56 protein-coding genes are annotated in these 57,024 nt (G+C 56.1%); 37 read left to right on the plus strand and 19 right to left on the minus strand.

Annotated elements, in window-relative coordinates; translation table 11 throughout:
• Window positions 1-307: 307 nt before the first annotated feature.
• Both F9C28_RS08645 and greB read right to left on the minus strand, forming a co-directional pair.
• A complete protein-coding gene (locus tag F9C28_RS08645) occupies window positions 308-2,644 on the minus strand; it encodes a Tex family protein (RefSeq protein WP_199014828.1) in 2,337 nt (778 codons plus the stop codon).
• Window positions 2,645-2,732: 88 nt separating this feature from the next.
• Window positions 2,733-3,218, minus strand: a complete 486-nt coding sequence (greB, locus tag F9C28_RS08650) for a transcription elongation factor GreB (RefSeq protein WP_199014829.1) — start codon at window positions 3,216-3,218, stop codon at window positions 2,733-2,735.
• A 221-nt stretch (window positions 3,219-3,439) separates the two neighbouring features.
• Between greB and ompR the strand changes: the two genes are divergently transcribed.
• Together ompR and envZ are read left to right on the plus strand one after the other, a co-directional pair.
• Window positions 3,440-4,159 (plus strand): osmolarity response regulator transcription factor OmpR, encoded by a 720-nt coding sequence (gene ompR, locus F9C28_RS08655; protein WP_001157747.1) that lies wholly within the window; start codon window positions 3,440-3,442, stop codon window positions 4,157-4,159.
• Window positions 4,156-5,547: a two-component system sensor histidine kinase EnvZ gene (gene envZ / locus F9C28_RS08660; protein ID WP_199014830.1), complete on the plus strand. Its 1,392-nt coding sequence runs from the start codon at window positions 4,156-4,158 to the stop codon at window positions 5,545-5,547. The genes ompR and envZ overlap by 4 nt, the downstream gene beginning before the upstream one ends.
• A gap of 63 nt (window positions 5,548-5,610) precedes the next feature.
• On the opposite strand, the gene pckA is transcribed toward envZ, so the two are convergent.
• The 5 genes from pckA to F9C28_RS08685 form a co-directional block, all read right to left on the minus strand.
• Window positions 5,611-7,230, minus strand: coding sequence for a phosphoenolpyruvate carboxykinase (ATP) (gene pckA, locus F9C28_RS08665; protein WP_199014831.1), 1,620 nt, complete (start codon window positions 7,228-7,230; stop codon window positions 5,611-5,613).
• 303 nt (window positions 7,231-7,533) lie between these two features.
• Entirely contained in the window at window positions 7,534-8,412 is an 879-nt protein-coding gene (hslO, locus tag F9C28_RS08670) for an Hsp33 family molecular chaperone HslO (RefSeq protein WP_199014832.1), read from the minus strand.
• A 27-nt stretch (window positions 8,413-8,439) separates the two neighbouring features.
• Window positions 8,440-8,841, minus strand: a complete 402-nt coding sequence (gene hslR, locus F9C28_RS08675) for a ribosome-associated heat shock protein Hsp15 (RefSeq protein WP_199014833.1) — start codon at window positions 8,839-8,841, stop codon at window positions 8,440-8,442.
• On the minus strand, window positions 8,838-9,509 hold the full coding sequence (yrfG, locus tag F9C28_RS08680; RefSeq protein ID WP_199014834.1) for a GMP/IMP nucleotidase: 672 nt from the start codon (window positions 9,507-9,509) through the stop codon (window positions 8,838-8,840). Before yrfG ends, hslR begins: the two co-directional genes overlap by 4 nt.
• A 72-nt stretch (window positions 9,510-9,581) precedes the next feature.
• A complete protein-coding gene (locus F9C28_RS08685; protein ID WP_199014835.1) occupies window positions 9,582-11,714 on the minus strand; it encodes an intracellular growth attenuator family protein in 2,133 nt (710 codons plus the stop codon).
• Between the two features lie 324 nt (window positions 11,715-12,038).
• Here F9C28_RS08685 and nudE point away from each other — a divergent pair, with 324 nt between their 5' ends.
• The gene (nudE, locus tag F9C28_RS08690) at window positions 12,039-12,599 is read left to right on the plus strand and encodes an ADP compounds hydrolase NudE (RefSeq protein WP_199014836.1); all 561 of its coding nucleotides are present in this window, start codon (window positions 12,039-12,041) and stop codon (window positions 12,597-12,599) included.
• Between the two features lie 81 nt (window positions 12,600-12,680).
• Here the strand turns inward: nudE and mrcA are convergent, their stop codons facing one another.
• Complete coding sequence (mrcA, locus tag F9C28_RS08695) at window positions 12,681-15,230, minus strand: peptidoglycan glycosyltransferase/peptidoglycan DD-transpeptidase MrcA (RefSeq protein WP_199014837.1); 2,550 nt, start codon at window positions 15,228-15,230, stop codon at window positions 12,681-12,683.
• Between the two features lie 157 nt (window positions 15,231-15,387).
• Between mrcA and F9C28_RS08700 the strand changes: the two genes are divergently transcribed.
• The 12 genes from F9C28_RS08700 to trpS all read left to right on the plus strand — a co-directional run bounded on the left by F9C28_RS08700 (window position 15,388) and on the right by trpS (window position 25,761).
• A complete protein-coding gene (locus tag F9C28_RS08700; RefSeq protein ID WP_199014838.1) occupies window positions 15,388-16,185 on the plus strand; it encodes a DNA utilization protein HofM in 798 nt (265 codons plus the stop codon).
• Window positions 16,185-16,757, plus strand: a complete 573-nt coding sequence (locus F9C28_RS08705) for a PilN domain-containing protein (protein ID WP_199014839.1) — start codon at window positions 16,185-16,187, stop codon at window positions 16,755-16,757. Before F9C28_RS08700 ends, F9C28_RS08705 begins: the two co-directional genes overlap by 1 nt.
• A complete protein-coding gene (locus tag F9C28_RS08710) occupies window positions 16,741-17,202 on the plus strand; it encodes a HofO family protein (protein ID WP_199014840.1) in 462 nt (153 codons plus the stop codon). The genes F9C28_RS08705 and F9C28_RS08710 overlap by 17 nt, the downstream gene beginning before the upstream one ends.
• Window positions 17,199-17,555 (plus strand): HofP DNA utilization family protein, encoded by a 357-nt coding sequence (locus tag F9C28_RS08715; RefSeq protein WP_199014841.1) that lies wholly within the window; start codon window positions 17,199-17,201, stop codon window positions 17,553-17,555. Before F9C28_RS08710 ends, F9C28_RS08715 begins: the two co-directional genes overlap by 4 nt.
• Window positions 17,555-18,814 carry a secretin N-terminal domain-containing protein gene (locus tag F9C28_RS08720; RefSeq protein ID WP_199014842.1) on the plus strand — a complete coding sequence of 420 codons (1,260 nt, stop codon included), beginning with the start codon at window positions 17,555-17,557 and terminating at the stop codon, window positions 18,812-18,814. The genes F9C28_RS08715 and F9C28_RS08720 overlap by 1 nt, the downstream gene beginning before the upstream one ends.
• 447 nt (window positions 18,815-19,261) lie before the next feature.
• Window positions 19,262-19,783, plus strand: coding sequence for a shikimate kinase AroK (gene aroK, locus F9C28_RS08725; RefSeq protein WP_199014843.1), 522 nt, complete (start codon window positions 19,262-19,264; stop codon window positions 19,781-19,783).
• A gap of 63 nt (window positions 19,784-19,846) precedes the next feature.
• Window positions 19,847-20,935, plus strand: coding sequence for a 3-dehydroquinate synthase (gene aroB, locus F9C28_RS08730; RefSeq protein WP_199014844.1), 1,089 nt, complete (start codon window positions 19,847-19,849; stop codon window positions 20,933-20,935).
• Between the two features lie 97 nt (window positions 20,936-21,032).
• Window positions 21,033-22,397, plus strand: coding sequence for a cell division protein DamX (damX, locus tag F9C28_RS08735; RefSeq protein ID WP_199014845.1), 1,365 nt, complete (start codon window positions 21,033-21,035; stop codon window positions 22,395-22,397).
• Between the two features lie 65 nt (window positions 22,398-22,462).
• Window positions 22,463-23,275 carry an adenine-specific DNA-methyltransferase gene (gene dam, locus F9C28_RS08740; protein ID WP_199014846.1) on the plus strand — a complete coding sequence of 271 codons (813 nt, stop codon included), beginning with the start codon at window positions 22,463-22,465 and terminating at the stop codon, window positions 23,273-23,275.
• A gap of 45 nt (window positions 23,276-23,320) precedes the next feature.
• On the plus strand, window positions 23,321-23,998 hold the full coding sequence (rpe, locus tag F9C28_RS08745) for a ribulose-phosphate 3-epimerase (protein ID WP_199014847.1): 678 nt from the start codon (window positions 23,321-23,323) through the stop codon (window positions 23,996-23,998).
• Entirely contained in the window at window positions 23,991-24,755 is a 765-nt protein-coding gene (locus tag F9C28_RS08750; protein ID WP_199014848.1) for a phosphoglycolate phosphatase, read from the plus strand. Before rpe ends, F9C28_RS08750 begins: the two co-directional genes overlap by 8 nt.
• Window position 24,756: 1 nt before the next feature.
• On the plus strand, window positions 24,757-25,761 hold the full coding sequence (gene trpS, locus F9C28_RS08755) for a tryptophan--tRNA ligase (RefSeq protein WP_199014849.1): 1,005 nt from the start codon (window positions 24,757-24,759) through the stop codon (window positions 25,759-25,761).
• A gap of 66 nt (window positions 25,762-25,827) precedes the next feature.
• On the opposite strand, the gene cysG is transcribed toward trpS, so the two are convergent.
• The 3 genes from cysG to nirB form a co-directional block, all read right to left on the minus strand.
• Window positions 25,828-27,201 (minus strand): siroheme synthase CysG, encoded by a 1,374-nt coding sequence (cysG, locus tag F9C28_RS08760; protein WP_199014850.1) that lies wholly within the window; start codon window positions 27,199-27,201, stop codon window positions 25,828-25,830.
• A gap of 132 nt (window positions 27,202-27,333) precedes the next feature.
• The gene (gene nirD / locus F9C28_RS08765; RefSeq protein ID WP_199014851.1) at window positions 27,334-27,660 is read right to left on the minus strand and encodes a nitrite reductase small subunit NirD; all 327 of its coding nucleotides are present in this window, start codon (window positions 27,658-27,660) and stop codon (window positions 27,334-27,336) included.
• On the minus strand, window positions 27,657-30,200 hold the full coding sequence (nirB, locus tag F9C28_RS08770) for a nitrite reductase large subunit NirB (RefSeq protein WP_199014852.1): 2,544 nt from the start codon (window positions 30,198-30,200) through the stop codon (window positions 27,657-27,659). Before nirB ends, nirD begins: the two co-directional genes overlap by 4 nt.
• Before the next feature lie 243 nt (window positions 30,201-30,443).
• Between nirB and F9C28_RS08775 the strand changes: the two genes are divergently transcribed.
• The gene (locus tag F9C28_RS08775; RefSeq protein ID WP_199014910.1) at window positions 30,444-31,730 is read left to right on the plus strand and encodes a cytosine deaminase; all 1,287 of its coding nucleotides are present in this window, start codon (window positions 30,444-30,446) and stop codon (window positions 31,728-31,730) included.
• 28 nt (window positions 31,731-31,758) lie between these two features.
• Here the strand turns inward: F9C28_RS08775 and tsgA are convergent, their stop codons facing one another.
• A complete protein-coding gene (gene tsgA / locus F9C28_RS08780; RefSeq protein ID WP_199014853.1) occupies window positions 31,759-32,952 on the minus strand; it encodes an MFS transporter TsgA in 1,194 nt (397 codons plus the stop codon).
• Between the two features lie 333 nt (window positions 32,953-33,285).
• Between tsgA and ppiA the strand changes: the two genes are divergently transcribed.
• From ppiA to argD, 5 genes are all read left to right on the plus strand, one after another.
• On the plus strand, window positions 33,286-33,858 hold the full coding sequence (ppiA, locus tag F9C28_RS08785; RefSeq protein ID WP_199014854.1) for a peptidylprolyl isomerase A: 573 nt from the start codon (window positions 33,286-33,288) through the stop codon (window positions 33,856-33,858).
• A gap of 143 nt (window positions 33,859-34,001) precedes the next feature.
• On the plus strand, window positions 34,002-34,172 hold the full coding sequence (locus tag F9C28_RS08790) for a YhfG family protein (RefSeq protein ID WP_199014855.1): 171 nt from the start codon (window positions 34,002-34,004) through the stop codon (window positions 34,170-34,172).
• 1 nt (window position 34,173) lies between these two features.
• A complete protein-coding gene (locus F9C28_RS08795; protein ID WP_199014911.1) occupies window positions 34,174-34,776 on the plus strand; it encodes a putative adenosine monophosphate-protein transferase Fic in 603 nt (200 codons plus the stop codon).
• Window positions 34,777-34,808: 32 nt separating this feature from the next.
• On the plus strand, window positions 34,809-35,372 hold the full coding sequence (gene pabA, locus F9C28_RS08800; protein WP_199014856.1) for an aminodeoxychorismate synthase component 2: 564 nt from the start codon (window positions 34,809-34,811) through the stop codon (window positions 35,370-35,372).
• An 86-nt stretch (window positions 35,373-35,458) separates the two neighbouring features.
• Window positions 35,459-36,679 (plus strand): bifunctional acetylornithine/succinyldiaminopimelate transaminase, encoded by a 1,221-nt coding sequence (gene argD / locus F9C28_RS08805; RefSeq protein WP_199014857.1) that lies wholly within the window; start codon window positions 35,459-35,461, stop codon window positions 36,677-36,679.
• Window position 36,680: 1 nt separating this feature from the next.
• Here argD and F9C28_RS08810 read toward each other — a convergent pair whose 3' ends face one another.
• Both F9C28_RS08810 and crp read right to left on the minus strand, forming a co-directional pair.
• Window positions 36,681-38,762 carry a YccS/YhfK family putative transporter gene (locus F9C28_RS08810; protein WP_199014858.1) on the minus strand — a complete coding sequence of 694 codons (2,082 nt, stop codon included), beginning with the start codon at window positions 38,760-38,762 and terminating at the stop codon, window positions 36,681-36,683.
• A gap of 130 nt (window positions 38,763-38,892) precedes the next feature.
• A complete protein-coding gene (crp, locus tag F9C28_RS08815) occupies window positions 38,893-39,525 on the minus strand; it encodes a cAMP-activated global transcriptional regulator CRP (protein ID WP_199014859.1) in 633 nt (210 codons plus the stop codon).
• Window positions 39,526-39,824: 299 nt separating this feature from the next.
• Here crp and F9C28_RS08820 point away from each other — a divergent pair, with 299 nt between their 5' ends.
• Window positions 39,825-40,229: an OsmC family protein gene (locus F9C28_RS08820; RefSeq protein ID WP_199014860.1), complete on the plus strand. Its 405-nt coding sequence runs from the start codon at window positions 39,825-39,827 to the stop codon at window positions 40,227-40,229.
• 63 nt (window positions 40,230-40,292) lie between these two features.
• Here the strand turns inward: F9C28_RS08820 and F9C28_RS08825 are convergent, their stop codons facing one another.
• The 4 genes from F9C28_RS08825 to F9C28_RS08840 form a co-directional block, all read right to left on the minus strand.
• The gene (locus tag F9C28_RS08825) at window positions 40,293-41,192 is read right to left on the minus strand and encodes a phosphoribulokinase (RefSeq protein WP_199014861.1); all 900 of its coding nucleotides are present in this window, start codon (window positions 41,190-41,192) and stop codon (window positions 40,293-40,295) included.
• A gap of 87 nt (window positions 41,193-41,279) precedes the next feature.
• The gene (locus F9C28_RS08830) at window positions 41,280-41,498 is read right to left on the minus strand and encodes a YheU family protein (protein WP_199014862.1); all 219 of its coding nucleotides are present in this window, start codon (window positions 41,496-41,498) and stop codon (window positions 41,280-41,282) included.
• A complete protein-coding gene (locus F9C28_RS08835; protein ID WP_199014863.1) occupies window positions 41,495-42,514 on the minus strand; it encodes a hydrolase in 1,020 nt (339 codons plus the stop codon). The genes F9C28_RS08830 and F9C28_RS08835 overlap by 4 nt, the downstream gene beginning before the upstream one ends.
• A gap of 111 nt (window positions 42,515-42,625) precedes the next feature.
• On the minus strand, window positions 42,626-44,530 hold the full coding sequence (locus F9C28_RS08840) for an ABC transporter ATP-binding protein (protein WP_199014864.1): 1,905 nt from the start codon (window positions 44,528-44,530) through the stop codon (window positions 42,626-42,628).
• A 121-nt stretch (window positions 44,531-44,651) separates the two neighbouring features.
• Between F9C28_RS08840 and kefG the strand changes: the two genes are divergently transcribed.
• The 4 genes from kefG to slyD all read left to right on the plus strand — a co-directional run bounded on the left by kefG (window position 44,652) and on the right by slyD (window position 47,898).
• A complete protein-coding gene (gene kefG / locus F9C28_RS08845; RefSeq protein ID WP_199014865.1) occupies window positions 44,652-45,218 on the plus strand; it encodes a glutathione-regulated potassium-efflux system ancillary protein KefG in 567 nt (188 codons plus the stop codon).
• The gene (gene kefB / locus F9C28_RS08850; protein ID WP_199014866.1) at window positions 45,205-47,010 is read left to right on the plus strand and encodes a glutathione-regulated potassium-efflux system protein KefB; all 1,806 of its coding nucleotides are present in this window, start codon (window positions 45,205-45,207) and stop codon (window positions 47,008-47,010) included. Before kefG ends, kefB begins: the two co-directional genes overlap by 14 nt.
• A gap of 20 nt (window positions 47,011-47,030) precedes the next feature.
• Entirely contained in the window at window positions 47,031-47,231 is a 201-nt protein-coding gene (locus tag F9C28_RS08855; protein ID WP_199014867.1) for a YheV family putative zinc ribbon protein, read from the plus strand.
• Window positions 47,232-47,325: 94 nt separating this feature from the next.
• Window positions 47,326-47,898: a peptidylprolyl isomerase gene (gene slyD, locus F9C28_RS08860; protein ID WP_199014868.1), complete on the plus strand. Its 573-nt coding sequence runs from the start codon at window positions 47,326-47,328 to the stop codon at window positions 47,896-47,898.
• 72 nt (window positions 47,899-47,970) lie between these two features.
• Here slyD and F9C28_RS08865 read toward each other — a convergent pair whose 3' ends face one another.
• Window positions 47,971-48,189, minus strand: coding sequence for a protein SlyX (locus F9C28_RS08865; RefSeq protein WP_199014869.1), 219 nt, complete (start codon window positions 48,187-48,189; stop codon window positions 47,971-47,973).
• A 241-nt stretch (window positions 48,190-48,430) separates the two neighbouring features.
• Here F9C28_RS08865 and fkpA point away from each other — a divergent pair, with 241 nt between their 5' ends.
• From fkpA to bfr, 11 genes are all read left to right on the plus strand, one after another.
• Entirely contained in the window at window positions 48,431-49,249 is an 819-nt protein-coding gene (gene fkpA, locus F9C28_RS08870; RefSeq protein ID WP_199014870.1) for an FKBP-type peptidyl-prolyl cis-trans isomerase, read from the plus strand.
• 255 nt (window positions 49,250-49,504) lie between these two features.
• Complete coding sequence (locus tag F9C28_RS08875; protein WP_199014871.1) at window positions 49,505-50,233, plus strand: helix-turn-helix transcriptional regulator; 729 nt, start codon at window positions 49,505-49,507, stop codon at window positions 50,231-50,233.
• Window positions 50,233-50,619 (plus strand): sulfurtransferase complex subunit TusD, encoded by a 387-nt coding sequence (gene tusD / locus F9C28_RS08880; RefSeq protein WP_199014872.1) that lies wholly within the window; start codon window positions 50,233-50,235, stop codon window positions 50,617-50,619. The genes F9C28_RS08875 and tusD overlap by 1 nt, the downstream gene beginning before the upstream one ends.
• The gene (gene tusC / locus F9C28_RS08885) at window positions 50,619-50,975 is read left to right on the plus strand and encodes a sulfurtransferase complex subunit TusC (protein WP_199014873.1); all 357 of its coding nucleotides are present in this window, start codon (window positions 50,619-50,621) and stop codon (window positions 50,973-50,975) included. Before tusD ends, tusC begins: the two co-directional genes overlap by 1 nt.
• Window positions 50,976-50,999: 24 nt before the next feature.
• Window positions 51,000-51,284 carry a sulfurtransferase complex subunit TusB gene (gene tusB / locus F9C28_RS08890; RefSeq protein ID WP_199014874.1) on the plus strand — a complete coding sequence of 95 codons (285 nt, stop codon included), beginning with the start codon at window positions 51,000-51,002 and terminating at the stop codon, window positions 51,282-51,284.
• 118 nt (window positions 51,285-51,402) lie between these two features.
• A complete protein-coding gene (rpsL, locus tag F9C28_RS08895) occupies window positions 51,403-51,777 on the plus strand; it encodes a 30S ribosomal protein S12 (RefSeq protein WP_000246815.1) in 375 nt (124 codons plus the stop codon).
• A gap of 96 nt (window positions 51,778-51,873) precedes the next feature.
• Window positions 51,874-52,344: a 30S ribosomal protein S7 gene (gene rpsG, locus F9C28_RS08900; RefSeq protein ID WP_199014875.1), complete on the plus strand. Its 471-nt coding sequence runs from the start codon at window positions 51,874-51,876 to the stop codon at window positions 52,342-52,344.
• A 94-nt stretch (window positions 52,345-52,438) separates the two neighbouring features.
• On the plus strand, window positions 52,439-54,553 hold the full coding sequence (gene fusA, locus F9C28_RS08905; RefSeq protein ID WP_199014876.1) for an elongation factor G: 2,115 nt from the start codon (window positions 52,439-52,441) through the stop codon (window positions 54,551-54,553).
• 68 nt (window positions 54,554-54,621) lie between these two features.
• Window positions 54,622-55,806, plus strand: coding sequence for an elongation factor Tu (tuf, locus tag F9C28_RS08910; RefSeq protein WP_199014877.1), 1,185 nt, complete (start codon window positions 54,622-54,624; stop codon window positions 55,804-55,806).
• A gap of 168 nt (window positions 55,807-55,974) precedes the next feature.
• Complete coding sequence (gene bfd, locus F9C28_RS08915) at window positions 55,975-56,169, plus strand: bacterioferritin-associated ferredoxin (protein WP_199014878.1); 195 nt, start codon at window positions 55,975-55,977, stop codon at window positions 56,167-56,169.
• Window positions 56,170-56,240: 71 nt separating this feature from the next.
• Window positions 56,241-56,717: a bacterioferritin gene (gene bfr, locus F9C28_RS08920; protein WP_199014879.1), complete on the plus strand. Its 477-nt coding sequence runs from the start codon at window positions 56,241-56,243 to the stop codon at window positions 56,715-56,717.
• Window positions 56,718-57,024 lie beyond the last annotated feature (307 nt).

Genomic DNA, 57,024 nt, shown 5'->3' on the forward strand with positions numbered 1-57,024 from the left:
ATCGGCGAAGGTGAGTTGATGGCTCATGATGTCCCTCTGGGATGCGCTCCGGATGAATATGATGATCTCATATCAGGAACTTGTTCGCACCTTCCTTAGTTAACATCTTACCGAATCGCGTTATGTAACTATCGATAATATTAAAATTCTGATAATGAATATTTAATACCGCAATTAAATTAACTGTTGATATACAACCACCGTAATAATGAAACAAGACAATCTGGCCATCATCAGGGTGTATTCAGTCTGGAAATAAGCGTATCGGCAGGATAATCCCCGGCCAGAACAGGCCGGGGCGGGAGGGTTAGCGTTTTTTACCGAAGGCGGCGGCCAGAGCATCACTCATGGCGCTGTTACCGGCCGGGGCATTATCCCGCTGGCGCGGTTTTGCCCCCCGGGAGGCCGGGCGATTGTTGCGGCCCTGCTCCTGGGCTGCACCCGGGCTGCGGCGGCTGGTGCTGTCGCCGGGTTGCTCATCCAGACGCATGGTCAGGGCAATACGTTTGCGGTTAAGGTCCACGTCCATCACTTTGACCTGCACGATATCACCGGCTTTGACCACTTTATGCGGATCGTCAACGAACTTATCCGACAGCGACGAAATATGCACCAGACCATCCTGGTGCACCCCGATATCCACAAAGGCACCGAAGTTAGTCACGTTGGTGACCGCCCCTTCCAGCACCATTCCCGGGGCCAGATCGTTCATGGTCTCTATCCCGTCGGCGAATTTTGCGGTTTTAAATTCCGGGCGCGGGTCGCGGCCAGGTTTCTCCAGCTCTTTGATGATGTCGGTAACGGTCGGCAGCCCGAAGCGTTCGTCGGTATAGTCTGAGGCCCTGAGCTCACGCAGCGCGTTGCTGTCCCCCATCAGCACTTGCAGGCTCTGATGGGTGGCGGCGAGAATGCGCTCTACCAGCGGGTAAGCCTCCGGGTGCACCGTTGAGGCATCCAGCGGGTTATCCCCGTGGTTGATGCGCAGGAAGCCCGCACACTGTTCAAAGGCTTTTGGCCCCAGACGGCTGACTTTCAGCAACTGCTGGCGGTTACGGAACTGGCCGTTCTCATCACGCCAGGAGACGATATTCTGGGCCATCATCCGGGTCAGACCGGCGACCCGGGTCAGCAGCGCCACAGAGGCGGTATTCAGATCTACCCCGACGGCGTTTACGCAGTCTTCCACCACCGCATCGAGCTTTTTAGCCAGCAGAGTCTGGCTGACATCGTGCTGATACTGGCCCACCCCAATGGATTTCGGGTCGATTTTCACCAGTTCCGCCAGCGGGTCCTGGAGGCGGCGGGCAATGGAGACGGCGCCGCGCAGGGAAACGTCGAGGTCCGGGAACTCCAGAGCGGCCAGCTCAGAGGCAGAATAAACCGACGCCCCGGCTTCGCTGACAATCACTTTCTGGGCGGTGACCGCCGGGAACTGTTTTTGGACATCGAGGAAGAAGCGTTCGGTCTCCCGGGAGGCGGTACCGTTGCCGATGGCAACCAGTTCGACCCGGTATTTCTCACACAGTGCCGCGACCACCACTGCGGCTTTGGCGCTCTGGCCGGTGTGGGGGTAAATCGTGTCTGTGGCCACCAGTTTGCCGGTGCCGTCAACCACCGCCACTTTGACCCCGGTGCGCAGGCCCGGATCAAGGCCCATGGTGGCGCGCAGCCCGGCGGGGGCCGCCATCAGCAGATCGTGCAGGTTGCGGGCAAACACGTTGATAGCTTCATCTTCGGCCCGCTCGCGTACGCTGCCCATCAATTCGGTTTCGAGGTGCATCATCACTTTGATGCGCCATGTCCAGCTCACTACCGCACGGCGCCAGCTGTCCGCCGGGGCATTGTTCAGACGCAGCCCCAGATGGTCGATTATCAGCTGTTCGCAATAGCTTTCCCGGGGGGGCTCGTCAAACTGCGGATCGGCATTTAATGACAGTTGCAGGATACCTTCGTTACGGCCACGGAACATAGCCAGCGCCCGGTGTGACGGCACGCTGGCAATCGGTTCGTGGTGGTCGAAATAGTCACTGAATTTCGCCCCTTCCTGTTCTTTGCCGTCGGCAACCCGGGAGACCAGATGGGCATTCTTCCACAGGTAATCGCGCACCTTGCCGAGCAGTACCGCGTCTTCGGCAAAACGTTCCATCAGAATGTAGCGCGCACCGTCGAGGGCGGCTTTACTGTCGGCGACACCGTTGTCGGCGTTTACATAGTCCGCGGCGGCGGTATCGGGATCGTGGGACGGGGTATTCCACAGTAGATCGGCCAGGGGTTCGAGGCCCGCTTCAATGGCAATCTGGCCGCGGGTGCGGCGTTTGGGTTTGTAGGGAAGATAGAGATCTTCCAGCTCGGTTTTGCTCAGGGTGCCGTTGATGGCGCCCGCCAGCGCGTCGGTCAGTTTGCCTTGCTCGGTGATGGACTTGAGGATGGCCTGGCGGCGGTCTTCCAGCTCGCGCAGGTAGCCCAGCCGGGTTTCCAGCTGGCGCAACTGGGTATCGTCCAGCCCGCCGGTGACTTCTTTACGGTATCGCGCAATAAAGGGCACCGTGTTGCCCTCGTCCAGCAGGCGCACGGCAGCGTCAACCTGCTCGTTCCGGGCCTGGAGTTCGCCGGCAATAATGCGGCACAGAGAATTATTCATCATGGTGTTATCATCTGTTGATTGCGGAAATAGTCGGAGGATACGGACTGGCGGGTAAAATTGCCAGCCGCAGAGCCTGTCTGGACCGGATTCAGACGGTTCCGGGCCGGGCATATTCAATGGTGTTGACGTACCAGCTGGCTTCCCCGGCTGGGGTCTGTACGACAACCAAATCGCCGACCTCTTTTTTCAGTAAGGCCCGGGCCATCGGGGCGTCGATAGAGATATAATCTTTACGGCCAAAAATCTCGTCATAGCCCACGATGCGAAAGCGTTTTACGTCGCCATCGTCGTTTTCGATTTCTACCCAGGCGCCAAAGAACACTTTGCCTTCCTGTTGCGGGGAGTAATCGACAATTTTCAGGTATTCGAGGCATTTGGTGATGTAGCGCACCCGGCGATCGATTTCCCGCAGGCGCTTTTTATTATACTGGTAATCGGCGTTTTCACTGCGGTCGCCGAGGCTGGCGGCCCAGGTCACTTTTTTAGTGACTTCCGGCCGTTCCTGGCGCCACAGGTAGTCCATTTCCTGTTTTAGCTTTTCGTAACCTTCGCGAGTAATAAGCGGTGTTTTCATTTGATGAGTGGCTCCGGTTTTCCAGACCCGGGGTACTTTACACTGCGGTGATGTACCTGGGGGTCAGAACAGGCTAATTTGCTGATAAACGCACAGATAACTTGCTGTAAAATATGCTTTGTAACAATTTCGACTAGAATATATACCAGAATTGGCTGGTTAAGCGCGTCGGCTTTTTTAGAATACCAGCACTCAGTATTCGAACCTTTGGGAGTAACACAATGCAAGAGAATTATAAAATTCTGGTGGTAGACGACGATATGCGTCTGCGCGCGCTGTTAGAGCGTTATCTGACAGAGCAAGGCTTCCAGGTTCGTAGTGTGGCCAACGCCGAGCAGATGGACCGTTTACTGACCCGCGAATCGTTCCACCTTATGGTGCTGGATCTGATGCTGCCGGGTGAAGACGGTTTGTCTATCTGTCGTCGCCTGCGTAGCCAGAGCAACCCCATGCCGATAATCATGGTGACCGCGAAAGGGGAAGAAGTGGACCGTATTGTCGGGCTGGAAATTGGCGCCGATGACTACATTCCTAAGCCGTTTAACCCGCGTGAGCTGCTGGCCCGTATTCGTGCGGTACTGCGCCGCCAGGCCAATGAACTGCCCGGTGCTCCTTCCCAGGAAGAGGCGGTTATCGCCTTCGGTAAATTCAAACTGAACCTCGGCACCCGCGAAATGTTCCGTGACGACGAGCCGATGCCGCTAACCAGCGGTGAGTTTGCGGTGCTTAAAGCACTGGTCAGCCACCCCCGTGAGCCGTTATCCCGCGATAAGCTGATGAACCTGGCCCGCGGCCGTGAGTACAGCGCCATGGAGCGCTCCATTGACGTACAGATTTCCCGTCTGCGCCGCATGGTGGAAGAAGATCCGGCGCACCCGCGCTATATCCAGACAGTCTGGGGCCTCGGTTATGTTTTTGTACCGGACGGTTCTAAAGCATGAGGCGATTGCGCTTCTCACCGCGTAGTTCTTTTGCGCGCACCCTGTTGCTTATCGTCACCTTGCTGTTTGTCAGCCTGGTGACGACCTATCTTGTTGTGCTGAATTTTGCCATCCTGCCGAGCTTGCAGCAGTTTAATAAGGTCCTGGCGTACGAAGTGCGCATGCTGATGACCGATAAACTGCAACTGGAGGATGGTACACAACTGGTGGTACCACCGGCTTTCCGGCGTGAAATTTACCGGGAGCTGGGGATTTCGCTCTATTCAGACGAGGCGGCAGAAGATGCCGGCCTGCGCTGGGCACAGCATTATGAATTCCTCAGCCAGCAGATGGCACAGCAACTGGGCGGCCCAACAGAAGTACGGGTAGAAGTGAACAAAAGCTCCCCGGTGGTATGGCTGAAAACGTCACTCTCGCCCAGTATCTGGGTGCGGGTGCCGTTAACGGAAATCCACCAGGGGGATTTTTCACCGCTGTTCCGCTACACCCTTGCCATTATGCTGCTGGCTATTGGCGGTGCCTGGCTGTTTATTCGTATCCAGAACCGGCCACTGGTCGATCTGGAGCACGCGGCGCTACAGGTGGGCAAAGGCATTATTCCGCCACCGCTGCGTGAGTATGGCGCATCGGAGGTGCGCTCGGTAACCCGGGCATTTAACCATATGGCCGCCGGGGTTAAACAGCTGGCGGACGATCGCACGCTGTTAATGGCCGGGGTCAGCCACGATTTACGTACCCCGCTGACCCGTATCCGCCTCGCCACCGAAATGATGGGCGAACAGGACGGTTATCTGGCGGAGTCTATCAATAAAGATATCGAAGAGTGTAATGCGATAATCGAGCAGTTTATTGATTATCTACGTACCGGCCAGGAGATGCCCGTCGAACGTACCGATCTCAATATGGTGTTGGGGGAGGTGGTGGCCTCTGAAAGCGGCTACGAGCGGGAGATTGATACTGATTTGCAGGCTGGCGAGATAATGGTGGATATCCACCCACTCTCGATTAAGCGCGCGGTGGCCAATATGGTGGTCAACGCGGCCCGCTACGGTAATGGCTGGATCAAAGTCAGTAGCGGTACCGAACTGAACCGCGCCTGGTTCCAGGTCGAAGATGACGGCCCGGGGATCAGCCCGTCACAGCTGGCGCATCTGTTTCAGCCGTTTGTACGCGGGGACAGCGCCCGCAGCACCAGCGGTACTGGCCTGGGGCTGGCAATAGTGCAGCGTATTATTGATAACCACCGCGGGATGCTGGATGTCGACAGCAGTGACCGGGGCGGGTTACGGATCCGTGCCTGGTTACCGCTGGCCGCCGGGGAAGGGCTCACACTGGTGAAGAGCAAGCTCCCGGCAGGGTCGGGTATCGCAAAATCGCGCACCGGGTAATCTGTGACAGATAAAAAAACCGCTGAATTATTCAGCGGTTTTTTTATCGGCAACGGTAATGGATTAGAGACGCGGGCCCGCGCTGACCAGTGCCGCCCCGGCCGGGGTATCCGTGTACTTATCGAAGTTTTCGATAAACAGCTTCGCCAGGGTGGTGGCTTTTTCCTGCCACTGCTCGGGAGAGCCGTAAGTGCTGCGCGGATCGAGGATTCGGCTGTCGACACCGGGCAGCTCCGTAGGGACCGCGAGGTTAAAGATTGGCAGGGTGAAGGTTTCGGCGTTGTCCAGCTCGCCGTCCAGAATCGCATTGATAATGGCGCGGGTGTCTTTAATGGAGATCCGCTTACCGGTCCCGTTCCAGCCGGTATTGACCAGGTAAGCCTGGGCGCCGGACGCCTGCATGCGTTTGACCAGGACTTCAGAATACTGGGTTGGGTGCAGGGTCAGGAACGCGGCACCAAAACAGGCGGAGAAGGTTGGGGTTGGTTCGTTGATCCCGCGCTCGGTGCCCGCCAGTTTTGCGGTAAAGCCGGACAGGAAGTGATACTGAGTCTGGCTGGCAGTCAGACGAGAAACCGGCGGCAACACCCCAAACGCATCGGCGGTGAGGAAGATAACCTTGGTGGCATGGCCCGCCTTCGACACCGGCTTGACGATATTGTCGATAAAGTCGATGGGGTAGGAGACCCGGGCGTTTTCGGTTTTGGACGCATCGTCAAAGTCGATAACGCCGTCTGCATCCACTACCACGTTTTCCAGCAGGGCATCCCGGCGGATCGCATTATAGATTTCTGGCTCGGCTTCTTTGGACAGGCGAATCGTTTTCGCATAGCACCCCCCTTCGAAGTTAAACACCCCGTCGTCATCCCAGCCGTGTTCATCGTCGCCAATCAGGCGGCGCTTCGGATCGGTGGAGAGGGTGGTTTTACCGGTGCCGGACAAGCCAAAGAAGACCGCCACATCGTCTTTTTCACCCACGTTCGCCGAGCAGTGCATTGAGGCAATGCCTTTGAGCGGCAGCAGGTAGTTCATGATGGCGAACAGGCCTTTTTTCATCTCGCCGCCGTACCAGGTACCGCCGATCAGCTGGATACGTTCGGTAAGGTTAAAGGCGACAAAATTTTCTGAATTTAAGTGTTGCTCTTTCCAGTGGGGATTGGTGCATTTGGCACCGTTCATCACGATAAAATCAGGTTCAAACGCGGCGAGTTCGTCGTCGCTGGGGCGGATAAACATGTTCTTAACGAAGTGCGCCTGCCAGGCCACTTCGGTAATGAAACGCACCGCCAGACGGGTATCGGTGTTGGCGCCGCAGAACGCGTCAACAATAAACAGACGTTTGCCGGACAGCTGCTCAGTCACCAGAGACTTCAACTGCTGCCAGGTTTCCTGACTCAGGGGCTTATTGTCGTTTTTTCCCTTGCCGGTGTCTGACCACCACAGCGTGTCGCGGGTTGTGTCGTCGCGCACGATGTATTTATCTTTTGGGGAGCGGCCGGTAAAAATACCGGTATCCACTGCGACTGCGCCCAGATTGGTCAACACTCCACGCTCGAAGCCTTCCAGGCCCGGCGCCAGTTCTTCTTGGTAAAGGGTGTCGTAATCAGGGTTATAGACCACTTCACTCACGTCATGAATGCCATAAGCTTGCAGAGCCTGCGGGGTAACACCATGAAAGCGCATTTGACTACTCCTTTGCTAACTTATACTGATGCAAATTGTAGGGTTGTTTTACGGTTGTTAACCGAGACGGGCCTCATAGATTTACCGTTCTGGGAAAAACATTTTTCCGGGAAACGTTGTGATGCCTGTCACAATGTGGGGTCAGATTATGACAGCATTCAGGATGTGGGCGTGAAAAATATTTAAGGAATGTTAAATAAATGCGAACAAAATAAGCTTTTTGTGAGGAGGATCGATTTTGCAAGGAAATATGTGATATCAACTATGCCAAAAATGGCATAGTTGATGGGTTTTTGTGGGCGATTAATGGATATGTGGATCCGCCGGGGAGGCGTTCTTGCGCAGCTCAATAATGTCCATTTCGTTGAACACGTAGTGATTTCCGCAGTAATCGCAGTTCATATCAATTTCCCCGTCCTCCGCCAGAATGCTGGCAATTTCTTCTTCCGGCAGGGTTTTCAGCGCATCGGCACAGCGCTCGCGGGAGCAGGTACACGTAAATTCCACCGTTTGAGGATCGTAGATTGTCACCTCCTCTTCATGGTACAGACGCCACAGCACGTCGTTCGCCGGCAGATTCAGTAACTCTTCCGCTTTGATGGTAGCGGTTAATGTCGCCAGATGGTCAAAGTCTTCCCGCTGGGCATTCTGCGCCGGCAGCACCTGGAGCAACATCCCGCCCGCGGCCGGTTTGCCGTCGGCTTCGCCGGTCAGAATAAACAGACGGGTCGGCAACTGTTCGGAACGCATAAAGTAATCTTCCAGACAGGCGGCCAGAGTATCGCCTTCCAGGCCGACAACCCCCTGGTAGCGTTCGCCTTCATCCGGGGTAATGGTTATCACCAGATAGCCGTTGCCCACCAGGGTTTTCAGATCCGCATCTTCCGGGACATCACCCTGAGTACGGGCAACACCGCGCATCTGCTGCTGGTTATTGCCGTTAATGACCGCCAGGGTCAGGGGGCCATCACCCTGTAACTGCACGGTGATGCTGCCGGCAAATTTCAGGGTCGCGGTCAGCAGACTGGTGGCCACCAGTAATTCACCCAGCACCTTTTTCACAGGCTGCGGGTAGTCGTGGTTTTCCAGGATGTGCTGCCAGGTTTCGGAAACCGTCACCAGCTCGCCGCGCACGGCGTGGTTTTCGAACAGATAGCGGTGTAATTGGTCATGTTGGGCCATAGTCGTCTCTCTTGCGGGTGGCAACGATTATTCGCTGTCACCGTATTTAAATTTCATCAGATCCCGGCGCTCTTTTTTATCCGGGCGGCGTTCCGGATTCGGCATAGACAGGGCATTCATTTTGCGCGCCAGGGCTATGCTCTCGCGTTTGGTGATGCTCTCGGCCGTCTCTTCATACAGCAGGGCGGCTTCACTGGCTGCACGGCGTTGATCCATCACATTGCGCACGATAACGGTGCGCTGATCATTCCCCTGGCGTAGGGTGATTTCGGCATCCATTTCTACCAGCTTGCTGGGCTTACTGCGCTGGCCGTTGTAGTGAACCTTGCCGCCTTCGATCATCTCCCGCGCCAGGGCCCGGGTTTTATAAAAGCGAGCCGCCCAGAGCCATTTATCCAGGCGTACACCCGCGGTGGTTTTCTCTTTCACTGCGACTCCAGAAGTTCAGGGATCAGACGCCGGTAGTCACTGAGGGCCATAAAATGCTGGTAATGTTTGTCCGGCATGCCGGAGTCCGGGTTACTGACGCCGAAACAATACCGGATACCAAAACGGGTGGCGGCATCGAGGATCGCCTCACTGTCATCAATAAACAGGGTTCTGGCGGCATCCAGCCCGGTTGTGCTGGCAACGGCCTGCCACAGACGCTGATCTTCTTTCGGATAACCAAATGTGTGGGTGGAAAGTAATAAATCAAGGTGCGCATCCAGACCGGTGTGTTTTAGCTTCACCGCCAGGTTATGGGGATGGGCGTTGGTCAGGAGGATACGTTGCTTGCCGCAGGTGGCCAGCGCGTCAAGAAACGGCACCGTATCATCGCGTAATGTCGCCCGGGGGCCTTGTGCTGTTGTCATGGCGCAAATATCCAGCCCGAGTTTTTCACTCCAGTAATCCAGACAGTACCAGTTTAGCGTATGTTGCACCGCATGGTATTCAGCCTTGATGAGCCGCTGCGCCTCTTCATGGCTCAGCCCCCGGGTGCGTTGCAGGGTCTCCGGCACCAGTTGTTGCCAGAAGTAATTGTCGAAGGCTAAATCCAGTAAGGTGCCGTCCATATCCAGCAGGATAGTGTCGATGTTTTTCCAGTCGATAGTCATGGAGCGCGGTTCCGGGCAGGGCAAAAGGCGACAGAGTAGTACAAACCTCCCGCGGCGGGAATAGCGGGAGGGTTAGTCGGCCGGGTTGCCCGGGCTGGTTAACAGATTCTGCGACAGGCAGTTCTCGTAATACTGCTGGATGGCGTGAATACGCAACTGGTGCTGCTGATAACGGCGCACCGCCATCACACCGTTCCACAGGGTACATCCCAGCAACAGCAGGAGTAGCAATGTGGTGGCGAGGTTACGCCAGACACCGGCGCTATCCGGGATGGCGTGGAGCGTGACATGTTTGGTGCCGTTGGCATCGCTCTGGATGCTGGTGACGATCCCCTCCGCCGCAAACGGGGTGCTCATCAGTTGGCTGGCCAGACGATGAAAGGCACTCCAGCGCTCTGCTGGCTGGAAGTCATCAATAGCGGTGGATGGCCAGGGGATATCCACCAGCGGGTTGCCTTCATCGCTGATTATCACAAACCCGCCCGGTGCCGGGCTGTTGAGTGCCTGGGCCGCCCGTTCGGTTTCACGCATAAAGAACGGATTGGTGGAGGTGGTGACCAGGTTATCCAGTGACTCGGCGCTGACCGGGCGCAGCAACAGGTTAGTGCCGTCCAGTTTGCCAGTGCTGGCGCGCCGGGTCAGGGTGGCCCAGTCCCGGGTATTACCGAGGTTGGTCAGGGCGTTTTTCAGCCGGACACATTCATCCCGCCCGGTGCAGAGCGCCTGGGTCTTTTTCACGATATCGGCAAAATCCGTCAGCAGGATCATCCCGGAACGCTGAATAGCAGAAGCTAACTGAGGGTTAATATCATTGTCGCCGGGCTGAGGATGCAGTTGCTGGTTTACCGAGTCCAGCAGCGCGGTGGCTTTGGCCACGGTATCGGATTCCGGGAACGGCAGCGCGCGGGCGGTATTCCAGATCATGCGGGAACAGTCGAACGGCGCAAAGGGGCTGTCGTTACGCGCTGAGAAACTGCCGGTACTGCTGATATTACAGGTCCCGGTGCCTTTGACTTTCAGGGTATCGCCCACTTTAAGGCCAGACTTTTCCAGCTCTGCCACGGTGCTGGCGCTTACGGTCTGGGCGCCTTTCAGCCAGGAGAGCGTCAGCTTCAGCGGCATATCCAGCGGTACCCAAAACGTCATCATGATCAGCACCAGCAGGGCGCCGATGGCAATCACCAGATTGCGGGACCAGCGCTGGAGCGGAAAATTGGTTACTTCATCTTCGAGTGATAAAAATGGCCCCTGGCGCACAACCCGGCGGTCGAGATAGACATCAATATCGGTCTGCTGGCCGAGATCGCGGCTCACGAAAGGCTTCCAGTGGGCCGGGTAAATCAGGTCGATAATCCCCAGAGAGATATTGTTCATCGGGTCAATATCGGACTCGCCAAACAGCCCCCAGCGTTTTGGGGTGCCCCGTAAACAGTGGATTTCACGCAGCGAACGGCGGAGCGGTGGGGCAAATAGCCCCCAGCCCCCGGCGGCAAACAGGATAATCGTCGCCCCCACCAGCCAGGGCACCAGAAATCCTGGTGTGACCAGGCACAAGAAGGCGAGGATAAAGGCGCCGACCATCAGCAACGGGCTGCACACATTGTCGGCTTTACTCAGGGCGTACTCTTCGGGGGTTTCCTGGCGCACATGGCGCAGTTCAACTTGTTCGCTCTCTTCACCGCGGATAAAAGAGTGGCCTGCCGGGGCATTTTCGAGGGCGAACCCTGCGGCGTCGTTGACATAATCTTGCAGGGTGTGGCCATTGAGGCTGATAACCAGCGGCATAGTCTCAGTGCGGACCAGCTCTATGCGGTTGTCGTTGCCAATATAGGGCTCCCAGAACGGGGGCAGGTGGACCTCAACCGAGTCAAGATAATAGCGCCATTTGTTGGCTTCATCGGTGGATAAACCGTAGCGGGTAATGGCCCGGGTTACACAGATAACTTTACCGCTGCGCGGGGTGAGGGTGAGTGACTGAGGGGCACTGCTGGCGGCGGACAGCCCCACCAGTTGGCGGGAGCGATTAAAGCTCTCCAGGTAGCTTTCAGCCGCTTTGCGTTCGTCACCGGTTAATTTACGAAACGTGGCGCCGGGAAAATTTATGGTGGGTAGCCGCGCATTGCGCTGCTGGCTACGCCACAGCAAACTTAGCCCCAGCGCGACACCGGCAAGGACAGTGGCGACTAAAATCAATAAGGTGCTCATCGGTTCCCCGTTACACCAGCATGTTGTTTTTCAAGTGCAGCAAACGGTGGCCCTTTAGCATAAACTCTAGATTACGACAGAAATGCCGGTAGCGGCTGTTATACCAGCTTTATACCCCTGGCGAATGCAATCTGATCAATTTTAGCAATAGAATGTGGCTGATAATATCAGCAAATTCCCACTTCATTTGCAACGGATTGACCATGTGGCCGGACATCCTGGTGGATTGGTTACTGAAATGTAAATGGAAAACAAATTGAATTGCCGAAACCGTGCGGCATGTCGCACAATGATGGCAGTTTTTAACCGCAGAAGCCTGATACGATGAGCGAATCCTTAAAAAAACCGACCATTCTTAACGTTGAAACCGTGGCTCGCTCCCGGTTGTTCAATGTTGAATCCGTCGATCTTGAATTCAGCAATGGCGTTCGCCGTGTCTATGAGCGTATGCGCCCTTCTAACCGTGAAGCCGTGATGATAATCCCCATCGTGGATGACCATATTATCCTGATCCGTGAATATGCCGTTGGCACTGAGAGCTACGAACTGGGCTTCTCGAAGGGGCTGATTGACCCGGGGGAGAATATCTACCAGGCGGCAAATCGCGAGTTAAAAGAAGAAGTCGGCTTTGGGGCTAATCAACTGACCTTCCTAAGACGCCTGACCCTGGCGCCGTCTTATTTTTCCAGCAAAATGAATATTCTGGTGGCGGAGGATCTCTATCCGGAGTCCCTTCCGGGGGATGAGCCAGAGCCGCTGCCGCAGGTGCGCTGGCCGCTGAGCGATCTGATGGGCCTGCTGGATGAAGCAGATTTCAGTGAAGCGCGTAATGTCAGTGCGCTGTTTCTGGTCCGGGAGTGGCTGCGGGCGCAGGGGCGGCTGTAGCCCCGGGTTCGGCGTGGTAAATAAGAAAAGACCCTGCAATGCAGGGTCTTTTTTCATGGCGGGGCGTCAGCCACAGGGTCGTTAAAACAGCTCCTGGGTTTCGCCGTTTTCCGTCACTGTGGTCCCCATCTCTTTCACCGCATGGGTGGTGGGCTGGGTGCCTTCAATAAAGAACTCCGGCTGGCTGCTGCCCCCGCTGGCCAGCTGGCCGGTGGCGCGATCGATATTGACCGTGACCACACCCGGTGGTGGGGTTAAGGGCTGCTGTGGTACCCCGTCCAGCATGTATTTCATAAAGTCATCCCAGGCGGGTTGTGCGCTTTTTGCCCCCCCTTCATACCCGGAGACCTGGTTTGGAATCGCGCCGGAGGCGGTAGTACGGCCCAGATCCCGGCGGTGATCGTCAAACCCAATCCACACAGAGGTCACCACACCAGGACCATAGCCGGAGAACCAGGCATCTTTAGAGCTGTTGGTGGTGCCGGTTTTACCGCCGATATCCGGGCGGCCGATATCCCGGGCGGCACGCCAGCCGGTGCCCATCCAGCCAGGCTCGCCGACAATATTGGTGTGCAGCGCGCTCTTGATAAGGAATGCCAGCGGGGTGCTTATCACGTGGGGCGCATATTCCTGAGGCTGACTGGTGGTCAGGGCCGTGTTGGCCTGTTCCAGCTGTGGCATCGGTACTGCGCTATTCTGCGGATTCTCAGAGGTCGCGACATCCTCAACATCTTTGTTTTCCAGAATATTGGATTTCGGGGTATCGCCATAAATGACCGGAATATCGCAATCGGCGCAGGCAATTTTCGGTTTGGCTTCGAAGATATTGTCCCCCTGCGTATTGGTGATCCGGGCGATAAACCACGGGTCAATCAGGTAACCGCCATTGGCCATCACGGAGTAACCCCGGGCCACCTGCAAAGGGGTAAATGAGGCGGACCCCAGGGCCAGCGACTCGGTATGGACGATGTTCTGTGCCGGGAAGCCGAAACGCTGCAAATACTCCGCGGCATAATCCACCCCCATTGCCCGCATAGCGCGGACCATCACCACGTTCTTCGACTGCCCCAGTCCCTGGCGCAGGCGGATTGGCCCGGCATACTGTGGCGGTGAGTTCTTCGGCCGCCAGTCAGAACCGGCACCGGCATCCCAGCGGGAAATCGGCACATCGTTCAGGATACTGGCCAGTGTCAGGCCCTTATCCATAGCGGCGGTATAGAGGAATGGCTTGATATTCGACCCCACCTGACGCAGGGCCTGGGTGGCGCGGTTAAATTTACTTTGGTTAAAGTCAAACCCGCCCACCAGGGCAATAATGGCACCGTTATTCGGATCGATAGACACCAGGGCGGAGTTAACATCCGGGATCTGGGCCAGCCACCAGCTGTCCCCTGATTTGCGCACCCAGATTTGCTGGCCCGCCTGAATAACATCCGTCACTTTACGCGGGGTGGCGCCCTGTTGGGTGTCCGAGCGATAAGGCCGGGCCCAGCGTACCCCGTTCATGGCGAGAGAGACGGCAGAACCGTCCGCCAGAATGGCGGTTGCCTCGCTGGCGCTGGCATCGGTCACCACCGCCGGCAGCAGCGAACTATAGGTGGGCAGGTTGCGCAGTGCGGCGGTGATTTTGTCATGGCGCCAGGGCGTTTCGCCCACTTTCCATAACTGGCTGGCCGGGCCACGGTAGCCGTGGCGCATATCGTAATCGAGTACGTTATTGCGCAGCGCCTGCTGGGCGGCCTGCTGGGCCTGGCGATGAATCGTGGTATAGACCTTGAAACCGTCCTCGTAGGCTTTTTCACCGTAGCGGCTAACCATTTCCTGGCGCACCATTTCGGACAGATAAGGCGAGGAGAACGCGATTTCCGGGGCATGGTAGTTGGCGTCAATGGCCTCCGCCCGGGCCTGATCGAACTGCGCGGCGGTGATATAGCCTTCATCACGCATCCGGGAGAGCACCACATTGCGGCGGGCGGTTGCCCGGTCCAGCGAGTAGAGCGGGTTAAAGGTTGATGGCGCTTTCGGCAGGCCAGCAATCATGGCCATTTCGCTCAGTGTCAGCTGGTCTACCGGTTTGCCGAAATAGACCTGCGCGGCGGCACCGACCCCATAAGCCCGGTAGCCGAGGTAAATTTTATTCAGATACAGCTCAAGGATCTCATCCTTGGTAAGCAACTGCTCAATACGCACCGCCAGAAACGCTTCTTTAATTTTGCGCATCAGGGTTTTTTCCGGGCTCAGGAAGAAGTTACGCGCCAGTTGCTGGGTGATGGTACTGGCACCCTGGGACGCGTGGCCGGAAAACAGCGCGATACTGGCTGCCCGGAAAATACCAATCGGGTCGACCCCGTGGTGCTCATAAAAACGGCTGTCCTCGGTGGCGATAAACGCATGGACCAGATCCGGGGGAATTTGCTGTAGCGACAGCGGAATACGGCGTTTTTCACCGTACTGGGCAATCAGCTCGCCATCGGCACTGTAGACCTGCATCGGTATTTGCAGGCGCACGTCTTTCAGCGTCGCCACATCTGGCAGCTGAGGCTCAATATATTTGTACAGGCCGTAAATCGAGCCGGTTCCCAGCAGAATGCAACACAATGCAAGGATGAATAAATACTTTACGAACTTCACTCGGCATTTTCCATTTAGTATGCAGTGGACAGTTTATAAACAAACGGGCGGTAGTATAAAGGCAAGCCAGACGCTTTGATACACCTGACCCTTTTGGCTATCTCTCCGGGGGGTCCCACACAGTATGGTGTGTGGCACAAATTTTGGAGGCGCAAAAATGGTCAGTAGCCAGTGGCGAATAGGGCTTGAACTGCAAAATAACGGCCTGCGGGCGGTGGGGCTACAGTACCGGCGCCAGGGCTGGCGTTTGTGTCGCTGGTGGCATTTACCGTTTTCTGCGCCGTGTTCCGATTACGCGAGCCCCGGCTTTGCCCGCCAGGCGGTAGCGGTGCTCAGCCACTGGCGCAAAACCCTGCCTTATCGTTATCAGCTACGGGTATCGATACCCGCCCTGCGTACCCTGCAACAGCAGGTGGTGGTGCCGGATCGCCCGCTGGGTGAAGCACAGCTCCAGCGCTATATTGAGCAGGCGGCCAGCGCCCAGCTGGCGCTGGCCGGGGAACCTCTGGCGTGGGATTACCCGGAACCAGCCACTGGCCCGCTGGCGGTTACCGGGGTGCGTCAGAGTGATATCCAGTTATTGTCCGGTGTGTTACGCGGCGCCTGGCTGGTGGCGCGAAGCATCACCCCCGATGCCAGCGCGTTACTGAGCTTTGCCCGCCAGGGGGCGGCTTCCCACCAGTGGCTGGTACACCGGGAGCCCGATTATTGGCTGTGGGCCGGTGACGGCGCATGGGGGAGCGATCCGGGCCAGGACCCGGGATGGTTCACGGCCTGGTGCCAGCGGCGCGGGGTGGATCCCCACCGCGTGGCGTTCAGCTCCTCACTGCCGGAAGACGCCGGGCAGGCCACGTTTTCGCCCTGGTCGGCGATCCCGGGGCTCTCACCCCCCTTACCGGCCTGTGCCGGGCTGTTTACTGTTGCCACCGGTCTGGCCCTGGGGAGCTTACCCTGATGCCCCGGCTGACGAATCTGCTGGCGTGGCGCCACCAGCGGCGCCGGGGGCGGCTGCGGTTCTGGGCCGGGATGACGGTCATCACCCTGGCCGCGATCATGGCGCTGAGCGGGCTACGCTGGCAGGCGTGGCAACTGTTGCGGGCGCAGGCCAGCGCCGGGCGGTTTGCGCATCAGCAGCGGATGTCCGCAGTGATGCAGTTGATTCACCAGCACCAGGAGCGGCAGGTGCAGCATCAGCACCTGCAACAACGCCAGCAGTTGCAGGCGGCGGCCCTGGCGCGCGGGCAGCGCTGGCAGCAGCGGCTGACACGTCTGGCGGCTATCATGCCGCAACAGGCCTGGTTAACCGGGCTGTCGGCCCGGGAGGGGGCGTTAACATTGTCCGGGATGAGCCAGACGTTACAGGGGGTAACCCAGCTGGAGCAGGGGCTGTCGCAGGTGGGGTTTCGCCATTATCAGGTGGGCCGTGTGCAGCATGATGCGGGCGGCAACTGGCAGTTCAGTTTCCGGCTTTATCAGGACGCTGCCACCAGCGCAAATGAGGGCCACGGGCATGCATCCGCTGGCTGAACGCTGGGCCAGTGGCCACCCGCGCTGGCGAGCCGCCAGCTGGCTGGGTATCTCTCTGATGTCCAGTGCTGCCGCTGTCTGGTTATCCCACCAGCAGGCCGGGGCGCAGCGATCGCTGGCGGCGGATGCTCAACAGTTTCAGCAGCAGTTCCGGGTACAGCAGCGGCGGTTGCAGGTGCTGGCGGAGGCGGCAGTGTCAGCGCCGCTTCCGGCCCGGCCCGGGTTCCCGGTGCTGGGGTTTGCCGCGGCCAATGGCGGCGCGTTTATTGCCTGGCAGCCTGAGGCCGCCGGCGGGCCAGAGCTGACCCTGGCGCTGCCCTGGGACCAGGTTGCGCAACTGTTTCCCCGGTTAATGCAGTATGCCGTTGAATTGCGGGGGTTCTCACTGGTGGCCGGGCCCCGGGATTTGCGCCTGAACCTTGCACTGACCCTGGAGCCAGAATGAGAGGGCGGTGGCGGGTGGGGGCCGTACTGTGGCTGGGGGGCTTATTACCGTGGGCCATGAGTGCGCCGGCACCGGTGGCGGGCCGGGACCCTTTCCGGCTACCCGGGGCGCATTGCGCCGGGCCAGAGCAGGGGTGGCGCTACGCCGGAAGCGTTATCGGTGTGGCGGGGGCGGTGGCGCTGGTGCACTCCCCGGACCGGCGCTGGCTCCGTATGGCCCCCGGGGAGCATGTTGACCGTGACTGGCAGATAGCGGCCATTACCCCGCAGTCGCTACAGTTGGCCCATCGCGGGGACTGTGGGGACATTCAGCTTGAATTGACATCCGAAATCGTCACCCCAGGGGGGCCATAATGCGCAATATGCTCGCGGTGTTTTTCCTTTGTTATCTGCTGATATGCCCGGCGTCTGGCCAGGGGAAGGCGCCGTTGCCTGAGCACAGTATTTCACTGGTGGTGGACAACGCTCCCGCCGGGCAGGTGCTGCAAACCCTGGCCCGTCAGGCTCAGCTCAATGTGGTGGTGGCTCCCGGGGTGAGTGGTGAGTTGTCATTACAGCTGGCGAAGGTGCCCTGGTCGCAGGCGCTGATGATTGTGGCCACGGCACTGGATGTGACCTGGAGGCTGGAAGGCAATGTGTTGCAGATATCGCCCGCCCGCCTCGCCCGGGAGCAGGCGGCCAGCCAGGAAAAACGCCGCCAGCAACGCCAGTCCCAGGCCCCGCTGGGCAGCGCGACACTGGGGCTGCGCCATGCCCGGGCCGGCGATCTTGCGGCGATGCTGACCGGGAGCGGTGCCCGGTATCTCTCTCCCCGGGGGAGCGTGCTGGCTGATGAACGGACCAACCGCCTGCTGGTTGAGGATACCCACGCGGCGCTGGCGGCGCTGCGCCACTGGGTGGAGGTGATGGACGTGCCGCTGCCGCAAGTGGAACTGGTGGCGCATATTGTCACCATTAGCCAGGAGAGCCTGCGCAACCTCGGGGTGAAGTGGGCTGCGCCGGGCAGTGGTTCAGGGGCATTAGCCGGTGTGCAGGTGGATTTACCGGCAGCGGCGGCGTCATCGCGGCTGGGGTTTACTATTGGCCGTATCAGTGGCCGGATGCTGGAGCTGGAGCTCTCCGCGCTGGAGCGGCGCCAGCAATTGGCGATCATCGCCAGCCCGCGGCTGCAGACGTCCCACCAGCAACCGGCCAGCATTCGTCAGGGCAGTGAGATTCCGTATCTGGTGACCAGCGGGGATAATGGCAATGTCACGGTGGCCTATAAAGAGGCGCTGCTGGGGATGACGGTGACCCCATACGTGTACTCCCCGGAGCGTATTCAGCTAAAACTGCACATTAGCCAGAATATGCCGGGCCAGAAACTGCAATATGCCCAGGGAGAGGTATTGACCATTGATAAACAGGAAATTGACACGGAAATTGTGCTGCGCGACGGCGAGACTATCGCCCTCGGGGGCATATTTCAGCAGAAAAAACAGCAGGCCGCTGATCAGGTTCCGTTATTAGGTGGCATACCGCTGCTGGGGAATCTTTTCCGCCATGATGCCAAAAGCCGTCAGCGTCAGGAGCTGGTGGTATTTATTACCCCGCGCTTGTTGACCGGCCGTTAATTACCTGATGCAGACACCCTTTTTTACCAGAAAGATGCGCATCTGTTTGACGCCGGAAGGGAATTAGCATACAAGGTTTACCGATTTCGCAGGCGACCGGGTAATGCGCTACACTTCCGGCCCTGAGTGATTCTGTACCAATCCGCTACCTTATAGTGTAGTGTCTTTGGGCCCTGGCAGGCCGATGGTGCGAAGTTTACGGAGTTCACTCCTTTGTGGAGCGGTATCTGAGCCAGACCTGGGGTCTGTTGCCTCCGTAATTTAAGATTTCTTTCCGGTTCGTCAGGAACGGTAATTTATTCGGTTGCCAAACTGCCTTGAGTGTTGAGATAATTTTTCACCTGACTCTCGCTCTATCGCATATGAGGTTTCAGTTCATGTCCTGTTCTGCCATACCGTGGCGGGACGGGTTTATCATTAACGAATAGTCTTAGTAATACCGAAAAAATGGCAGAGAAACGCAATATCTTTCTGGTTGGGCCTATGGGTGCCGGCAAAAGCACTATTGGGCGTCAGTTAGCTCAGCAGCTTAATATGGAATTTTACGATTCTGATCAAGAGATTGAGAAACGTACTGGCGCCGATGTGGGCTGGGTCTTCGATGTAGAAGGTGAGGACGGCTTCCGCGATCGTGAAGAAAAAATCATCAACGAACTGACGGAAAAACAGGGTATTGTTCTGGCGACTGGCGGTGGCTCTGTCAAATCCCGTGAAACCCGTAACCGTCTTTCCGCTCGGGGGGTTGTTGTTTATCTGGAAACGACCATCGAGAAACAACTGGCCCGTACCCAGCGCGACAAAAAACGTCCATTGCTTCAGGTGGATTGCCCACCGCGCGAAGTGCTGGAAGCCCTGGCAGGGGAACGTAATCCTCTGTATGAAGAAATCGCAGATGTGACAATTCGTACTGACGACCAAAGCGCAAAAGTGGTCGCAAATCAGATTATTCACATGCTCGAAAACAATTAATTTTGCCGTAATACACAGCCGCGTCTTCGGGCGCAGCGTTAAGCGTTAAAGGGGCTGAGCATCATGGAAAAGTTGACCGTTACTTTGGGGGAACGCAGTTACCCTATCACCATCGCCACGGGTTTATTCAACGATCCGGCTTCCTTTTGGCCGCTGAAAGCGGGCGAGCAGGTTATGCTGGTCACTAACGAGACGTTAGCGCCGCTCTACCTCGAACAGGTTCGCCACACGCTGGAGCAGGCCGGTGTTAACGTAGATCACGTCATTCTGCCCGATGGTGAACAATATAAAAGTTTGCCGGTGATGGATACCGTGTTCACCGCATTGCTGGAAAAACCGCATGGCCGCGATACCACGCTGGTGGCGCTGGGCGGTGGGGTTATTGGTGATTTAACCGGTTTTGCCGCGGCAAGTTATCAGCGCGGGGTGCGCTTTATTCAGGTGCCGACCACGCTGTTATCCCAGGTTGACTCCTCTGTTGGCGGAAAAACGGCCGTTAACCACCCGCTGGGTAAGAACATGATCGGTGCCTTCTGGCAGCCCGCTTCTGTGGTTATCGACCTTAACTGCCTGAAAACACTACCGCGCCGTGAGTTGTCCTCCGGGCTGGCGGAAGTGATTAAGTATGGCATCATCCTTGACGCGCCTTTCTTGTGCTGGCTGGAAGATAATCTGGATGCGCTGCTGGCACTGGATGAAAAAGCCATGGCGTATTGCATCCGTCGCTGCTGTGAACTGAAGGCCGACGTGGTTGCCGCAGATGAGCGGGAAACCGGCATGCGCGCGCTGCTCAATTTAGGACATACTTTTGGCCATGCCATTGAAGCCGAGATGGGCTATGGTAACTGGCTACACGGTGAAGCGGTTGCCGCCGGGATGGTGATGGCGGCGCGAGTCGCTCAGCGTCTTGGGCAGTTCAGCGAGTCCGATGTACAGCGAATTATTACGCTGCTGACGCGTGCGGGCTTACCGGTTAACGGCCCTGAGGGCATGGCGCCTGAGGCGTACCTGCCGCATATGATGCGTGATAAGAAAGTCATTGCCGGAGCGCTGCGTTTAGTGCTGCCTCTGGCAATAGGGAAGAGTGAAGTGCGCGCCGGAGTAGCGCGTGACGTAGTGTTAAACGCGATAGCTGATTGCCAGCAAGCGTAACAATTATAAAGGTCAATCGCCGCAATCCGGCGGGTATTAACTTCGGGTGTTGTGCAAAGTAACAAATGCTGGCATGAACCTATGAGTGGGGTGTCAAATGGATGAAAGAAAACCGGAAGACGAGCTGAAAACCGATCCCAGCGATCGTCGTCCTGTTCGCTCACGTAAATCCGCAGAGTATGATAATGATCCGCACATTAACGTTGATGATATTGACGTTGATGATGAGGATGATCGCCGTCCGTCCCGGGCGCGTGGTAACCGGGAAGAGCGTGAAGAACCAGAAGTTTCGTTTGATGACGACACGATGCTGGATGACGACGCACAAGACGATGATGACGCAGAACCTGCTGTAGAGCGCCGTCCGCGTAAGCGTAAAAAAACACCGGCCCCTGCTCCCCGCCAGCGCCTGATGATGGGTGTGGGTATTCTGGTACTGCTGGTGCTGATTGTCGGCATCGGTGCTGCGCTGAAAACCCCGTCTTCTGACGCGGATACGGCCTCCCAGAGCGGTGAAAAGAATATTAACCTGGCATCACCTGCGGGTGATGCGACAGCGGCTGCCGGGCAACCTGCACCGGTAGCGGCAGATCAGACTGCGCAAAATAACCCGCAGCCGGAACAGGCTCAGCAGGAAGTGACACTGCCGCCGGTTTCCTCTCAGCCGACTCAGGCCCAGAGCCAGCCAGCCCCTGCAGGCCAGCAGCGCGTAGAAGTTCAGGGTGATCTGAATAATGCGCTGACCCAGCCTGCCGGGCAGCAGATCAATCAGGTTGCCAGCACGTCAACCCTGCCGACTCAACCGGCAACGGTCGCGGCAGTAAACGGCCAGCGTCATCAGCCGGTTGTGCGTTCGCCTGCAGAACCGACAGTCACTGCCAGCCGCGAACGTCGCGAGCCTGAACCGCGCAAAGTACAGCCGGTACAGAGCAAGCCGCAGGCACCGGCAAAAACCGTTGTCAGCGAGCCAAAACCGGTGATGAAAGCAGCACCGGCTAAAACCGCGCCAGTGAAAGAGACGGCACCGGTACAGACCGCGAAAGCGGCGACCACCGAACCGAAAACGACACCGGCACCGGCAGCCACAAGCACTACTACCGCAGCAGCGGCAGGGGCAGCTGCGGCAGCGGCCAGCAGTGCGGCCACGACGGCGACTACAGCAGCGGTATCCAGCGGTAATGTTGATGCACTGAAAACGGCCCCGGCCAGCCACTACACGCTGCAGCTGAGCAGTTCTTCAAACTACAACAACCTCAACGCCTGGGCGAAGAAAGAGAAACTGCAAAACTTTGTGGTGTATCAGACCAAGCGTAATGGCCAACCGTGGTATGTACTGGTAAGCGGTGTTTACGCCTCGAAAGATGATGCGAAACACGCGGTATCTTCCCTGCCGGCTGACGTTCAGGCGAAGAATCCGTGGGCAAAACCAATACATCAGGTTCAGTCCGATCTGAAACAATGATATAAAGCGCAGGATGCTGTTGGAGCTTCTCCCACAGCTGGAGAAGGTGTAAATAGTCGGACGGCATGAAAAAGAATCGCGCTTTTCTGAAATGGGCAGGGGGTAAATACCCCCTGCTTGACGATATAAAAACTCACCTTCCCGAAGGTGAGTGTCTGGTAGAACCTTTCGTCGGGGCGGGGTCGGTATTTCTGAATACCCACTATGACCGCTATATTCTGGCCGACATCAATACCGATCTTATCAACCTTTACCGCATTGTACAGACCCAGGCGGACGCGTATGTGGCAGAGGCCCGTAAGCTGTTTACCCCGGAGTGCAATGCCGCTGAGCATTACTACCGGATGCGGGAAACCTTTAACCAAAGTAGCGACCCGTTTCAGCGGGCGGTGCTGTTCCTGTATCTGAATCGCCACGGCTATAACGGCCTGTGCCGCTATAACCTCAAAGGGGCGTTTAACGTGCCTTTTGGCCGTTATCGTAAGCCCTATTTCCCGGAAGCGGAGCTTTACTGGTTTGCCGAGCGCGCCCAGAAAGCGACCTTTCTTTGTCAGTCTTATGATGTCAGTATGACCAACGCGACCTCCGGGCAGGTGGTGTATTGCGATCCCCCTTATGCACCGTTGTCGAATACGGCCAATTTTACCGCTTATCACACCAACAGTTTCACCCAGCAGCAGCAGCAGCAGCTGGCGCAGCTGGCGGAATCCCTGGTGGCGCGTGGTGTATCGGTACTGATTTCTAACCATGACACGTTGCTGACCCGCGAGTGGTACCAGGCCGCAACGCTAAATGTTGTTCAAGTGCGGCGTAATATCAGCAGAAATGGCGGCGCGCGTAATAAGGTGGACGAATTGCTGGCGCTCTACAAAGCCTGAACCGGTTCGTCCTCCGCGGAGTAAATCATTCACCTGGAGAAACGGATGAAACAGTATTTGATTGCCCCATCGATCCTGTCGGCTGATTTTGCTCGCCTCGGAGAGGACACCGCGAAAGTGCTGGCCGCCGGGGGCGATGTTGTTCACTTTGATGTTATGGATAACCACTACGTGCCTAACCTGACCATGGGACCCATGGTGCTGAAGGCGCTGCGTGACTACGGTATCACCGCACCGATTGATGTGCATCTGATGGTGAAACCGGTCGATCGTCTGATCCCTGATTTTGCCGCCGCTGGCGCCAGCATTATTACCTTCCACCCGGAAGCCTCTGAACATATCGATCGTTCATTACAGCTTATCAAAGAGCACGGCTGTAAAGCGGGGCTGGTGCTCAACCCGGCGACACCGCTGACCTGCCTTGACCACGTGATGGACAAACTGGATGTTATCCTGCTGATGTCGGTAAACCCGGGCTTTGGCGGTCAGTCGTTTATTCCTCACACCCTCGAGAAACTGCGCCAGACCCGCCAGCGCATCGACGCGTCCGGGCTGGATATCCGTCTGGAAGTGGACGGCGGGGTGAAGACCGGCAACATTGCGGAGATTGCCGCGGCCGGTGCCGATATGTTTGTTGCCGGTTCGGCTATTTTTGGCCAGCCGGATTACCAAAAAGTCATTGCCGATATGCGCAGTGAATTGGCAAAGGTACGTCATGATTGAGTTTAGTAAAATTAAAGGGGTGGCCTTCGATCTCGATGGCACCCTGGTAGACAGTGTCCCGGGCCTGGCACACGCCATTGACCGCGCCCTGTATGCCCTGGAACTGCCGGAAGCCGGAGAGTCCCGGGTAAAAAACTGGATTGGTAACGGTGCCGATATCCTGGTACAGCGCGCCATGCACTGGGCTATTGCGGAGAAGAAAAGCCTCGATGAGCAGAAAGCGGCGAATACCGGGCGCGAGGTTGTCCAGCATGTTGCGGTGCCGGAAAGCGAACGTACCGTGATGCTGCGCAAGCTGTTCAATAGCTACTACGCCGAATGCGCCGAAAGCGGCAGCAGCCTGTTCCCCGGGGTGGCGGAAACCCTGAGTGCGCTAAAACAGCAAGGGCTGGCGCTGGGGCTGGTGACCAATAAGCCGACGCCGTTTGTTGGCCCGCTGCTGGCGGCATTACAGCTTGATAGCTATTTTGATCGGGTGATCGGCGGTGATGACGTGCAGCAGAAGAAACCACACCCGGAGGCGCTGTTGCGTTTGCTGGACCAGTTTGGTTTACAGGCGAATGAAATGCTGTTTGTGGGGGACTCCCGCAACGATATTATGGCCGCCCAGGCCGCAGGTTGCCCGGTTGTCGGGTTAACCTGGGGATACAATTACGGTGAAGCGATTAGCGAGAGCAACCCCGATGCGGTGTTCGATCGTTTCAGTGATCTTTTGCCCGCGTTCGGGCTCCCGTTAAGTGAAAATCAGGAAAAATAACATGAGTAAGCCCATCGTCTTTAGTGGCGCACAGCCATCAGGTGAATTGACCATTGGCAACTATATGGGAGCGCTGCGCCAGTGGGTAAACATGCAGGACGATTATCACTGCATTTACTGCATCGTGGATCAGCACGCCATTACCGTGCGCCAGGATGCGCAGCAACTGCGTAAAGCGACCCTTGATACCCTGGCGCTGTATCTGGCGTGCGGTATTGATCCGCAGAAGAGCACCATCTTCGTACAGTCCCATGTGCCGGAGCACGCACAACTGAGTTGGGTGCTGAACTGCTACACCTATTTCGGTGAGCTGAGCCGCATGACCCAGTTTAAAGATAAGTCTGCCCGCTATGCGGAAAACATCAACGCCGGTCTGTTTGATTACCCGGTATTGATGGCGGCGGATATTCTGCTGTACCAGACCAATCAGGTGCCGGTGGGTGAAGACCAGAAACAGCATCTGGAGCTGAGCCGCGATATCGCCCAGCGCTTTAACGCGATTTACGGTGAGGTGTTCAAAGTGCCTGAGCCGTTTATTCCTAAATCCGGCGCCCGGGTGATGTCTCTGCTGGAACCGACCAAGAAAATGTCCAAATCTGACGATAACCGCAATAACGTTATCGGGCTGCTGGAAGATCCGAAGTCAGTGGTCAAAAAAATCAAACGCGCGGTGACAGATTCCGACGAGCCGCCAGTGGTGCGTTATGACGTACAGAATAAGGCCGGTGTCTCTAACCTGCTGGATATTTTGTCCGGGGTGACCGGCCAGAGCATTGCCGAGCTGGAACAGCATTTTGACGGCAAAATGTATGGTCACCTGAAAGGTGAAGTGGCTGACGCGGTCTCCGGGATGCTGACTGAGCTGCAGGAGCGCTATAACCGCTTTCGCAACGATGAAGCCTTCCTGCAGCAGGTGATGAAGGATGGCGCGGCGAAAGCCCGTACCCACGCTTCCGCGACCCTGAAGCATGTGTACGATGTGATTGGCTTTGTCCCGCATCCGTAATGGCTGAGGCACAATGTAAAAAGGCCCATGCTCTGCATGGGCCTTTTTTTATGGCGCGGGGGCGGCTCAGTGGTGTGAGAACCAGTTCAGTTTGTCGCGCAGCGCCACCACCCGGCCAACAATAATCAGCGCCGGGCTGGCAACCTGCTGGGCCCGGGACTCCAGCTGATCCAGGGTGCCGCTCACCACCCGTTGGTGCACGGCGGTGCCGTTCTCCACCAGGGCGACTGGCATATCGGCTTCCATACCGTGGGCCAGCAGCTGGCGCTGAATGGTCCCGGCCTGGTTAAGCCCCATATAAAACACCAGGGTTTGCTTTTCTGCCGCCAGATTGGCCCAGTCCAGCTCGCCGCCGGTTTTCAGGTGGCCGGTGACCAGGCGTACGCTCTGGGCATAATCCCGGTGGGTGAGCGGAATACCGGCGTAGGCGGAACAACCGGAGGCCGCCGTAATGCCCGGCACCACCGAGAAGGGAATATTTTCGGTGCACAGGGTTTCCAGCTCTTCACCGCCGCGGCCAAAGATAAACGGGTCCCCGCCTTTGAGGCGAACCACCCGTTTGCCGCTGCGGGCTTCCCGCAGCAGGATCTGGTTTATCTCCTCCTGGGGCACGCAGTGATAACCGGCGCGTTTACCCACAAAGATACGGTCAGCGTCCCGGCGCACCAGGTTCATTATCTCGTCGGAGACTAGGCGATCGTAAACCACCACGTCCGCCTGCTGGATTTGCTGAGGCCCTTTTAAGGTCAACAGGCCAGGATCGCCGGGCCCGGCCCCGACCAGGACAACTTCGCCCCGGTGATCGAGCGGCGCGTTGAAGAGCGCCTCCGTGGCGCTGTCGATAGCGCGTTGATCCTGGTTGGCCAGTGACTGGGCCAGCCGATCATTAACAAAGAGCTTCTCCCAGAAGCGGCGGCGTTCGCCCATGCTGGTAAAGGTCTGTTTAACCCGGTGGCGCAAGTTGCCGGCATAGCGGGCCACCTGGCCGAGGTGCTGGGGCAGTAATGACTCCAGCTTTTCGCGCAGCAGGCGCGCCAGTACCGGGGAGTTACCGCCGGAGGATACCGCCACCATCAGCGGCGAGCGGTCGATAATCGACGGCATAATAAAACTGGCCTGGCTGGGGGCATCCACCACGTTACAAAATATCCGCCGCTGCTCCGCCTGATGGCTGACTTCGCTGTTCACCGCGTCGTCATCGGTGGCGGCGATGGCCAGCCAGCAATTGTCCAGCAGGTGAGGGGCAAATTCGCCGGTCACCAGGGTCAGTGACTGGGCGGCGGCCCAGACATGAAACTGGGGGCTAAATGCCAGTGCGTTAACCGTCAGACGGGCACCGGCTCCCAGCAGGAGTCGCGCTTTGCGCTCTGCAACATCACCACCGCCAACCAGTAAACACGCCCGGTTTTGCAGCTGACAAAAAATCGGCAGATGATCCACTGTAGACCTCAATAAAAACAGGAAAAGGTGCGCAGGTTTACCGCGCGGCGCCTAGCATAGCAGTAAGCCGCCGCGGGTAATATAACGAGTGGTTATTAGACATTCCCCCTTCAGTCAGAAGGGGGACACGGATCAGCCGCGGATTTGTACCTTGCCGTCCTGAACCCGGGCCTCAAAGTGGGCGACAGAGTGGCTTTCATCTTCCATGCACCGGCCATCGGTCAGGCGGAAGCGCTGTTTTTTCAGCGGGCTGGCCACCCACAGGGCATCCTGGTGCTCGGCAATAATCCCCCGGGACAGGACGCTGGCGTCGAAGAACGGGTCGATATTACTGATGGCATATACCCGTTCGTCAGCATAGGGACGGAATACCGCAACTTGCTGATCGCCGACCAGGGCACAGACCCCGGTAGCCGGCAGGATGTCATTCAGTGGGCAGACAGTGGTCCAGGCGCTCATGCGTTTTCCTCCGCAAGGGTAACCGGGATGCGTTCATAAGGGGTCGCCGGGCGGTGCTGGGCGCGCTCGGCCACCATCTGTACGTTCGGATCGCGTTGGTCGCTGTTGATAAAGTGGCGGAAGCGGACCTGCGCCTGTGGGTTGTTGACGGTCTCGGTCCATTCGCATTGCCAGGCGGCGCGTAACGTTGCCATTTCCGCTTCCAACTGGTCATTGATGCCGAGCTTATCGTCGATAATCACCTTGCGCAGATAGTCGATGCCGCCTTCCAGCTCTTCCATCCACACGGAGGTACGCTGCAGTTTATCGGCGGTGCGGATGTAGAACATCATAAAGCGGTCCACATAGCGGGTCAGGGTTTGCTGGTCAAGATCCGCCGCCAGCAGGTCGCCGTGGCGCGGTTTCATGCCGCCGTTGCCGCAGACATACAGGTTCCAGCCTTTATCGGTGGCGATAATACCGACGTCTTTGCCCTGGGCTTCAGAACACTCACGGGTACAGCCAGAGACCCCGAATTTCATTTTGTGCGGGGTTCTGATGCCTTTGTAGCGGTTTTCCAGGCTGACACCAAAGCCAACACTGTCACCCACGCCATAACGGCACCAGGTACTGCCCACGCAGGTTTTCACCATGCGCAGCGCCTTGGCATAGGCGTGGCCGGTTTCGAACCCGGCGTCGATTAACTGGCGCCAGATTTCCGGCAGATCGTCTTTCTGGGCACCAAACATGGCGAGGCGCTGGGAGCCGGTGATTTTGGTGTACAGCGCAAACTGCTGGGCAATACGCCCTACCGCCATCAGGCCTTCCGGGGTTATCTCTCCGCCTGGGGAGCGCGGAATAACGGAATAGGTACCGTCTTTTTGCAGGTTGGCGAGGAAGCTATCGTTAGTTTCCTGCAAGGGGGCTTTATCCGGCTGCAGAATGTAATCATTCCAGCAGGAGGCCAGCAGAGAGCCCACCGTGGGCTTACACACTTCGCAGCCGTAGCCTTTGCCGTATTTAGCCAGCAGCGCATCAAAGGTTTTAATGCCTTCCACGCGGATCAGGTGATACAGCTCCTGGCGGGAGAATGGGAAGTGCTCGCACAGGTTGTGGTTAACTTCAATGCCCTGTTTCGCCAGTTCGGCATTCAGCACCTGGGTGACCAGCGGGATACAGCCGCCGCAGCCGGTACCGGCTTTGGTTTCGGCTTTCAGGGCCGCCACGGTATGGCAGCCGCGGCCAATGGCGGCAATCAGGTCGCCTTTGCTGACATCGAAGCAGGAGCAGATTTGCGCGCTGTCCGGCAGGTTATCCACGCCGATAGCCGGTTTGCCACCGCTGGCATAGGCAGGCAGGATCAGTGAATCCGGGTGATCCGGCAGTTCGATGTTATTGAGCATCAGCTGTAGCAGGTTGCCGTAATCGCTGGTATCCCCAACCAGTACTGCCCCCAGCAGGGTTTTATTGTCTGCGCTGACGTTGATGCGCTTGTAAACCCCGGCAGTTTCGTCCAGCCAGACATAGCTGCGGGCCCCCGGCGTGCGGCCATGGGCATCGCCAATCCCGCCCACGTCAACACCCAGCAGTTTCAGCTTGGCGCTCATGTCGGCCCCGGTAAAGGCGCCCTCCTGGCCGAGCAAGTGATCAGCGGTCACCTGGGCCATTTTGTAACCCGGCGCCACCAGGCCGAAGACACGTTTCTGCCAGCTGGCGCATTCGCCGATGGCATAGATATCCGGATCGGAGGTCTGGCAGCTGTCGTTAATCACAATCCCGCCGCGCGGGGCTATCTCCAGACCACACTGGGCGGCCAGCTTGTCCCGGGGGCGAATACCGGTAGAGAACACGATAAAGTCCACTTCCAGGGCGCTGCCGTCGGCAAAGTTCATGGTCTTGCGGGCATCAACACCCTGCTGAACGATGGATTTGGTATTTTTACTGGTGTGAACCAGCACGCCCATCTCTTCTATTTTACGACGCAGCTGTTCGCCGCCCATCTGGTCGAGTTGTTCGGCCATCAGCATCGGGGCAAATTCAATAACGTGGGTTTCCACGCCGAGGTGTTTCAGGGCCCCGGCAGCTTCGAGGCCCAGCAAGCCGCCGCCGACCACGGCACCGCGCTTGCTGCGCCGGGCGCAGGCTTCAATGGCATTGAGATCTTCGATGGTGCGGTAGACAAAGCAGTCCGCGGTGTCGGCCCCGTCGATTGGCGGTACCCAGGCCACGGAGCCGGTCGCCATGATCAGTTTGTCATAAAACACGCTACGCCCGGCACTGGAATGGATCACTTTCTCGGCGCGATTAATGGTGATCGCCCGCTCACCCACCAGAACCTTGACGTTGTTTTTTTCGTAGAACCCTTCGCGAACCAGGGAGAGCTCTTCGGCAGTATGGTGGGAGAAGTAGGAAGAGAGGTGCACCCGATCGTACGCGATGCGCGGCTCTTCGCAGAAGACGGTGATATCGAATTGCCCGGGGGTGGCTTTATCAAGAATATCTTCTATAAAGCGGTGGCCGACCATGCCGTTACCGATAATAGCGAGTCTGACTTTGCTCATTTTTGCCTCAATATTTTTTCTCTTGTTGCCTACCTTAACGATTCAGCACAGGGAATTATTGATGCAAATCAAATACGCCTTTCAGTACCACTTTAGTGGTATATAGTTGATTTTATTATATTTTTGTAACTTACGGAAATGGCTGGATTTTCACCGCTTACCCTTTTGTACATATTCGCGACGGTGTTTGGCCGCGGAGTGTGCTATCACTCATCACAGCATCAGCATTATTAGTGAGGGAATATCATGTCAGCACCGTTATGGCTTATTCAAAATGTCAGGCTGCCGGGCAAGGACGGGTTATGGCAAATCGCGATTGATCAGGGACGCTTTGGGGAAATCACCCCGATGGGAGAGGAGCGCAACGAAAGCTATGAAGTGCTGAATGGCCGGGGTGGGCTGGCTATTGCGCCGTTTATTGAACCGCATATTCACCTCGATACCACCCAGACCGCCGGGCAACCGGCCTGGAACCAGTCAGGCACGTTGTTTGAAGGGATTGAGCGCTGGGCGGAGCGCAAGTCCCTGCTCAGCCATGAGGATGTGAAAGCCAGAGCCTGGCAGACCCTGAAATGGCAGATGGCCAATGGTGTCCAGTATGTACGCAGCCACGTGGATGTGTCTGACCCTAGCCTCACGGCCCTGCGGGCATTGCTGGAGGTGAAGCAGGAAGTGGCCCCGTGGATCGATCTGCAACTGGTGGCCTTCCCCCAGGAGGGGATCTTGTCGTATCCCAACGGGGCGGCACTGCTGGAAGAGGCGCTGCAACTGGGGGCGGATGTGGTGGGGGCAATCCCGCATTTTGAATTTACCCGCGAGTATGGCGTTGAGTCTCTGCATATTGCCTTTGATCTGGCGAACAAGTACCAGCGGCTTATCGATATCCACTGTGATGAAATTGATGATGAACAGTCGCGGTTTGTTGAGACGGTGGCCGCCCTGGCGCTGCGTGACGGCATGGGGGCGCGGGTCACGGCCAGCCATACCACCGCCATGCACTCCTACAATGGGGCTTATACCTCACGCCTGTTCCGGCTGCTGAAAATGTCCGGTATTAATTTTGTCGCTAACCCGCTGGTGAATATTCATTTGCAGGGCCGCTTTGATGATTACCCGAAGCGTCGGGGGATCACCCGGGTTAAAGAGCTGCTGGCGGCGGGGATTAACGTCAGTTTTGGCCACGACGATGTGTTTGATCCCTGGTACCCGTTGGGCACCGCCAATATGCTGCAAGTGCTGCATATGGGGCTCCACGTCTGCCAGATGATGGGTTATGAGCAGATAAACGACAGTCTGCGGCTGATCACCAGCAACAGTGCCCGTACCTGCGGTATAACGGATTATGGGATTGTGGAAGGGAATACCGCCAACATGCTTATCCTGCCCGCGACGGATGGGTTTGATGCCCTGCGCCGCCAGGTACCGGTGCGCTGGTCAATCCGCCAGGGGCGGGTCATCAGCACGACCCAACTGGCCCAGACCTGGGTGCAGATGGATGGCGGCGGTGAAGAGATAGACTTCAGTCGCTGATCCCCGCAGTGGCCTGCGGGGAGCGCGGTTATTGATGAGGTACGCTGGTGAGGGTATCCCGGGGCTGGCGATGGCGGGTAACAAAGCCCAGCAGGAAGCACATCACAAACACCACCACATACAGCCCGTTGGCGGTGAGCAGCGCCGCTTGCGGGCCGCTGTGGGCAACGATAGGGCCAGTGACCACGAAGGTCAGCATGGTGCCGATGGTGCCACAGGTCAGCACCACGTTAACCAGCTTCGGTGACGCTACCCGGGTCTGGAGCGAGGCGAGGGTAATCACCGAGGTATAAATCGCGCTGGAGAAGAACCCCAGGGCGAGAATAAACAGGTGCATATGGCTGGTGCTGCTGGTGATAAAGCAGTACATCAAGATACCCGCCAGGGCCGCTAACACGGTCAGCAGACGTTGCAGATCGAAGAAGCGCAGGATCACGCTGAAGGCCCACATACCAAACATATAGGACATCCAGAAATTACTGACCAGCTGCCCGGCATCGTTCAGGTTCATGCCGAGGCTTTTGGCATATTCCGGTACCCAGGAGATAAACCCCAACTGGCCGAGGATGTAGCACATGGCGGCAATGGATAAGAACAGCACCCCAACGCCCCATTTTTCTTTGGCGGCCGGTTTGTTGTCCTGAGGCGCATGTTTACCCAGCGCCGGAAACTCGCAGCCGAGGGTCAGGACGAAAATAGCGACATACACCAGGCCGATACAGGCATATACCCAGTACCAGGGAATGCTGCGGGCCAGTAAAAAGGCGGCCACCATCGGGAAGATCATCCCGGCCATACTGAAGAAGGAATCGGTAAACAGCAGCCGGGAGCCGCGCTGGCGCCCTTCATACAGATGGGTGATCAGGAAGGTACCGATGGACATGGTAATGCCACTGACCAGCCCCAGGACAAACATGGAGGCTGAAAACAGCGTCAGGCTATGGCCATACATCAGCCCGGCCACCGCCAGCAGCATCAGCAGGAAACCGAAGCGCAACTGGGTCCTCAGTGGCACTATCTCCATCAGCCAGGCGTTCAGAAAAATCGAAATCAAGATCCCGGCATTCAGGAAGGTGAAGGTATTGCTCATGCTGGAGACCGGCAGATGGAAGTAATCGGCAATGTTGCCCATTACCATGCCGGTAACAATGACCAGTGCACCGGTGAGTGCGTAGGAGAAAAAACTGATCCATGTGAGCCTGATGCGGTTGCTGTTAGTCATAGAAAGCCTGTGAATAGAACGGTAAAGCGCCTTGACAGCGCGGTGAGCGGGCAGATTTTAACCACAAGCGTGATCTATTAAAATAATTTATGTACGTACTCCCGCTGCTATCATTTAATGTTTGATGTTCATCACAAAAATATCCGCAAATTGGCCTAATTATAGCGGCCGCTTCCGTTATCGGGCTATTGCGGCTGGCTGATCGCGGCACGGCCCATTATCCTGGTAACCGGTGCTTACAACGTAAAGGCAGGTAAATACCTGGCATGATGTTAACCTGCTTCTTAAAATCGATCATCATCCTGCCCATTATTGTTTTTTAAGGAATCTTTGATGCTCAAATCTACACTGGCCGCCGTTGCCACCGTTTTTGCACTGTCTGCAATCACGCCAGCCGCCCTGGCTGCCGGTAATGACCCTCATGTCTTGCTGACCACCTCTGCCGGTAATATTGAGCTGCAGCTGGATGGCCAGAAAGCACCGGGCACTGTGAAAAACTTTGTTGATTATGTGAATAACGGTTTTTACAACAACACCATTTTTCACCGCGTGATCCCGGGTTTTATGATTCAGGGTGGCGGTTTTACGGCTGATATGAATCAGAAACAGACCAATGCGCCAATAAAAAATGAAGCGGATAACGGCCTGCGTAATACCCGCGGCACCATCTCAATGGCCCGCACCGCCGATAAAGACAGCGCCACTAGCCAGTTCTTTATCAACGTGGCGGATAACGCCTTCCTTGACCACGGCCAGCGCGACTTCGGGTATGCGGTGTTTGGTAAAGTGGTCAAAGGGATGGATGTCGCCGATAAAATTGCCCAGGCGCCAACCAGCTCTGTGGGGCCTTATCAGAATGTGCCGTCCAAACCTATCGTTATCCTGTCTGCAAAAGTCCTGCCTTAACCGCATGATCACCAGCCCTGGCGGGCGCCCAGCCACCCGCCAGTGGTCTTGCTTCTCTCTTCGCGTGTGATTCGCTTCCCGCAGCGCTGCCGGGAATTGCTGCTTATACTTGTGGCAACCAGCAACTGAACATGGGGTGGACCATGGCCAGAAAACTCACCGATCGACAAAAGATCCAGCTCTGGGCCCGGGTACGTGACCGTAATTTCCAGGCCAGCCAGCATCTGGAAGGGTTTACTGCCCCTCTGGTAACACGGGAGAATGAGCGCCAGTGGCAGGAGGCGCTTAATGCCGCCAGGAGGCGTTATGGATGAGATGAACGATACCTTTGGCGATGTCCGCGACCCCTATTTTTGGTCCGGCAGTGAGGTGTTTCGCAACCGGCTGAATATCCGCGAGGCGGCGCGCCTGCAAGAGGCCGAGATTGCATTTACCTCTTTGCGTGCGGCAACCCTTGAGCTGGGCCCGCCCCGGCCCGGGCTTCCCCACTTGTGCCATATTCACCGTCAGCTGTTCCAGGATATTTACGAATGGGCAGGAAAAATCCGCCAGGTTGATATCTACCGTGGCGATACCCGGTTTTGCCACTTTGACTACCTGGAGAAAGAAGGCAACGCGGTGATGCGGGCACTGGAAGACGAAAACTATCTGCTGGGCCTGCCTCTGGAGGTTTTTACCCAGCGGCTGGCGCATTTTTATTGTGAAGTCAATGTATTGCACCCGTTCCGCACCGGTAATGGCCGGGCACAGCGCATCTTCTTTGAACAGTTGGCTATCCATGCCGGGTACAGTCTGGACTGGCGCGGGCTGGCGGTGGTGCCGTGGCGGCAGGCGAACCAGCAAGGGGCGATGGGGGATCTGCAGCCCCTGGAGGCGATATTCAGCAAAGTGGTAAGCGAAGCCGCAGAAACTGAGTAGAATGGCCGGGTTTTGATTATCCTGGAGTGGCCATGTTACTGCTGATTGATAACTATGATTCGTTTACCTGGAACCTGTACCAGTATTTTTGTGAACTGGGCAGTGAGGTGGTGGTCCGGCGTAACGATACCCTGACCCTGGATGACATTGAGCAGATGCAGCCGGAAAAGCTGGTTATCTCCCCGGGGCCCTGTACGCCGACCGACGCCGGGATCTCCCTGGCGGCCATTCGCCAGTTTGCCGGGCAGTTGCCGATTCTCGGGGTGTGCCTTGGCCACCAGGCGATTGCTCAGGCATTCGGCGCCCGTATTGTGCGCGCCGGCCAGGTGATGCACGGCAAAACGTCGCCGGTGACCCACAATAATCAGGGGGTATTTCGCGGGCTGGCTAACCCGCTCACCGTGACCCGCTACCATTCCCTGGTGGTGGCGCCGGGATCATTGCCGGACAGCTTTGAGGTCACCGCCCACAGCGATGACGGGGAAATCATGGGGATTCGCCACCGGGAGTGGGATCTGGAAGGGGTACAATTTCACCCGGAAAGCATCCTCAGTGAGCAGGGCCACGCGCTGCTGGCTAATTTCCTCAGGCGCTGAATTTTTATTGCCATTAAGTGATTTTTTATGCATATTTTGTGATTATCTTTTCATGTCGCATTCCGCATAAAATGGATGGGTTACTAATGGCAACTGAACAATCAGCAATTACCCGCGCTACCTTCGATGACGTTATTCTGCCGATTTATGCACCGGCGGAGTTTATTCCGGTGAAGGGCCAGGGAAGCAGGGTATGGGATCAGGACGGTAAGGAGTATGTCGATTTTGCTGGTGGCATCGCGGTGACCGCACTGGGCCATTGCCATCCGGCACTGGTGGCGTCGCTTATCCAGCAGGGGCAGACCCTGTGGCACACCAGTAACGTTTTTACCAATGAACCGGCACTGCGCCTTGGCAAGAAGCTGATTGATGCCACCTTCGCGGAGCGTGTGGTCTTCCTTAACTCCGGCACTGAAGCCAACGAAACCGCCTTTAAACTGGCGCGCTATTATGCGTCCACCCGCCATAGCCCTTATAAAACCAAAATCATTGCCTTCCATCACGCCTTTCACGGCCGCTCGCTGTTTACGGTGTCCGTCGGCGGCCAGCCGAAGTATTCCGACGGTTTTGGCCCGAAACCGGCGGATATTGTCCATGTGCCGTTTAACGATCTGGCGGCGGTAAAAGCGGTAATTGATGACCACACCTGTGCCATTGTTGTTGAGCCTATTCAGGGGGAAGGCGGGGTGACTGCCGCCACCGGCGAATTTTTACAGGGCCTGCGCGACCTGTGTGATGAGCACCAGGCGCTGCTGGTGTTTGATGAAGTACAGTGCGGTATGGGGCGCTGCGGTGAGCTGTTCGCCTACATGCATTACGGCGTTACCCCGGATATTCTCACCAGCGCCAAGGCCATTGGTGGGGGTTTCCCCATCAGCGCGATGCTGACCACTGAGGATATCGCCTCGGCCTTTCATGTTGGCTCCCACGGCTCGACCTATGGTGGTAACCCGCTGGCCTGCGCGGTGGCGAATGCGGCCTTTGATGTGATTAATACCCCGGAACTGCTCGGCGGTGTGCATCATAAACGCGACCTGTTTGTGAAACAGCTGCGCGAGATAGATGCCCAGTATGACGTGTTCAGTGAGATTCGCGGTATGGGCCTGCTGATTGGCGCAGAGCTGAAACCGTCGTATCGCGGTAAGGCCCGGGACGTCCTCCATGCGGCGGCCAGCGCCGGCGTGATGGTGCTGAATGCCGGCCCGGATGTGGTGCGTTTTGCCCCGGCGCTTAATATCACCGACCAGGATATTCACGATGGGATGGCGCGCTTTGCCGGGGCGGTGGCCCAGGTCGTTAAAGGCTAATTTAGCGGTGCAGGATACGCGTAAGCCACTTGCCGTGATGGGGGCGCTGGCGCCAGGCAACTGACGAAATGGTATGCATCGAGCTCAGGTGCCCCAAAATACGCTGCAGGTGTTGTTCCATGGTGCTTAATGGCCCGCTGGGCAGCATCTGTGGCGACTCCAGAATATTCACATCATTACTCTCCCCCGGCGCGTCATAATCCAGGCGCTGCTGGCAGCGCTGCAGGGCAATTTCACAGGACTCCAGATAACGCCGGGCCAGATCGGGTGTCAGCATGTCATGCTCCCGGGCCAGGGTGGTCATGGCGTTAATATGCTCGACAATAAACTGGCTGTGGGTCACCCACAGTTTCATGTCCGCCAGATAATGGCTGTTAAATCCCGGCTCCTTCATGGCCTGGTTTAGTGAGTTATACAGCGCATTATGGGCCTGGTTCACCTGCATCCGCTGCCAGGCCAGCGGCGTGGGCTGGGGATCGTCGCTGAGGATCAGCCGTAGCGCTTCCTGGTCCTGTTCTAATGCATCATGGGCGTTTTTGCGCAGCAGACCACTTTGCCACTGGGGCCACAGCCAGACCATACCGCCAAAGGCAATCAGGCATCCCAGCAGGGTATCCACCAGGCGCGGTACCAGAAATGCCTCTCCGTTTAGCGAGAGTAATTGCAGGGTATATACCCCGGTAACCGTAAAGTCCACCGTGGCCCAGCCGTAATAATTGCGGGTGATCAAATAGCTGCCAAAGGTGATAATCAGCATGGTGGTCAGGGTCCATGCATTGGGGATGTGGTAATGCAGCGTGAAGCCGGCTATCAGCAAGCCCGCCATGGTGCCCAGTGAACGGTGCAGGATACGCACCCGGGTGGCGCTGTAGCCGCTTTGGGTGACAAACATGATAGTCATCAGGATCCACCAGGGTTTTGGCAGGTGCAGGGCGGCCCCGGCCAGACTGCCAATGGCCAGCATGACCCCCATGCGCAGGGCTGAACGCAGAGCGGACGATGCCGGCGACAGGTAGCTTTTGATTGCCCGTAACAGCGGCAGGCGGCGTTGCTGATCCGCCATCAGATCCCGGGTATAGAGCGGGCGCTGGGTGTGGAGCACCCGGGCAATACGGCTGAAGTGATAATGGCAAAATTGCCCCACCGGGTTATCCGGGTGCTGGCGGGCAATTTTCTCCAGCACGGCGATGGGTTTATCCATGTTAAAGCGGCGCGGATAGCGATGGTAGAGGATATCGTCTGCCAGCACGTTAAGCCGCTCGCTGATGGTGCGGGCGTTCCAGCGGATCACCGCTTCGGCGTGGCTCTGCTCTACCAATTTCTGGACCTCTTCCGGCTGGTGCAGGCTCACGGAAATATGCTCTTGCAGATCCAGCGCCACCTGGAAAATACGCTGCAGCCGCAGATAATCGTGCTGCCCTTTACTGGCCGACAGCATGTGCATTTGCTGGTAGCAGGTGCTGATCAGGTCCACCACCTTTTGCTGGCGGATAAGCAGCGGCGGCAGGGCGGTTTGCGGGTCGGTATGCTGGGTGAGCAGGCTATATTTGGCGTCACAGTATTCCGCCAACTGGCGGTACAACAGGCTCAGGGATTCACGCAGTGGCTGCTCGCGCCATAGCCGAAACCAGGCCCAGTTAAACAGCCCGTACCAGGCGGTACCGCAGAGATACAGCAGCATTGGCTGCCAGACTGGCATATTGCCTGCCAGGCTGAGGGTAAAAATGGCGGCGGTCAGGGCCGCGGGGAACAGCCGGCCATGCAGTGGGCTGATTTCAGCGGTGACGCCCAGTATCAGCGCCAGCCCCAGCAGAATAGCGGCGAGGGGTAGCGCGTGAAACAGTAACAGCTGGACCACCAGACTACTGGCGGCGAACAGCGATGCCCCAATAATCAGGCGTTTAAAAAAGCGCTTATGGGGCGTGTCGAGGCCGGCAAGATTGCAGCAGGCGGGTACCAGGGAGAATAACAGCCCCTGGCGCAGTTCGCCGAGCAATAAACCGATGGCCACGGGCAGGCAGAGCACCAGAGTCTGGCGCAGGGCGTAGTTCACTTCCGGGTGGTAAATCAGCCGCCGCCACATAGCACTGCTCTCTTGCTCCTGGTCTGGTTACTGCGGGTCCTGGGGTAAGGGATGATAATTACGGCAAAGAAAAAGTACAGCAAATAAAAAAGGCGTGCTGGCTGAGCAGCACGCCCTGACGATAGCGGGATTAACGGGTCCCGTATACGACGATGGTTTTGCCGTGGGCGGAGATCAGGTTTTGATCTTCCAGCATTTTCAGAATACGGCCCACAGTTTCGCGGGAGCAACCGACTACCTGACCAATTTCCTGACGGGTGATTTTGATCTGCATCCCGTCCGGATGGGTCATCGCATCCGGCTGTTTAGCCAGATTCAGTAAGGTCTGGGCGATACGGCCGGTAACATCCAGGAAAGCAAGGTTGCCGACTTTTTCTGATGTGACCTGCAGACGGCGCGCCATCTGCGAGGAAAGACGCATCAGAATATCCGGGTTTACCTGAATCAGCTGGCGGAATTTTTTATAAGAAATTTCGGCAACTTCACAGGCACTTTTGGCGCGGACCCAGGCACTACGTTCCTGACCTTCTTCAAACAGGCCCAGTTCGCCAATAAAGTCGCCCTGGTTCAGGTAGGAGAGGATCATCTCTTTGCCTTCTTCGTCCTTGATCAGAACGGCAACGGAACCCTTAACAATGTAATACAGCGTCTCCGCCTTCTCACCCTGATGGATCAGCGTACTCTTCGATGGATACTTATGAATGTGGCAATGGGACAAAAACCATTCGAGAGTCGGGTCGGTTGGCGGTTTGCTAAGCACCATGCGCAATTATCCTCTTGTTATCTTGACGCCAAAGCGCGGCTTTTTGCCGTCTCTGGGTTGCAATCATTAATAATCCCCACCCTGGGGTAACCGGCAGAGGGTCTGCCTCCGTGAACTGTGTTCCCTTCGTATATCCGCGTTGTGCGGTGGGTATTGCTACACATCCCGGTTGTTTTAGCATAGCTTTCCGAAAGTGTCTCCTATTGTCTCGTTTCAGCTTGACCCAGGTCGCCTTCTGTTGCCAGTTTTCTTCCAGGCGCATAATCTTGTAGGAAATATTTTTAGCGGGAGTAATAGAAATGCAAGCAAGAGTTAAATGGATTGAGAATCTGACCTTCCTCGGGGAGTCTGCCTCCGGGCACCAGGTTCTGATGGATGGCAATTCCGGTGACAAAGCGCCAAGCCCGATGGAAATGCTGCTGATGGCCGCCGGTGGGTGCAGCGCGATTGATGTGGTGTCTATCCTGCAAAAAGGCCGCCAGGATGTCAGCGACTGCGAAGTGAAACTGACTTCCGAACGTCGTGAAGAGGCGCCGCGCCTGTTCACCCATATCAATCTGCATTTTGTGGTTACCGGCCACGAACTGAAAGACAGTGCCGTTGCCCGCGCGGTGGATCTCTCTGCTGAGAAATATTGCTCTGTGGCGCTGATGCTGGGCAAAGCGGTGGATATCACCCACTCTTATGAAGTGATTGAGAAATAACCCCCCGATTTTCTCTTTGTGATACTGCCGGGCGGGGCATGTGTGCGATGCCTGCCCGCAGTATCAGCGGATCGCTGGCCGCTGCAGGCCGCCGTCGTCGAAGGTTTTCCCTTCCATAATGCGTTGTACCAGCGGCAGCATGATAAGCTCCATAGCCAGCCCCATTTTGCCCCCCGGCACCACCAGCGTATTGATATGGGAAATAAACGATCCCTGTAGCATTGCCAGCAGCCACGGGTAATCAATATTGTCCAGATTACGGAAGTGGATCACCACCAGGCTTTCGTCCAGGGACGGTATCCCTTTTGCGGCGAAGGGGTTGGAGGTATCCACGGTGGGGACCCGCTGGAAATTTATATGGGTGCGGGAAAATTGTGGCGTGATGTAGTGGATATAGTCTTCCATTGAGCGCACCACCGACTCCATCACCGCTTCCCGGGAGTGGCCGCGCTCGCTGGTGTCGCGGATCAGTTTCTGGATCCATTCGAGGTTAACAATCGGCACCACCCCCACCAGCAGATCCACATGGCGGGCTACGTCGTTGTGTTCGGTGACCACGCCGCCGTGCAGCCCTTCATAAAACAGCACGTCGGTGGGTTCCGGGATCGGTTGCCACGGGGTAAAGGTCCCGGGGATCTGATTCCAGGGTACGGCTTCATCGTAGGTGTGCAGATATTTCCGAAATTTACCGCTGCCGTGCTGGCCATATTCGATAAAGGTCTGCTCCAGCAGGGTGAAGTCGTTGGCTTCCGGCCCGAAGTAGCTAATATGGCGCCCCACATCCCGGGCTTTGCGAATGGCCATGTCCATTTCCGGGCGGGTATAACGATGGAAACTATCCCCTTCAACTTCTGCGGCGCGCAGATTGAGCTGGGAGAAAATTTTTCGGAAGGCCAGACTGGTGGTTGTAGTACCGGCACCGCTGGAACCGGTAACCGCAATAACCGGGTGTTTCGCAGACATATGACAACCGCTCCTGGGTTAGCAGACAACAGGCAATTACGCGCAATGTAGCCTGCAGTATAGCTGGTTGATACCGGTGCCGGGGGGTTATCCCCGGAACTGTGAGCGGGGCATTATATTAATAGTTTCATGCAGTTCTGACCACACCAGCACCGCTTCTCCGCTCTCGAGCTGGCGCCTGACATCGGCGACTTTAGCGGCGAGGGAGCGTTCCTGTTCACCATAATCGGTCCCTTCACGTAATACAAAGGATTCGATCAGGTTTGCCAGGGTTTCGGGATCAATCTGCTGCCAGGGAATTATCATAACGGGTTGTCCAGATAGGTACTTAACCAGGCGGGAATGCGTTTCTCCAGCCACATTTCTGGTTGGTGCCAGCTACCGCTAATAAAGCCGACATGGCCGCCGTGTTCTGTGAGCTGGTATTCAATATTCCCGGGCAGGAAGGCCGGATCGGGGATCACGTGATGGTCCATAAAGGGATCGTCTTTAGCGTGGATCATTAACAATGGCCGGGTGATATTGGGCAGCAACGGCATGGCACTGCACTGGCGATAATAGTCGAGCGCATCGGCAAAACCGTGGATTTTCGAGGTGATCAGATCGTCAAATTCTTTAATGCGCCGCACTTTACGTAACCGCGACAGCGGGATCGGTAAAGAACCTGGGTAGGTTTTCAATTTTCGCGCGGCGTTGGCCTTCAGCAGATTCAGCAAATAGCGCTGATAAAAGCGGGAGAAGCCTTTTTCCATATGGTAGCAGCACTGTTCCAGCATCAGCGGGGCAGAGACGATAACCCCGGCTGTCAGCTTGCAGTCACTGCCCTGGCGCGCCATCAGGCAGGCCAGCATATTGCCCCCCAGGGAATAGCCGACTGCCGCGGTGGGCACCTCGCCGTAACGCTGGGCCATCCAGTCGAGGAAGTAGCTCCCGTCTTCGGTTTCACCAGAATGGTAGATGCGTTCTGCCCGGTTTGGGACGCCGCTGCAACCGCGAAAATGCATGACGACACCCAGCCATCCGGCGCGCTTCGCGGCATTAATTAATCCGTGCGCATAGGGGCTGTGCAGGCTGCCTTCCAGGCCATGAAACACCACCAGGCGTGGTTTATGGCGCGCCTGTTCCGGATCTTCACTCCAGGCGAGATCAATAAAGTCCCCGTCTGGCATATCGAGGCGTTGCCAGTGGGGCCGGAACTGTAAACGGCGGCGCAGCAAGCGGGGCAGCATGGTTTGCAGGTGTGGGTTGCTGAGCCCGGACATGGGCACAAAATCCGCCGTGTTGTCCGAGGGTGTCATATCTATTGGGCAGGTTTTATCCATGTTGGTGATTATATTCTGGAATGAACTTTCTACTATACCGGGTTGTAACGAGCATGTTTATTGAATTGATGTTATTGCCCCCTGGCGTATCGGGCCAGGGGGTATACTGACCTATTCTTGTTGCAGCATCATTTCCAGCTGCTCCTGGGCCTCCAGCCACGCCATTTCACACTCCTCCAGTTCAGACTTCGCCTGCGCCTGGGCTTGCAGACACTCGGTCATTTCTGCCTTGCGGGAAGGATCGTAAATGGCGCTGTCCCCGAGCCGGGTTTCCGCGTCCGCCAGCCGGGTATTCAGTTTCTCCATCTGTTTTTCCAGTTGGGTAATCTTTTTACGCAGTGGCTGGGTCTGGGTGCGCAGCTCCGCGTCCCGGCGTTTTTGGTCCTTACGGGCCTGGGCGCTGTTGGCGTTATCTTTGGGGGCGTCTGTCTCACTGGTGTCTTGCTTCTGGCTGTCGCTCAGCCACTGCTGGTAGTCATCCAGATCGCCATCAAAAGGCTCAACTTTGCCATCATGCACCAGATACAGGTCATCGGTGGTGGAGCGTAATAGGTGTCGATCGTGGGACACCACCACCAGTGCGCCGTCAAAATCAATCAGCGCTTCGGTCAGGGCCTGGCGCATATCCAGATCCAGGTGGTTGGTGGGCTCATCGAGCAGCAGCAGGTTCGGGCGCTGCCAGACGATCAGCGCCAGCACCAGACGCGCTTTTTCGCCGCCGGAGAAGCGGGCAATGGCCTCGCTGACTTTATCTCCCTGGAAGCCGAACCCGCCCAGATAGTCACGCAGTTGCTGTTCCAGTACCCGGGGGGCCAGGCGCACCAGATGCTGGAGCGGAGAGTCGTCCGGGCGTAAATATTCCAGCTGGTGCTGGGCGAAGTAACCCAGCTTGATGCCTTTCGCCAGCCCGATGTCGCCGTGCATGGGCTCCAGCTCACCAGCCAGTAATTTGATAAGGGTGGATTTACCCGCGCCGTTACGACCCAGTAAACCGATGCGGGAGCCCGGGACCAGGTTGAGCTTGATCGAGTCCAGCACGATATGCTGCCCGTATCCCGCGCTGACCTTTTCCATTCTTAATAATGGGTTTGGCAGGCTTTCCGGCGGACGGAACGTGAAGTGAAACGGGTTGTCGACATGGGCCGGGGCAATCAGCTCCATACGCTCCAGCATTTTCACCCGGCTCTGGGCCTGTTTTGCTTTCGAGGCTTTGGCCTTGAAGCGGTCAATAAAGCTTTGTAAGTGCGCGACCTTCTGCTGCTGGCTTTCGTAGGTGGCCTGCTGCTGGGCAAGGCGCGTGGCGCGCTGCTGTTCGAAATCACTGTAGTTACCGGTGTATTCGAACAGGTCTTCCTGCTCAATGTGCAAAATTTTCCCGACGATCGGGTCAAGAAAATCACGATCGTGGGAGATAAGAACCAGGGTGCCGGGGTAACTTTTCAGCCACTTCTCCAGCCAGATAACCGCATCCAAATCCAGGTGGTTAGTTGGTTCATCAAGCAGCAGCAGGTCAGAGCGGCAAATCAGCGCCTGGGCGAGGTTAAGACGCATGCGCCAGCCCCCGGAGAAATCGCTGACCGGCTGCTCCAGTTGTGGATTGCTGAACCCCAGCCCGTGCAGCAGGCTGGCGGCCCGGGCGCGGATAGTCCAGGCGCCGATGGCGTCCAGCTTACCGTGGATGGTGGCTATCTCATGGCCGTCATTGCGTTCGTTGGCCTGGTTGAGCGCCCTTTCCAGCTGACGGTATTCCCGATCCCCGTCAATCACATACTCCAGTGCCGGGACGGCCAGGGCAGGGGTTTCCTGGTTAACCCAGGCGAGTTGCCAGGTTCCAGGGAAGGTCACGCTCCCGCCATCTGCGCTGATTTCGTTCTTCAGCAGAGAGAGTAATGTGGATTTGCCGCAGCCGTTTTTACCCACCAGGCCGACTTTCTGCCCGGGGTTAATGGTAGCGGTGGCATTGTCCAGCAGGACGCGGGTGCCGCGACGAATTTGTAATGAAGAGAAAACAATCATAACGCGCCGTATGTTTAGAGTATGTTAAATTGTCATTATAATCGGGTAACCTGAGGCGGTTGCCGATGCAACGGGCTGCATGGTAGCCCAAAAAACTAACGATTACGACGCCCGGAGGGAGATGATGCCGCAGCCAGCGAAAGTATTGCTGATCTATGCTCATCCGGAAGCACAGGACTCCGTAGCGAACCGCGTACTGCTTCAGCCAGCATATCTGCTGGCCAATGTGACCGTGCATGATCTCTATGCCCAGTACCCGGATTTCTTCATTGATATCGTCCAGGAACAGGACCTGCTGCGGGAGCACGATGTTATCGTCTTTCAGCACCCGCTTTATACCTACAGCTGCCCGGCGCTACTGAAAGAGTGGCTTGATCGGGTGCTGACCCGGGGATTTTCCAGCGGGCCGGGAGGAAACCAACTGGCGGGAAAATACTGGCGCAGTGTCATCACCACCGGGGAACCGGAGGCCGCCTACCGTTATGACGGCCTTAATCGCTATAAGATCAGCGACATTTTACGCCCCTTTGAGCTGACCGCCGCCATGTGCCACATGCACTGGCTGACTCTGATGATTGTCTACTGGGCGCGCCGCCAGTCCCCGGAGGCGCTGGCAACCCACGCCCGGGCTTATGGTGAATGGCTGGCGGCGCCGACGGTACAAGGGGGCGCGAATGGCAGGGTCTGACTGGTTACTGGCCGGGGTGCTGTTTCTGTTCGCCGCCGTGGTGGCGGTGCCTGTGGCGGCGCGTCTCGGTATCGGGGCAGTGCTGGGTTATTTGCTGGCCGGGATTGCCATTGGCCCCTGGGGATTGCGGCTGATCAGCGATGTCGATGAGATCCTGCACTTCTCTGAGCTGGGGGTGGTGTTCCTGATGTTTCTTATTGGTCTGGAGCTCAATCCGGCCAAGCTTTGGCAACTGCGGCGCTCTATTTTTGGGATCGGGGCCGCCCAGGTGCTGGTCAGTGCGGCTATCCTCGCCGGGTTATTGATGGTGACGCAGTTCTCGTGGCAGGCGGCACTGGTGGGCGGTATTGGCCTGGCAATGTCTTCCACTGCGATGGCGCTCCAGCTGATGCGTGATAAGGGAATGAATCGCAGCGAATCTGGCCAGCTTGGGTTTTCGGTGTTGCTGTTTCAGGATCTGGCGGTGATCCCGGCCCTGGCGCTGGTACCGCTGCTCGCCGGCAATGACGATGACCATCTTGATGTCTGGAAAGTCGGTCTCAAGGTGCTGGCCTTTGCCGGAATGTTGCTGGGGGGCCGCTATTTGCTGCGCCCGGTGTTCCGGTTTATTGCCGGCTCCGGGGTGCGGGAAGTGTTTACCGCGGCATCATTATTGCTGGTGCTGGGCTCGGCCTTGTTTATGGATGCTCTCGGGTTCTCTATGGCGCTGGGGACGTTTCTGGCGGGTGTCCTGCTGGCGGAAAGTGAATATCGCCATGAGCTGGAAACCGCCATTGAGCCGTTTAAAGGGCTATTGCTGGGGCTGTTTTTTATCTCGGTGGGGATGGCCCTCAATTTGGGGGTGTTGTACTCCCATCTGCTGTGGGTGATCGCGGCGGTTATTGCGCTGGTGCTGGTGAAGATCCTCGTGCTGTATGTGCTGGGGCGTATTTTTGGGTTGCGCACCTCGGAGCGGCTGCAATTTGCCGGGGTACTTAGTCAGGGCGGGGAGTTCGCGTTTGTGCTGTTCTCGCTGGCCTCTTCCCAGCGGATATTTCAACAGGATCAGACGGCGTTATTGCTGGTGACTGTGACGCTGTCGATGATGACCACCCCGCTGGTGATGCGGTTGATTGATAGGGTACTGGCCCGGCGAGTTAACGCGCCGGATGAGCCGGACGAGAAGCCCTGGGTTAATGATGATCAGCCCCAGGTGATTATTGTCGGGTTCGGGCGTTTTGGTCAGGTGATTGGCCGCCTGCTGATGGCCAATAAGATGCGTATTACCGTACTGGAGCGGGACATCAGTGCGGTAAACCTGATGCGAAGATACGGTTACAAGGTCTATTACGGCGATGCCCGGGAGCTGGAGCTACTGCGCGCGGCCGGTGCGGAGCACGCAAAGTCTATTGTGGTGACCTGCAATGAACCCGAAGACATTATGCAGGTGGTGGAGTTGTGCCAGCAGCATTTCCCGCACCTTGAGATCCTCGCCCGTGCCCGGGGACGTGTTGAAGCGCACGAACTTTTACAAGCCGGTGTGAAACACTTCTCCCGTGAGACCTTCTCCAGTGCCCTGGATCTGGGGCGTAAGACATTAATGAGCCTGGGGATGCACCCGCATCAGGCTCAGCGGGCGCAACTGCACTTCCGGCGCCTGGATATTCGTATGTTGCGGGAACTAATGCCAATTCACAGTGACACCGCGCAAATCTCCCGGGTACGGGAAGCCCGCCGGGAGCTGGAAGAGATCTTCCACCGTGAGATGCAACACGAGCGCCGTCAGCCGGATGGCTGGGATGAGTTTGAATAAAAAAGCCGTAAGAGGTCGTCATGCCAGTACGTAAGCGTTTTATTGCCGGGGCGAAATGCCCCGCTTGCCAGGCCCAGGATACGCTCGCCATGTGGCGGGAAAATAATGTCGATATTGTTGAGTGTGTTAAGTGTGGCCACCAGATGCGTGAAGCCGATAAACAAGTCAAAGAGCATATTCGCAAAGAGGAGTCGGTTATCGGCATTTTTCATCCGGACTAGCGTTATCGGTCTCCTTTTTTTAAGCTATGGGGTACACAGGCGCTGATTTCGGCTACAATCGGCGCCACTTTGTTTCTCACGCTCAGGAGATATCATGAAAGTAGCAAAAGACCTGGTGGTCAGCCTGGCCTATCAGGTACGTACAGAAGATGGTGTATTAGTTGATGAGTCTCCGGTGAGTGCGCCGCTGGACTATCTGCATGGTCACGGTTCCCTGATCTCTGGCCTGGAAAATGCGCTGGAAGGTCATGAAGTTGGTGATAAATTCGACGTTAGCGTTGGCGCAAATGACGCTTACGGTCAGTACGACGAAAATTTAGTGCAGCGTGTGCCGAAAGACGTCTTTATGGGCGTTGACGAGCTGCAGGTGGGTATGCGTTTCCTGGCTGAAACTGACCAGGGTCCGGTACCGGTTGAAATCACTGCCGTTGAAGACGATCACGTTACCGTTGACGGTAACCATATGCTGGCTGGCCAGAACCTGAAATTCAACGTAGAAGTGGTTGCGATTCGTGAAGCTACCGAAGAAGAACTGGCCCACGGCCACGTTCACGGTGAACACGATAATCATCACGAACACGGTGAAGACGGGTGCTGCGGCGGCCACGGTCATGATCATGAACACGGTAAAGGCGGTTGCGGAAACGGCGGCTGCGGTTGCCATTAATCTGCCGCTTGCTGTAATAAAAAAGCCGCGTATTACGCGGCTTTTTTGTGGCTGGCAGATACCGCGGCGGCATCAGTAGTGGGGCGGCGGTGTTTCTTCTGACTGTGAGGCCACCATTGACGGCTGGCTGGCTTTCAGTTTCTCCACCAGAAGGCGCAGGTGCTCGCGGATTTTTGCCAGTTCCAGCTCGTGGGCTGTTACCGTTTGGTTTAGCTCTTCGATTGTAATTTCCTGAAAGGCCAGGCGGCTTTCCAATTCGGCCAGGCGTGTTTCGCTTGACGTATGCTGCATCTTGATGTCTCCGGTGCTGGCTTGTCACCCCGAAATGGGCGCAGGCAGATGCCAATTTTACTGAATTTCTGCATTGTTTACAGGCGTCGGGTCCGTCAGGGAAACTTATTTATGCGAAAAGAGTCTGAAATGAACCTGAATGCGCCACTGACGATTGTGTAGATTTCCTTCGCAACGGTATAGTAGTGCGTTCAACATGTTATTAACCTGGGGCGAGATGCCCCGGCCCTGGAGAAAATGGATGAAATCACTGTTTAAAGTCACGCTGCTGGCGACCACGATGGCCGTGGCCCTTAATGCGCCGGCGGTACTGGCTGCCCCGGCTGCGGCAAAAGATGCTGCCACCACCCAGGACAGCAAAGCGGCATTTAAGAATGACGACCAGAAATCTGCATATGCACTGGGCGCCTCTCTGGGGCGTTATATGGAGAACTCCCTGCAGGAACAGGAAAAACTGGGTATCAAACTGGATAAAAGCCAGCTGATTGCCGGTGTTCAGGACGCCTTTGCCGATAAGAGCAAGCTCTCTGATCAGCAGATTGAACAGACCCTGCAGACCTTCGAAGCGCGGGTGAAAACCGCAGCCCAGGCGAAAATGGAAAAAGACGCCAAAGAGAACGCTGACAAAGGCCAGAAATTCCGTGATGCCTTCGCCAAAGAGAAGGGCGTGAAGAAAACCGCCAGCGGCCTGCTGTATCAGGTAGAGAAAGCCGGTACCGGTGACGCGCCGAAAGATACCGATACCGTGGTCGTGAACTACAAAGGCACACTGATAGACGGTAAAGAGTTTGATAACTCTTACTCCCGCGGTGAGCCGCTGTCTTTCCGTCTTGACGGTGTTATCCCGGGCTGGACTGAAGGCCTGAAAAATATCAAGAAAGGTGGCCAGATCAAACTGGTTATCCCGCCGGATCTGGCTTACGGTAAAACCGGTGTTCCGGGGATCCCGGCTAACTCCACGCTGGTGTTTGACGTTGAGCTGCTGGACATCAAACCGGCGCCTAAAGCTGACGCTAAACCAGAAGCCAAAAGCGCTGCTGAAGCCGGTAAAGCGAAATAATCGTCTTTACGCTGAGAAAACCGCTGCCTTTGGGCGGCGGTTTTTGTTTATTACGCCACATTCTTCTGGCCAGGCCGGCTGTACCGCACCTCCTTGACCTGCCGCACTGCGCAACCTGGTAAACACTCAGTATAATTAATGCTGGAAAACCCATTTGTTGCTGTATTACTTTTATTACTCGCACGTTAATTGAGAGATGAGTCTGCCCTGACAGCGAAAAAACGACAGGCTCTTTAAATAGGGTGGTATTTTTTCATGTCCAGTTCGCTTTTAACCAATGAAACCAGTGAATTAGATTTACTGGATCAGCGTCCATTTGAGCCCTCCGACTTTGATATTCTTAAATCCTACGAGGCTGTGGTGGATGGGTTAGCTATGCTGATTGGTCCCCATTGTGAAATTGTTCTGCATTCGTTGCAGGATCTGAAATGTTCCGCGGTGCGTATCGCCAACGGCGAACACACCGGCCGCAAAATTGGCTCCCCGATTACCGACCTGGCCCTGCGGATGCTGCATGATATGACCGGTGCCGACAGCAGCGTGTCCAAGTGTTATTTCACCCGGGCGAAAAGCGGCGTGCTCATGAAGTCCGTCACTATTGCTATTCGTAACCGGGATCACCGGGTTATCGGCCTGCTGTGCATTAATATGAACCTCGATGTGCCGTTCTCGCAGATAATGAACACCTTTATTCCCCCCGAGACGGAAGATCTGGATGTGCCATCAACTGTGAACTTTGCGTCATCCGTCGAGGATCTGGTGACCCAGACCCTGGAGTTCACCATCGAGGAAGTCAATGCCGATCGCAGCGTGTCCAACAACGCCAAGAATCGCCAGATTGTTCTGAATCTGTATGAGAAAGGGATCTTCGATATCAAAGACGCCATCAACCAGGTGGCCGATCGACTGAACATCTCCAAGCACACGGTATACCTCTATATTCGCCAGTTTAAAAACGGCGACTTCAGCGGGCAGGATAAGTAATGCGTTTTGGTTTACTGGTTACCGGCCCGGCTTATGGTACGCAACAATCCAGCAGTGCGCTGCAGTTCGCCCAGGCATTACTGGCGGAAGGGCACTGCCTGGATAGTGTCTTTTTCTACCGGGAAGGGGTGTACAACGCCAATCAACTGACCAGCCCGGCCAGCGATGAGTTCGATATGGTGCGCGCCTGGCAGCAGTTGCAGGCGCAACACGGCGTGACGCTGAATATTTGTGTGGCGGCGGCGCTGCGCCGGGGCGTCACGGACCAGCAGGAGGCTGAGCGCCTCGGGCTGGGTGGCGCGAATTTGCAGCCGGGTTTTACCCTCAGCGGGTTAGGCGGCCTGGCGGAAGCGGCATTAACGTGTGACCGGATGGTGCAGTTCTGATGAAACGTATCGCTTTTGTCTTTAAAAGTGCTCCACATGGCACCAGTGCTGGCCGGGAAGGGCTGGATGCGCTGTTGGCGACCTCGGCGTTAAGTGATAACCCGGGGGTTTTTTTTATTGGTGATGGCGTGATGCAGTTGCTTGCGGGGCAGCAGCCGGGTGCGATACTGGCCCGGGACTATATCGCCACGTTTAAAGTGCTGCCGCTGTATGACATCGACGATTGCATGGTATGCGAGCCGTCGCTACAGGCGCGGGGGCTGGCGCAGGCGCCGTTAATTCTTGATGCCGAACGGCTGAGTGCGGAGGCGATCCGCGCCCGGCTTGCTGAATTCGATGTCGTTTTCACTTTCTGAAGGTTTCGATTTCTGAAGGTTTCTATGCTGCACACACTTAGCCACTCCCCCGGGGAGTGCGATATGACGACGCTGATGGCGGCACTGAGTCCCGGGGACGATGTGCTGTTGATCCAGAATGGCGTTATCGCGGCGTTGCCCGGCCCTGCCCTTGATTTACTGCTGGCCGCCCCTATCTCTGTGTCGGTGCTCGGTAAGGATCTGGCGGCAAGGGGACTTGCTGCTCAAATTTCGACCGCGGTGAAAAGGGTTAGCTATACTGAATTTGTCAGACTTGCCGCACAACATCGTGCGCAAATGGCCTGGTAAGTGCGGGATTGCTGTATATTTCTTGACACCTTTTCGGCTCAGCCCTAAAATTCTGCGTCCTCATATTGTATGAGGCCGTTTTATTACGTGTTTACGAAGCAAAACCAGGAGCTATTTAATGGCAACAGTTAACCAGCTGGTACGCAAACCACGTGCGCGCAAAGTTGCAAAGAGCAACGTGCCGGCACTGGAAGCATGCCCGCAGAAACGTGGCGTATGTACTCGTGTATATACCACCACTCCTAAAAAACCGAACTCCGCACTGCGTAAAGTTTGCCGTGTTCGTCTGACTAACGGTTTCGAAGTGACTTCCTACATCGGTGGTGAAGGCCACAACCTGCAGGAACACTCCGTTATTCTGATCCGTGGCGGTCGTGTTAAAGACCTGCCAGGTGTTCGTTACCACACCGTACGCGGTGCGCTTGACTGCTCCGGCGTTAAAGACCGTAAGCAAGCTCGCTCCAAATACGGCGTTAAGCGTCCTAAGGCTTAATGGTTCTCCGTTAAGTAAGGCCAAACGTTTTAACTTTAATGTCAAACTAAACTCGTAGAGTTTTGGACAATCCTGAATTAACAACGGAGTATTTCCATGCCACGTCGTCGCGTAATTGGTCAGCGTAAAATTCTGCCGGTTCCGAAGTTCGGATCAGAACTGCTGGCTAAATTCGTCAACATCCTGATGGTAGACGGTAAAAAATCTACTGCAGAAGCAATCGTATACAGCGCGCTGGAGACCCTGGCTCAGCGTTCTGGTAAAACTGAACTGGAAGCTTTTGATATCGCGCTCGAAAACGTGCGTCCGACTGTCGAAGTTAAGTCCCGCCGTGTAGGTGGTTCTACTTACCAGGTTCCAGTTGAAGTCCGTCCGGTTCGTCGTAATGCCCTGGCAATGCGTTGGATCGTAGAAGCTGCTCGTAAACGCGGTGATAAATCCATGGCTCTGCGTCTGGCGAACGAACTTTCTGATGCTGCAGAAAACAAAGGCACTGCAGTTAAGAAACGTGAAGACGTTCACCGTATGGCAGAAGCCAACAAGGCGTTCGCTCACTACCGTTGGTAATCCCTTCGGAGTGTTAGTCACCAGGCGGGCGCTTCAGGTAAGCCGCCCGCTCCTTGGCAACTTAACTTGAACGTCCCAGGAATAGAGGAATCAAATGGCTCGTACAACACCCATTGCACGCTACCGTAATATCGGTATCAGTGCACACATCGACGCCGGTAAAACCACTACTACCGAACGTATTCTGTTCTACACCGGTGTAAACCATAAAATCGGTGAAGTTCATGATGGCGCAGCTACCATGGACTGGATGGAACAGGAACAGGAACGTGGTATCACCATCACGTCCGCTGCGACTACTGCTTTCTGGTCTGGTATGGCCAAACAGTATGAACCGCATCGCATCAACATCATCGACACCCCGGGGCACGTTGACTTCACCATCGAAGTAGAACGTTCCATGCGTGTGCTCGACGGTGCGGTAATGGTTTACTGCGCCGTTGGTGGTGTTCAGCCGCAGTCTGAAACTGTATGGCGTCAGGCTAACAAATACAAAGTTCCACGTATCGCGTTCGTTAACAAAATGGACCGTATGGGTGCGAACTTCCTGAAAGTTGTTGACCAGATCAAAACCCGTCTGGGCGCGACTCCGGTTCCGCTGCAGCTGGCCATTGGTGCTGAAGAACATTTCACCGGTGTTGTTGACCTGGTGAAAATGAAAGCCATCAACTGGAACGAAGAAGACGCTGGCGTTACCTTCGAATACGAAGATATCCCGGCTGACATGGTTGAACTGGCCAACGAATGGCACCAGAACCTGATCGAATCCGCAGCTGAAGCATCTGAAGAGCTGATGGAAAAATACCTGGGCGGTGAAGAGCTGACCGAGGAAGAGATCAAAGGCGCACTGCGTCAGCGCGTTCTGAACAACGAAATCATCCTGGTTACCTGTGGTTCTGCATTTAAGAACAAAGGTGTTCAGGCAATGCTGGATGCGGTAATCGAATATCTGCCGTCTCCGGTAGACGTTCCGGCTATCAAAGGTATCCTGGACGACGGTAAAGATACTCCGGCAGAGCGTCATTCTGACGACAACGAGCCGTTCGCGGCCCTGGCGTTCAAAATCGCTACCGACCCGTTTGTGGGTAACCTGACCTTCTTCCGCGTGTACTCCGGTGTGGTTAACTCTGGTGATACCGTACTGAACTCCGTGAAAGCTGCACGTGAACGTTTCGGTCGTATCGTACAGATGCACGCGAACAAACGTGAAGAGATCAAAGAAGTTCGCGCAGGTGATATCGCTGCGGCGATCGGTCTGAAAGACGTGACCACCGGTGACACCCTGTGTGATCCGGAAAAACCGATCATTCTGGAACGTATGGAATTCCCGGAACCGGTTATCTCCATCGCGGTTGAACCGAAAACCAAAGCTGACCAGGAAAAAATGGGTCTGGCTCTGGGCCGTCTGGCTAAAGAAGACCCGTCTTTCCGCGTATGGACTGACGAAGAATCTAACCAGACCATTATCGCCGGTATGGGTGAGCTGCACCTCGACATCATCGTTGACCGTATGAAACGTGAATTCAACGTTGAAGCGAACGTTGGTAAACCTCAGGTTGCTTACCGCGAAGCGATTCGTGCGAAAGTTACCGATATCGAAGGTAAACACGCGAAACAGTCTGGTGGTCGTGGTCAGTACGGTCATGTTGTTATCGACATGTACCCGCTGGAGCCGGGTTCTAACCCGAAAGGCTACGAATTTATCAACGACATCAAAGGCGGCGTAATCCCTGGCGAATACATCCCTGCTGTTGATAAAGGTATCCAGGAGCAGCTGAAGTCTGGCCCTCTGGCTGGTTACCCGGTAGTTGACCTTGGCGTGCGTCTGCACTTCGGTTCTTACCACGATGTTGACTCCTCTGAACTGGCGTTTAAACTGGCCGCGTCTATTGCCTTTAAAGATGGCTTTAAGAAAGCGAAACCAGTTCTGCTTGAGCCTATCATGAAGGTTGAAGTAGAAAGCCCGGAAGAGAACACTGGTGACGTTATCGGTGACCTTAGCCGTCGTCGTGGTATGCTGAAAGGCCAGGAAACCAACGTAACTGGCGTTATCATTCACGCTGAAGTTCCGTTGTCTGAAATGTTTGGTTATGCAACTCAGCTGCGTTCTCTGACCAAAGGTCGTGCTTCTTACTCCATGGAGTTCCTGAAGTATGATGACGCGCCGAACAACGTTGCTCAGGCCGTAATTGAAGCCCGTGGTAAATAATCCAGGGTTAACACAATGATCCCGCGCTCTCTCCGTAAGGTGAGAGCGTAATAGTAAGGAATATAGCCGTGTCTAAAGAAAAATTTGAACGTACAAAACCGCACGTTAACGTCGGTACTATCGGTCACGTTGACCATGGTAAAACCACTCTGACCGCTGCAATCACCACCGTACTGGCTAAAACCTACGGCGGTGCTGCTCGTGCATTCGACCAGATCGATAACGCGCCGGAAGAAAAAGCACGTGGTATCACCATCAACACTTCTCACGTTGAATACGATACCCCGACCCGCCACTACGCTCACGTAGACTGCCCGGGGCACGCCGACTATGTTAAAAACATGATCACTGGTGCTGCTCAGATGGACGGCGCGATCCTGGTTGTTGCTGCGACTGACGGCCCGATGCCGCAGACCCGTGAACACATCCTGCTGGGTCGCCAGGTAGGCGTTCCGTACATCATCGTGTTCCTGAACAAATGCGACATGGTTGATGACGAAGAGCTGCTGGAACTGGTTGAAATGGAAGTTCGTGAACTTCTGTCTCAGTACGACTTCCCGGGCGACGACACTCCGATCATCCGCGGTTCTGCGCTGAAAGCGCTGGAAGGCGAAGCAGAGTGGGAAGCTAAAATCATCGAACTGGCTGAAACCCTGGATTCTTACATCCCGGAACCAGAACGTGCTATCGACAAGCCGTTCCTGCTGCCTATCGAAGACGTATTCTCCATCTCCGGCCGTGGTACTGTAGTTACCGGTCGTGTAGAACGCGGCATCATCAAAGTGGGTGACGAAGTAGAAATCGTTGGTATCAAAGATACCGCTAAATCTACCTGTACCGGCGTTGAAATGTTCCGCAAACTGCTGGACGAAGGCCGTGCTGGTGAGAACGTTGGTGTTCTGCTGCGCGGTATCAAACGTGAAGAAATCGAACGTGGCCAGGTTCTGGCTAAACCGGGTTCCATCAACCCGCACACCAAGTTCGAATCTGAAGTGTACATCCTGTCCAAAGACGAAGGCGGCCGTCATACTCCGTTCTTCAAAGGCTACCGTCCGCAGTTCTACTTCCGTACTACTGACGTGACTGGTACCATCGAACTGCCGGAAGGTGTTGAGATGGTAATGCCGGGCGACAACATCAAAATGGTTGTTACCCTGATCCACCCGATCGCGATGGACGACGGTCTGCGTTTCGCAATCCGTGAAGGCGGCCGTACTGTAGGTGCGGGCGTTGTTGCTAAAGTTCTGGGCTAATATTTAGCTAATGAACTGAAAAGGGCGCTTCGGCGCCCTTTTGCTTTTTGTGTCGATCACAAATCTTACAAAATAAACCACCATCCTGAGCATTAATCCCCTGGCGCTGCTATTGTAATCATAATTATTCTCATTTACACTTTGGGCGTAATTTAAGCAGGAGTGGCTATGTACGTATGTCTTTGTAATGGTATTAGCGATAAAAAAATTCGCCAGGCCGTTCGTCAATATCATCCCCAGTCTTTCCAGCAATTGCGCAAATTTATTCCGGTAGGAAACCAGTGCGGCAAGTGCGTCCGCGCCGTGCGTGAGCTGATGCAGGAAGAGCTAACCGCGATACCTGAATATCAGGAGATTGCCTGACAGCACGTCTTTACTTTGACATCCCCGTCCGCGCATCTACGCTTCAATAAGTGGAAGCGGAGGTCTATATAATGAAAGGTGATGTTAAGATTATAAATTATCTCAATAAATTATTGGGAAACGAGCTTGTCGCAATCAACCAGTATTTCCTTCATGCCCGGATGTTTAAAAATTGGGGGTTATTGCGCCTCAATGAGGTGGAATACCACGAATCCATTGATGAGATGAAACACGCGGATAAATATATTGAGCGTATTTTATTTCTGGAGGGTATCCCCAATTTGCAGGACCTGGGTAAGCTGCATATCGGCGAAGATGTTGAAGAAATGCTGCAGTCAGATCTGAAACTGGAAATGGAAGGCGCAAAAGATTTGCGTGAGGCCATTGCCTATGCCGATAGCGTGCATGATTATGTCAGCCGCGATATGCTTATCGGTATTCTGTCGGAAGAAGAACACCATATCGACTGGCTGGAAACGGAACTGGATCTGATCGGTAAGATTGGGCTGCAAAATTACCTGCAAACCCAGATCAAAGAGCAAAGCTAAGCGCGACGCAGGCTGTTCTTGTGCTGAATGTAAACCCGCTGCGGCGGGTTTTGTTGTTTCTGGCCAGTGGCAAGAAAAGGGCAGGGGACGGCACATTTATTGCGTTTACCAGTGACTATTTTTCACCCGTCACTTGCTTCATTCGTGGATTTACGTATAATGCGCGGGCTTGTCTAATTCGACGAGCAGGTTCGAAAGAGCCACGGCAGAATGTTTGCCATAACAACGCTCCCAATTGGGGGGCAACGTAAGAACGATTACACTCTCCCATCAATCGTAATGGGTACGAGGAGTAATCATTTCGTCT

The sequence above is a fragment of the Shimwellia pseudoproteus genome (assembly GCF_016415625.1).
Lineage (GTDB): Bacteria > Pseudomonadota > Gammaproteobacteria > Enterobacterales > Enterobacteriaceae > Shimwellia > Shimwellia pseudoproteus.

Coding starts and splice junctions, on each gene's coding strand:
- slyD (WP_199014868.1), top strand. CDS start 47,326: ATGAAAGTAGCAAAAGACCTGGTGGTCAGCCTGGCCTATCAGGTACGT.
- fusA (WP_199014876.1), top strand. CDS start 52,439: ATGGCTCGTACAACACCCATTGCACGCTACCGTAATATCGGTATCAGT.
- F9C28_RS08810 (WP_199014858.1), bottom strand. CDS start 38,762: ATGTGGCGGCGGCTGATTTACCACCCGGAAGTGAACTACGCCCTGCGC.
- tusB (WP_199014874.1), top strand. CDS start 51,000: ATGCTGCACACACTTAGCCACTCCCCCGGGGAGTGCGATATGACGACG.
- F9C28_RS08820 (WP_199014860.1), top strand. CDS start 39,825: ATGCAAGCAAGAGTTAAATGGATTGAGAATCTGACCTTCCTCGGGGAG.
- F9C28_RS08855 (WP_199014867.1), top strand. CDS start 47,031: ATGCCAGTACGTAAGCGTTTTATTGCCGGGGCGAAATGCCCCGCTTGC.
- bfd (WP_199014878.1), top strand. CDS start 55,975: ATGTACGTATGTCTTTGTAATGGTATTAGCGATAAAAAAATTCGCCAG.
- crp (WP_199014859.1), bottom strand. CDS start 39,525: ATGGTGCTTAGCAAACCGCCAACCGACCCGACTCTCGAATGGTTTTTG.
- nirB (WP_199014852.1), bottom strand. CDS start 30,200: ATGAGCAAAGTCAGACTCGCTATTATCGGTAACGGCATGGTCGGCCAC.
- F9C28_RS08700 (WP_199014838.1), top strand. CDS start 15,388: ATGGTCAGTAGCCAGTGGCGAATAGGGCTTGAACTGCAAAATAACGGC.
- envZ (WP_199014830.1), top strand. CDS start 4,156: ATGAGGCGATTGCGCTTCTCACCGCGTAGTTCTTTTGCGCGCACCCTG.
- nirD (WP_199014851.1), bottom strand. CDS start 27,660: ATGAGCGCCTGGACCACTGTCTGCCCACTGAATGACATCCTGCCGGCT.
- ompR (WP_001157747.1), top strand. CDS start 3,440: ATGCAAGAGAATTATAAAATTCTGGTGGTAGACGACGATATGCGTCTG.
- rpsG (WP_199014875.1), top strand. CDS start 51,874: ATGCCACGTCGTCGCGTAATTGGTCAGCGTAAAATTCTGCCGGTTCCG.
- tusD (WP_199014872.1), top strand. CDS start 50,233: ATGCGTTTTGGTTTACTGGTTACCGGCCCGGCTTATGGTACGCAACAA.
- F9C28_RS08705 (WP_199014839.1), top strand. CDS start 16,185: ATGCCCCGGCTGACGAATCTGCTGGCGTGGCGCCACCAGCGGCGCCGG.
- F9C28_RS08720 (WP_199014842.1), top strand. CDS start 17,555: ATGCGCAATATGCTCGCGGTGTTTTTCCTTTGTTATCTGCTGATATGC.
- F9C28_RS08825 (WP_199014861.1), bottom strand. CDS start 41,192: ATGTCTGCGAAACACCCGGTTATTGCGGTTACCGGTTCCAGCGGTGCC.
- trpS (WP_199014849.1), top strand. CDS start 24,757: ATGAGTAAGCCCATCGTCTTTAGTGGCGCACAGCCATCAGGTGAATTG.
- damX (WP_199014845.1), top strand. CDS start 21,033: ATGGATGAAAGAAAACCGGAAGACGAGCTGAAAACCGATCCCAGCGAT.
- F9C28_RS08645 (WP_199014828.1), bottom strand. CDS start 2,644: ATGATGAATAATTCTCTGTGCCGCATTATTGCCGGCGAACTCCAGGCC.
- bfr (WP_199014879.1), top strand. CDS start 56,241: ATGAAAGGTGATGTTAAGATTATAAATTATCTCAATAAATTATTGGGA.
- F9C28_RS08875 (WP_199014871.1), top strand. CDS start 49,505: ATGTCCAGTTCGCTTTTAACCAATGAAACCAGTGAATTAGATTTACTG.
- F9C28_RS08710 (WP_199014840.1), top strand. CDS start 16,741: ATGCATCCGCTGGCTGAACGCTGGGCCAGTGGCCACCCGCGCTGGCGA.
- tsgA (WP_199014853.1), bottom strand. CDS start 32,952: ATGACTAACAGCAACCGCATCAGGCTCACATGGATCAGTTTTTTCTCC.
- F9C28_RS08830 (WP_199014862.1), bottom strand. CDS start 41,498: ATGATAATTCCCTGGCAGCAGATTGATCCCGAAACCCTGGCAAACCTG.
- tusC (WP_199014873.1), top strand. CDS start 50,619: ATGAAACGTATCGCTTTTGTCTTTAAAAGTGCTCCACATGGCACCAGT.
- F9C28_RS08790 (WP_199014855.1), top strand. CDS start 34,002: ATGGCCAGAAAACTCACCGATCGACAAAAGATCCAGCTCTGGGCCCGG.
- F9C28_RS08865 (WP_199014869.1), bottom strand. CDS start 48,189: ATGCAGCATACGTCAAGCGAAACACGCCTGGCCGAATTGGAAAGCCGC.
- hslO (WP_199014832.1), bottom strand. CDS start 8,412: ATGGCCCAACATGACCAATTACACCGCTATCTGTTCGAAAACCACGCC.
- F9C28_RS08715 (WP_199014841.1), top strand. CDS start 17,199: ATGAGAGGGCGGTGGCGGGTGGGGGCCGTACTGTGGCTGGGGGGCTTA.
- kefB (WP_199014866.1), top strand. CDS start 45,205: ATGGCAGGGTCTGACTGGTTACTGGCCGGGGTGCTGTTTCTGTTCGCC.
- aroB (WP_199014844.1), top strand. CDS start 19,847: ATGGAAAAGTTGACCGTTACTTTGGGGGAACGCAGTTACCCTATCACC.
- pabA (WP_199014856.1), top strand. CDS start 34,809: ATGTTACTGCTGATTGATAACTATGATTCGTTTACCTGGAACCTGTAC.
- aroK (WP_199014843.1), top strand. CDS start 19,262: ATGGCAGAGAAACGCAATATCTTTCTGGTTGGGCCTATGGGTGCCGGC.
- F9C28_RS08750 (WP_199014848.1), top strand. CDS start 23,991: ATGATTGAGTTTAGTAAAATTAAAGGGGTGGCCTTCGATCTCGATGGC.
- dam (WP_199014846.1), top strand. CDS start 22,463: ATGAAAAAGAATCGCGCTTTTCTGAAATGGGCAGGGGGTAAATACCCC.
- nudE (WP_199014836.1), top strand. CDS start 12,039: ATGAGCGAATCCTTAAAAAAACCGACCATTCTTAACGTTGAAACCGTG.
- rpsL (WP_000246815.1), top strand. CDS start 51,403: ATGGCAACAGTTAACCAGCTGGTACGCAAACCACGTGCGCGCAAAGTT.
- F9C28_RS08840 (WP_199014864.1), bottom strand. CDS start 44,530: ATGATTGTTTTCTCTTCATTACAAATTCGTCGCGGCACCCGCGTCCTG.
- F9C28_RS08795 (WP_199014911.1), top strand. CDS start 34,174: ATGAACGATACCTTTGGCGATGTCCGCGACCCCTATTTTTGGTCCGGC.
- argD (WP_199014857.1), top strand. CDS start 35,459: ATGGCAACTGAACAATCAGCAATTACCCGCGCTACCTTCGATGACGTT.
- fkpA (WP_199014870.1), top strand. CDS start 48,431: ATGAAATCACTGTTTAAAGTCACGCTGCTGGCGACCACGATGGCCGTG.
- greB (WP_199014829.1), bottom strand. CDS start 3,218: ATGAAAACACCGCTTATTACTCGCGAAGGTTACGAAAAGCTAAAACAG.
- F9C28_RS08835 (WP_199014863.1), bottom strand. CDS start 42,514: ATGGATAAAACCTGCCCAATAGATATGACACCCTCGGACAACACGGCG.
- pckA (WP_199014831.1), bottom strand. CDS start 7,230: ATGCGCTTTCATGGTGTTACCCCGCAGGCTCTGCAAGCTTATGGCATT.
- ppiA (WP_199014854.1), top strand. CDS start 33,286: ATGCTCAAATCTACACTGGCCGCCGTTGCCACCGTTTTTGCACTGTCT.
- yrfG (WP_199014834.1), bottom strand. CDS start 9,509: ATGACTATCGACTGGAAAAACATCGACACTATCCTGCTGGATATGGAC.
- rpe (WP_199014847.1), top strand. CDS start 23,321: ATGAAACAGTATTTGATTGCCCCATCGATCCTGTCGGCTGATTTTGCT.
- kefG (WP_199014865.1), top strand. CDS start 44,652: ATGATGCCGCAGCCAGCGAAAGTATTGCTGATCTATGCTCATCCGGAA.
- F9C28_RS08685 (WP_199014835.1), bottom strand. CDS start 11,714: ATGAGCACCTTATTGATTTTAGTCGCCACTGTCCTTGCCGGTGTCGCG.